The organism is Nitrospinaceae bacterium (assembly GCA_018669005.1).
GTDB lineage: Bacteria > UBA8248 > UBA8248 > UBA8248 > UBA8248 > UBA8248.
Genome location: JABJAL010000086.1, coordinates 1 through 57671 on the forward strand (window position 1 = coordinate 1; position 57671 = coordinate 57671).

Below are 57671 nucleotides of genomic sequence, written 5' to 3' on the forward strand. Positions count from 1 at the left end.
GAAAACCCGCTCGTCGAGCAAAAAAGACGACGGCGAATTGATGAGGGAAACGGGTGTCATGTTTAAGATCCTTGGTCTTATGGCACCGGGCCTGTTAAGGAATATATGCGGCAACACTTCTTAATCTAGCAAATTCCGACCTAATTTTCTCTGTCGTCGGTGCTTCCCGCCGAGAATTCCATGAAATCCGCAAAAAGATACCCTCTTGGGCGCCCCTCCCATCCAAATCCATCTTGAAAAAAGGGTTTTGTCCATTTTGGGGCGCAATACCCCTTTCTCCTCCGGGCCCAACACCTCTTGCAGCCCCCCATCACCCGTAGTTGAGTACAGCCCGGTAGTAAGAAATTCATGAGCGAAATGATACTTTAGACAAAGCTTTTTCCCCTTGGCAATCTCCATTATCCGGCCGAATCACCCATCCTAATTAATTTCCCAGAACCTAAAGTATTATTGTATTCATCAACAAAGTGAGAATTATTCCCGTTCAGAAGTTCGTGCTCAAAGTTCTTTTATTTATTATAATAACTTCGTCGCCTGAAAACATGGGCTTTTGAACATCCGAAAAAATATTTCTGACCTTTGGAAAACAGAAAAAGAAATATGCCTATCAAAAAAAACAGGACTCACCAAATGAAAATAATCATATAGATAATTTGATAAAATCACTAAATTCCATCCCGCCCGGAATTGCCAACGATCCCGATTAATTTGAACATATCCTAGCGGTATATTGGGATAGATTGGATTGCTCACCCGAATCAGGAATGAACGGAGACAAGACATATGGGCGAATGGAAAATGTCAGATGAGAACCCCCAATGCTAGAATTTACCATTGAGCGACATGGGGGTACGGTCATCGAGTCAGCAGACGCTGATCTTCAGAACCAGATCGTCGACTTCAATGAATATTCGGCAAGAGGTACACCAAGTGGAACTTGACGAATTCGCAAAACTAATCCACGCCTTGATGCAAGAAAGGTTGTTCAGAATATAGTATTTCTAATTGAAATAAATGGATTAAGTAGTCATCATATCGTCAAATCCTCAAAAGAGAAGAGCTATTGGTTTCGCGGCGTCAAAATTCATAATTCAAAATACCTAGGCCGACGAATTAAATTTTTCTGGATCCCAGGTAATGGAAGAACTGTTTCCAGGCGATAAAGGGTGAGAATGACATTTAAGTCCTAGGGCGTCCGGGGAAGAAACTACGACAACGACAAATTGCGAAAAACACTGAACTGGGAACCCATGATATCCTTGCAAGAAGACTAGATGAATACTTACTGTTAGATATTAGGGAAACTCGCTGAGGAGAGAAAGATCTGATAAATTTTTGTATGACACTACGCCACGAAAAACATCTCAGAAAAAAACTTCAGCTCCCATCGCCGCTGCTTTCTAGCCAAAATCAATACGTGAGATTTATCTTCTGGAGGCGTCCCGGTCTGTTATTGATCGGACTCCCCCTCTTATTCTTCATAACTTTATTAGCGGACACAGCATCGTCCCTGTCACATGACAAAACCGTATCCCCATTTTTTCCTAACCTGGTACCAAACCCTGGCTTTGAAACGGATGTCGACAAAGATGGAAAGCCGGATGGCTGGCACCAAGTACCCGCAATGAAGCCCTCACACGGCAAAACCGAAATACAAAAAGGACTTAAAGGGGAACGCTCCCTAGTCATTGCGTCTGGCGGGAGCGTTACATGGAAAACGCGGCTCAAGAACATCAAACCGGGCCGCCACTACCTATTAACTTTCTGGGTAAAGCGGGAAGGATGGAAGGACGGAGAATATCCCTTTGTTCATATTTTCGGACGGAAAATACTCTTGAACGAGCTTTTCTCGTGGGGGGGATGGCGGAAGGTCCGCCGGGTTGTTCAAGCGAGAGAGGAAAATGAAACTCTCCTCGCCTTCTCTGCCAACAAACTCGCCCACGGACTGGCAATCGATCAAGTAAAGCTCCGGGAATTGGCTTTCACAAATCTCCAGCCTGCCGAAAAGAAGACAGTGCCTAAAGGGCGACCCACTTTCACATGGTCATTTACACCGAGCGAATTGGTATTTCGACTAAAAATTAAATTGTCCACTTCCCCTGCTCTCCTAAATCCGACCGTCATTGAACTCATGAGCCCTGGAAAATTGGGAGTCCGGCTTCTGCGGCAACTTCCTGAGGGCGAATGGTATTGGAACATCAGATCCTTCCTGGGTGTGGAGGAAGTAGCGCACTCTGACATTAAATCGTTCCGGGTGCTGGATGGCAACAAAACATCCAAGACAATTCCAAAATCTATCCGCGTGGACCCGCCCAACCAGCGCACATCGTTTTTCCCAATCGGGATGTTCGACGCGCGGCCAAGCGGCTTCGCTGAATTAAAGGCGGCGGGATTCAACAGTGTTCTCATCGGAGACAGCCTAAAAACGCTCAAAGCAGCCAATAGGAATGGGCTAAAAGCCATTTTCTCTCACAAGAATATGAATGGTGCCGAATTCAACTTACTTGCCCGGATAGCCAGCCAGTTCCCTGCGCTCCTGGGCTGGTACATTGAAGATGAGGCTGAAGGGCGGGGGGTTCCGCCCAGCGCGATCTGGCGGAAAACCGCGTCAACCAGAAATCTCACGCCCCCGCACCCAACAGGCCTAGCCCTCCTGAGATCCAACCAGGCCCGCTACTATGGGGATGCCGTCGATGTGGTCATGGTGGACCCCTATCCCGTCCCCACCCAGCCCCTTACCTGGGTAAGTGATTCCATCGAGAATGTCCGCAGACAACTCGGGCCAAATAAACAAATCTGGGCAATAATTCAGGCCTTCAGTTGGGGGCTGGAGCGGCATTATCCAAAAGACAAGCCCGGGCGCTTTCCAACTTTGGCCGAGGAGCGAGCGATGACTTACCTCGCCATCATCCACGGAGCGCGGGGGATTATATATTTCGCGGACGAGCATGCCCGAAGGAGCGCAGGACATTGGGCAAATCTGAAAAAATTGGCGGGTGAGCTAAACTGCATTTATCCTTTACTAGCCGCTAACGAGAAAATACCTCAACCCACCCTTGTTTCACCTGAAATGGATTCTCGCGGAAAACCCACAATTCATTTCCTGGAAAAAAAACTAACCGCCAACAATTCGCCTCCCGCCAAGAAGGGCTGCCCACCTCTTCCGCCAGAAAATTATCTCATTGCTTTAAACACAAGAGATAAACCAACGACTATGAGGCTTCAGGGACTTACTACCCAGGAGGGACATGCGTTCGATATATTCACATCGAAAAAAATAAAACACCACAGAAATGGGCTACAAAAAACCTTAAAGCCTTACGGTGTCGGTATATGGCGTTTGGGGAGAAGCCAATAAACTGACAATTTCTTCGCCTATTTTTTGAAATCCGAATATAAAAACTCCCCAAAAATTGATTAGGGAGTTTTTGAAGTTTAAGGCGAATTTAAGGAATTAACTTAAACAGGCGTCTTAACCCACGACTTGAGTTGGTTTTTTAGAAGAGCCGAGATCAACGGGGCGTGCCAGTCGAAATGAAAAACCTTATTGACCAGGGGAACAATGCCATCATATTTGGCCAGCTTAATTAACGCATCGACTTGGCCATCAGACATTTTCGAGTATATCTTCCGAAGAACCATTCCGGCATTCAATTCAGGCTCAAGAATTTTCCGCCATTCCGTATCGTATGCGGCCAGAGTCTCTGCCGAAAAATTATTTTCCTGAAATGAACGTCCAAGCACTTCAGCAGCTATCTCTGCACAAAGAAGACCATAATAAATCCCTCCGGCGGTGGTGATCTTCACTTGGCCCGCCGCCTCTCCCACGACCAGAACTCGCTCCGCAAAGGTTTTGGAAAGCGTTCCCATCGGGATCAGGCTGCCTTTCACTGTTCCATCCCAATCCTGCATGCGGGGAGCAAGATAAGGACCTTTCAACAACTCCCGAAGAAGTTCCCCTCCTCTTTCTTTTGCCAAAAGACCGATCTTGCATCGCTCATTCCCAATTGGAACCACCCATGCGAATGAACCAGGAGCGATTTTATTCCCCAAATATATTTCCACATCTTCCACATCCTGCACTACCGCCTCAACCTGGACTCCCTGGATACAATTATGGATATTTCCCAGGCCAACCTTCCGAATAAACTTCGCTCCATATCCCGTGGCCAAAACACAAGTTTTGGCGCGGAAAGTCCTTAAGCCATCTTCACATTGAGTGGTGAGAGAAACACCATCATCGTCAACTTCAATATCCTCGACCCAGGACTCCATACGGTAAGTGGCTCCGTTTTTTCCAGCTTTTTCGGCCATTTCACAATCGAAACTGGCCCGGTTAACTATATGGGCCCAAGGCTCCTTAGGATCATAAACAATCGATTCGCCTGAAGGGCCAAACACCTTTATTTTCTGCAAATGATTTTGGATGGAGCCTACAGGAAGATTTAATTTTGAAAATGCTTCAACGCCGATGATGCCGCTACAATTGACCGAATCCCCGATCGCTCGATCTTTTTCAAGTACCAGTACGTCCAAATCTTTCTCAGCTAAAAGGCGAGCCATATGGCTACCAACACAACCCGCCCCCACTACTATTACGTCGATCATCACGGTTTCCTACATCAAGCAAAAGAGCTCTAGAGTTTCCTATCCCGGCTCTCCCACTTACCCAAGAGAGTAATCCAAAAAGAAAGAACAATTAACTTTAAATCAAGAAAAAACCTTTGTTTTTTTATATATAACAAATCGTAGCGAAATTTATGCCGCCTAGGTGTATCATGATTTCCGTATATCTGGGCGAGGCCCGTAAGGCCAGGAACTACGGAATGTCTCTCTTTATACCCCTCAATATCTGAAGCCTCAACCATAATACCATCTCCATGAACTTCTTTTTCACCGGGCCGAATGGCTCTCGGGCCGACAAAACCCATGTCCCCCCGGAATATATTCCAGAGTTGGGGAAGCTCATCCATGGCGGTAGCCCGCAAAATCTTCCCCACTTTTGTTACGCGAGAATCATCCTCCTGAGCCTGAACCGCCCCGAGGCCTTTTTCCGCATCGGGCACCATTGATCTGAATTTCCACGCCCGAAAGATTCGACCGCCCATTCCAACTCTATCTTGGGAATAGAAGACAGAACCACCGTCCTCCATTTTGATCCAAAAAGAAATCATGAGCCACAATGGAGATGAACCTAGCAACCCAGCTCCCGAAAGAAGAACATCGAAAAAACGCTTCAAAAGATAGGACCGCCGTGCCGGCCTGTTTCTAACCAACGTTCGGATTAAATCATAGTAGGCACGCACCTGGACCGGTCGATCAAACTCCATCGCCGCCCGGCGGGCATTCTCGCCCATTTTTCTCGAAAGCCCCCTGTCGTTATAAAGGCGCAAAATTTCATCAGCCATGGCCCTAGGATTTCCAGATTCTGCTACGAAACCACAGTTGTATTTTTTCGATATCAGAGCAACTTCCGAAACTTCCTCTATTGAAGCAACATAGGGACGGCCAGCGGCTAAAATTCCGTAAAGTTTGCTAGGCACGATAAACCCGGCCAATCCCTGCTGGAGCGAAATAATAAATACATCGGCCGTGCCGAATGACTCCGTCAGCCGCTCCTTGGGCTGATAGGGCAGAAAAATGACATTTTCGAGGTTCAGTTCCTTAACCCTGGCCTGCAGAGCCGCTTTTTTTGCGCCCTCACCCACGAAAACGACCTTCAGGTCCTCAAAATTCCGCAGCAAATTTGCCGTCTCGACCAGCGTCTCGAGACTCTGGGAGAGGCCGATATTCCCAGAATGCATCACGACAAAGGAATCATCGAGGTCGTTGGCACGGGAAAAAGGATTCTGCCTGGGCCCGGGAACAACCTGGGCACAATCGATCCAATCGGGAATGATAACTGTCCGCTCCGGAGCGCCTCCTTTTTTTTCGATGATCTTGGCCCGCATGGTATGGCCCAGCGTGATATTCAGGTCGGCATTTCGGGCAAGAAACGAGGTGATGCTCTGAAGGATTTTCTCCACGAAATCATTTTGAAAATCTTCCAGGAGACGCGCCACTTCGGGAAAAATATCGCGGAACGACATCACAAGCGGAACGCCGTAGCGGCGGGAAGACATGATTGCCGCCAGACCGATAATGGGTGGATCTGTGGCGGCGATAATGATATCGGGGCGCTCCAGACGCAGCCCAGCATAGCATGCGGAAAGGAAGTAACTCAGGTAGTTTGCAACCCGCCCGGCGAAACGGTCTTTTGAAAACCGGGTGCCACACGCCCGGAGAATCTGGATGCCCCGGTACTCTTCCCGGCGAAATATCTGCCACCACTTCGGAGGCACAAAATCCTCTGCCGAAGAAATAAGAGGAACACCCGCCACCACCGAAACCCGGCAACCATATTTTTCGACAAGTTCCTCGCAGAGCTCCGTCAATATCTGCCCAGTCGCCGCCGTATCGGGATAAAAGGAGCGATTAAAAAGAACAACATGAATTGGACGCATTTTGGGGGATTCAACGAGCAATTCGTTTCGTTTCGGCTCTGTATGGATTTCGCCCACCATTCCAGGGATAAACACTGATCAGATTATCCCGTGGATATATAAGGCGCCAGCCCGATACATGGCCCAACGACGAACCGCAAACCTATGTTGAGGAAACACTCTGGGCTTCCGAAACGGAAGCCCTCGAATACGGTTTTTCATACACCATCTGGCCAATTACCAGAATATCCATATGGGTTCTGATGAAACACTCCATGGCCTCAGAGGGTTTCTGGACAATGGGTTCGTTTTCATTGAAAGACGTGTTCAACAATACCGGTACACCCGTGATTTCATCAAACGCGTTTAGGAGGTGCCAGAAAATTTCATTTACCTCGGAGTTGATGGTCTGAAGCCTTCCCGACCCATCTACGTGTGTAACGGCAGGGATTCGCTCACGCTGATCCGGCCTGACCTGATAGACTTGCAGCATAAACGGATCGGGAACCGCTCCCTCGAAATACTCGTCGATTCTATCTTCGAGAATAACGGGAGCGAACGGGCGAAATCTTTCACGAAATTTTATTTTGACGTTGATAATATCCCGCATGTCCTTCCGTCGCGGATCGGCCAATATGCTACGGTTCCCCAGCGCCCTCGCTCCCCATTCCATCCGCCCCTGGAACCACCCGACGACCTTGCCTTCAGCGATCTTTTCCGCAGTCCACCGGCACAGAGACTCATCATCGGGGAGTTTTTTTGACTTGCATCCGCTCTCCTCTAGCTGAGCCTGATAGGAACTCAGTTCTCTTTCCACAGCACCTTGGGTGTATTCTGGCCCCCAGTAGCTATGCTTCATGACGAAAGAACGTGGATTTTTCAGAACTTGATTCCACACATAATACGCAGCGCCCAATGCGGTGCCATTATCAGCTGCGGCCGGCTGGATATAGATATCCTCAAATGGGGTTTTTTTTCGGATTTTTCCGTTAAACACACTGTTCATGGCACAGCCGCCGGCCAGGCATAGCCGAGGAAGGCGCAATTTTTCATACAAGGCATTCAGGACATGGGATACGGTCTCTCCGTAAACATGTTGAAGAGAGGCCGCAATTGCCTCGTGCCGGGGGGTTAAGGGTTCATCCGCCTTGCGGGCGGGTCCAAGAAGTTCTTCGAGTTTTGGGGTGTATACCTCGTCCAGAATCGGCGCCCCATCGCTCCAAGACATGTTGCTCTTTCCCTGCCAGTGGCAATAGTAGGATAAATCCAGCTTGAACCCGCCGCCTGGCGTGAGATGCACCAGCTGTCCTATTTCATCGCTAAAATCGGGCTCTCCATATGCGGATAACCCCATCACCTTATATTCATCACCGTAGTTCATGAACCCCAGGTATTGCGTGATCGCCAAATACAGGAGGCCAAGGGAGTGCGGGAAATACACCTTCCCGAGAACTTTGAAATTGGTTCCGCGCCCCAGCCCCACAGAGGTGCTCACGAAATCTCCGAACCCATCAACGGAACAAACGGCAGCCTCGTCAAAGGGGGAGAGAAAAAAAGCACTGGCAATGTGTGCGGGATGATGCTCGACCCAGCGAATCCGGTCATGGACCCTCTCTTTTTTTATCCCCAACGTATTCGACATCACCTCCTCGATATCGAGGATGCTTCCCATGTTTTTCAAGCGGCTTGCAACCAATTTCACGTTGGGCCGGGTCCTGCATGTAAAAAGCACTTTGCGCCATAAGTTCGCGTAGGGGTCCCTCGACACGGCGAAGTAATCAATGTCCTCCGGGCCCACTCCACCATATTCCAAACACTTCAGAATGGATTCCGAAGGAAACCCTGCCCAGTGCTTCACGCGCCGGAAACGCTCCTCCTCAAGGGCGCACACCAACTCCCCGTCCCGAAGGAGTACGCATGAAACATCGCCGTGGTAAGCATTTATTCCTAAAATATACATTTTGGTTCCTTACCCAAGCTCCAGTTCCCGAAGGAAGCGGCGCGGTCCCAGTTCTACCGCCTCAGTCCGATCAGCTCCACGATGGCCGCATCAATAAGCTGCGCCATTTGAGAAGATTGTGGCTCTATCTTTTGATCTTTTTTTTCTAAAACTTCACCGATAGCGGCTGGAAGCTCCTCAGCCTCGTATACTGGAACGATCCACCCCTCAGCGGCCATGGCCTGCACCAAATCCATCTGGTGATCGTTAACGTGCTCGTCGAACTTTTTCCTCCTGGGCATGACAACGGGTGTCTTACCCAATCGGAGGGCATGAATTGTTGTGGTACTGCCTCCATGACATACGATGATCTCAGCCTCTTCCATTAATCTCTCAAATTTTTCTACCGAAAGAAACGGTTCAAATTCGAAATTCTTAGGCTTTACACTATTTGTATGCCCTGTCTGGATAAAAACGGAACGCTCCTTCACAAGGTCATGACCCACCAACAGATCCATCGCCGATATCAAGCGGCCAAAATCCTGGGTAGCGGTCCCGACCGTTGCGAAGATCATATATTGAGACCCCCGTATATTCCTTTCGGAAAAAACTTACCCATGGACTTCCATTCGTAAAAAAACCGATCGGCCAGATAGTACATTATCCGCCCGGTGAGCGAAGGAACTGTTACATGCGATGAGGTTTCAATAAACAAAAAGGGAATGCGCAACAGCTTCCCCACCAGTGCGAATGGTACCGCAGGACCAGCGCCTGGGCTCATAATCAGATCCGGCTTCTTTTCGCGAAGTATCCGCCATGCCTCCCAAAGATTCACGAAAAACCGCCAATCTCGCTCGGAGTGACAGATGAAAGTGGTCTTGCCTTCTAACTCCTTGGGCAGGATCGTGGGGGCATTCAAGACGAAAAAATGATCGTAGCGCTCGTAAACCTTCCTCAAAGCCCTGGCTTCGCCGAGATGCCCCCCGATGGAAGAGACGATGCATATCTTTGCTCTAATTTGGTTCTCCTCCATACCTCGCTGCGAATCAGCCATATGCCCCCCCTTGACAAGGTCTGCCATCAATCAGATACCGATTTATCCGCCTTGCTTGCAACCAAGTAGATGCAATCTCCGGACATCGGATCCTGTCCGTTCCTTTTCTCCCGCATGGTGGCAAACCCTTCCCTGGCCGACGTAAAACCGTAGTCTAAAAACTCGACAGTCAAGGTTTGAAACATCCATACCGGAGGCGTGACGGTTTCGACATGAGAGACAGCCCATCCTTCGGATTCCATAAAACTCACCAGAGTTTCCGGGCTGAAGTGCCACAAGTGAAATGGCATGTGCCAGTTGATCCATGAATTTTTAAATGTATTCCTTAGTTGAGAATTAACGTTCGGACAACAAATAATGAGTTTTCCGTCCGGCACAAGAAGTCTGGAGAATTCCCGCAGAAATTTCTTCGGGTCCATCAGATGCTCAAGCACCTGAAAAAGCACGATGGCATCGAAAAAATTCATATTCTCAGGGGGAAAAGATTCAATCCCTCCCTGCACATCGAAACCAAGCAATTTCGCCTGTGCCGATGCCGCCATGGAAGGCTCCACCCCCATCATGTGACGTCTTCGATTCTTATTGAGGTAATTCATCATGTAACCTTCGCCACACCCGAAATCGAGGATCTCGCCCTCCGGCGGTATGTGCTTGTCAAAACGCTCCCTCATACACCAGCGCCAATAAAAATTTCTTTTTTTAATCCATCTGATGATATTGTTCTTTTTCCTGGGCCAGGAAAGTATCCCCATCATGTCACTCGAGCCCAGTATGGGAACGACAGATTCCTTTGCCCCATACCCTTCCCTGTACCAAGCTGATAATTTATCCAGCTGGGGGGGGGTCGGACAGGAAGGAAAAACCGCAGGATTTACATGAAACGATATGATAGACGCCAGGGTATCCGAAACGATTATCCACATCCGTTATCACGGGCTCAAAATCCTTGCCGCCACAAAGGTAGCAGTCTTCCGTAGTCTTCCGTTTTATGTCCACCATGCGATCATTCCTATGCCAAGCAACTGTTCGATTCCATTTCGCCAGGGAAGCTCCCTAATTCCAACCTCCCGGCAAGACCCGATTCCAAGAAAATTGAGCGTCGGGAGAAGACAAATATCCGCCAGAAACCCGCCTTCTCCATGCTGTCCAGCCTAATGGCTCAACGTCTCCTGCTCGGGAATGATTTGGAATATACACTAAATTCACTGAAATACTTAGGGGAAAGAAACGGCCAAAAACTCTTAAACATAAAGATTCTGCAGCATACCGAGCATTCGGTATGCCTCGGCCGAAGTGTTCAGGTTTGGCTCTTTTCCGGGAAATACCGCCCCCGTCTTGCGCCTCACCGAGAAGCGGCCCCGCCCCTCAGCCCCGCCCCTCAGCGCAGGCTCCGTTCGCCCTCCGGGCTCCCGGAGCCTGCGCTGACCCTCTCCTCATGCTCGTTCATGTGGACACCTCCTTTGAGCGGGAATCTACCCGCTATTCGGTGTCCAACAAAACTCTGGAGCGGAGGAGGATATAGCTGAGAAGCAGTCCCCCGTTCCAACCCTGTAGTACCGTCCAATCCCACAACTGCTAATGGTTCGTTATAGTTGAGATTAAACCGACTTAGGCTGTACTGTGAGTAAAATGGCTTTTACTAGATATCACATTGGACCTATGGTCTTAGAAGATTCACAAAAACTGCTATAGTTTAAAAAGGAAGTAGGCTTGGGATGTCAATTTGAAGTGGAATATGACTATATAATAGAAGAATTTCCAGAGTTTTCCGCCTGAAAAACAGCGAGCGAATTTATGCCTCCCCAGGTTTCTGTATGCATCCCGGCCTATAACTACGGGCACTACCTTCCTGAGGCGATCGAAAGCGTCCTGGCTCAGACCTTCACGGATTGGGAACTAATCATTTGCGACGATCAATCGGTCGACGACACCGAAACCATCTGCAGAGAATATTCCGACAAAGACCCTCGAATTCGCTACTTCAAAAACGAAACCCGGCTAGGAATGTTCGAGAATTTCAACCGGACTATCGACCATGCACAGGCACCTTTCGTTAAATTTCTATGCGCTGACGATTGGCTTCATCCCGATTGTCTTGAGGTTTGCATCAATTTAGCGGAAACGTTTCCAACAGCATCCATGATTCAATCCGCATGCGTTGACGTCAACTCTGCCGGAATTCCTATTTCAAACGTTTCCGAAACGTGCTTTCCCAAAAAAATTTACAAGGGCGCGACCTTAATTCAGAGACAACTGCTTGGATTCAAAGGGATCGGCGGAAACTCGTCTTTTTTTATAAGGAAAAAATCTCTGCTCGAAATCGGAAAATATACCTCTCGCTTTCGGTATGCAGCAGATACTTTCCTTGGGTTGCAATTATGTCAAGTCGGGGACTTCGTGGCGACAAACCAACTTTTATTTTTCGGACGAATGCATGGAGAAGAAAGGCTTTACACGGAAGATTTAAAGGGAAGTGAAATTTCTCATCGCTCGGAAGAAAATATGGCTCCATTAATTGACTGGATTAGTATTCCACGAATTATTTTCAAATCATCGCCTCTATTTGGAAATAATTGGGCATGCATGATGATTGGAATTGGCAGAGTTGGAGCGGATTATTTTTTAGTGGCCATTCTCAGGATTCTTCAGGGAAATGTTAAAATCGGAGCTATGTACATCAAGGAAATTTTTCGCCATGGGAAACCCTGGTGGCCTATCTTAGCTGCGCTCCCGTGGCGTCTCATTTATCTACTTTGGAAGCGAATTAATCGTAAGTTCCAAAAAATTCAACAAACCGAAGTTTGGAGACCACCGGGATTTCAAATCACCCAGAATGAGAAAACACATAAAGACTCAACCCAAATGCCATGAACCAGCTCATCCATTTCCCCTGAATTCTATAAATGTTGCAAGGGCGGCTAGGGGCACACCACTCAAACAACATGGAAGGGCAAAAAGATGAGAATAACCCGTTTGATAAGATCAATATTACAGCCGATATTCCAGAAGACAAGGTTGGATATGCGCGCCTTGCAGTGGAGGCTCGAGGCACTTGGAGTCAGACATGCCATGCTTAGCGCCGTCCTTTCACAAGATGATTCTCCTCACGGGCCAAACGAAAGATTATTGGATCTGGCCGAATCCATTATAACTCGGGCAAGAAATATAGAGCTGTCCCTTCTTGCGGACCGGGGAGCGCCGCCTATCGTTCATGTGTGGCCCGGCGAACACTACCGGGTTCTTGCCGCTCTCATCGAGGAAGTGAAACCCAGGTCCGTGGTCGAAATCGGAACATTTAAGGGCACCGGCTCGCTGGCAATGCTCCAGGGCATTCCGGACGGCGGGAAATTGACCACTGTGGATATTCTTCCCTGGGACCAGATTCCGGAAACTTTAATCAAAGAAAGTGATTTTTGGGATGGAAGGTTCGAGCAAATCCTATGCGATTTCGGGGAGCCAAAAATAACCCGAAAGCATGCGGACTTATTGCGCGGCGCCGAAATCATTTTCATCGACGCCTCCAAAGACGGCGTGTTCGAAAAGAATCTCATCGACAATTTTTCAGCAATTGATATGACACCAGGCACGCTGTTAATCTTCGATGATATTCGCCAGTGGGAAATGCTCGATATATGGCGGGGCATCCAGCACCCGAAACTGGACATCACCAGCTTCGGGCATTTTTCGGGAACGGGGATAGTGGAATGGAGCGGATAACCGCGAATGAGCCGCAAATTGACCACTGCCCGAGTCAGCTCACCTACCTCTTTATGCTAAAGGCGCAGTCAGAAAAATGATTCTCAACCCGCAACGATTTAACGTCTCCACTTTTTTCGGGAAGTTTTTACGCCTTCCCCTCCACTTGATTCCCAAATCCTTCGTAATGCCCATCCTTCAAGGACCCGCCCGGGGGATGAAATGGACCACAGGAAGCGCCAAGCACGGGTGTTGGCTGGGAGCCTATGAAACCGAAAAAGTCCAGGCCATAGCGAAATGGGTGAAACCGGATATGACGGTGTATGATATCGGCGCTCAGGCGGGATACTACTCTTGTATCTTTTCCCGGCTGGCCCACCGGGGGAAGATTTTTTCATTTGAACCACTTCCGGAAAACATCATATCCATTCTCCGTCATATTCGAATGAACAAACTCTCCAACGTACAGGTTGTGCATACTGCCCTCGCCGGGGAAAGCGGCATATCCGGCTTTTCTGTGGAAGGCGAAAAACACCGGAACATTTTAATCCCCACCGAGAACGCCCCATTGCTGATCCCGACCATCAGCCTTGACGATGCTGTCGAAATTCACCAATTTCCCTTGCCCGATTTTTTGAAAATCGATGTAGAAGGAGCTGAGAATCAAGTTCTCCAGGGCGCTCAACGTACGATTGAAAAAGTCCACCCAACTATATTCCTTGCGCTCCACGGCGAGGATCAAAAAAACCAATGCTTTCAATTTTTGCAGATGAATAATTACGCCTTATACGACTTGGAAGACCGGGAATTAACAGCCCCCGGAGAGACTGATGAAATCCGCGCCACATAAGAGAAATAAAGGATCTCGCCCCTTCCGATGATTCCATCAAAATCAACGGGCAAACAATCCCTTCCCACGAACAGCTAGCCTTCATCCCTTGTTATTCAATTTCGGATATAGTGCGGTAATATAGCAAGGTGCTACAGGACATTCTCTAAGCACTCATTGTTTGGGGCTCTCACTTCACTCCCCATTTATAATTTTGACCACCCGAGGACATCTCGATTGCGCGTACTTCACCTCACCTCAGGCTTGAGCCCCCGCCTCGGCGGACCATCCGTTCTTGTCCCCGAGATATGCAAATCATTGCAGAATGAAAATGTGGAAGTGGTTCTTATATCGACCGACGCGGACGTTTCAGGAAACCTAAACGTACCGCTCAACCAACCCGTGGAGACATCCGGGGTCCGGACATACTATTTCCATACACCTTTTTTGAAAAAGTATGCATTTTCTTTCCAGCTTAACACCTGGCTAAAAAACAATGTCCAACTCTATGATCTCGTTCACATTCATCAATTTTTCTCGTATGTAACCATACCCGCAGTCCACTGGGCCCGGAGGTACGGCAAACCTTATATAATCAGGCCGGCCGGACAGTTGAACTCACACCACATCCGGAAGAATCTTTACGTCAAACAATTATTCTTATTGATGGTAGGGAACAAAATCCTGAAAAATGCGGATTTCATTCACCTGACTTCTAACGCCGAACTGAATGAGTTCCATATTTTAAAACTCCCCGGAACGCCGCGCCTTCTTTCGCCCGGCCTGGATTTCAGCAATGGTGGCGGCGAGCCCAACCCCGAAATATTCTATAAAAACCATCCGGAGCTTCGTAGCAATAAAATCATTCTATTCCTCTCCAGGCTTCACCCAGTCAAGGGCCTCGATCTGCTCTTCCCTTCATTCAAGCAAATTCTGAAAAAAGAAAATAACGTTTCCCTGGTAATCGCCGGGGAACCCGAGAAGGGCTACGAAAAAGATATACAGAATCTACTTAAATCGAACGGACTGGAAAACAAAGTCATCTTCCCTGGTTTCGTCGAGGGAGCAGAAAAAAGCGGCCTTTATTCCATTGCCGATATTTTTGTTCTCCCCTCATACGGGGACAATTTCGGCGTTGCCGCCTACGAGGCCATGGAAAAGGGACTTCCCGTGCTTATCACCGATCGTGTCGGGGTGGCCCCTCAGGTCGAGCAATACGGCGCAGGCTTGGTTACCGGATGCGATTCCGGAGAGATTTCCGATGCCCTGCTCACCCTTCTGGGCGACAAGGAACTCCGAGAAAAGATGGGAAAACAAGGGGCAAAACTGGCAAGAGATGAATTTTCGTGGGAAAAATCATCCCGGGAACTGATCAAGTCGTACGACATGATTCTTTCCTCAGAATCCCAATAGTTCCGCCTTCCCTTTTACCTTGCCGGAATACCTTGGCAGTGCAATAATGGAATTTTGGTGCCCTGCCGTTGAACTCAAACCACAATGATGGAAATATGCCCATTCTAAGAGGCCGATTTAAAGTGTACTTTCCTTACAAGTGGTTTCTAATAACGTGATTGAAAATATAAAAAGCCTTCTTTACAAGAGCCATCTCAGAAATATCCTCCGGTTATTGGGTTTAGGCCGTATGATAATGCTGGTTTCAGAATTTCGGTTGGCGGCTTTCAAGTGGACATCCCGGAATCGCCCCGCCAAAGGGACCGAAAGAGTTCACATCAACGACACTTATCTTGATTTTTGCCACACATCTCACTTTGAACTTTTTCGCCTGAATCACATCGGGGGCGAGCAAAAACTCATCCAGCTACTCCTCGACAATACCCGAAGCGGGGATGTGGTATTCGATATCGGAGCTAACATCGGCATGTATTCCCTATTCCTGGCTAAAAAGGTCGGAATCGGGGGACAAGTCATTTCCTTTGAGCCCGAAAAAAACTCCCGAGCCAGGCTACTTGTAAACATTAAACTTAACGCCATCGAGAATATGAGGGTATTGGAAACGGCGCTCGGCGAAACCGCGAGCGAGGGAGTCATGGATTTTTCAGATGAGGCAGGCTCAGGCGTTCACCGAATTTTAGGAAATGACGAGGGTGAATCTCCCTCCCACCAACAAACTATTTCAGTTGCCCCGGGGGATACGGTTATTCACGAACACTCCCTTCCCGCGCCTAATGTTTTGAAAATTGACGTAGAGGGAATGGAATACGATGTATTGAAGGGTATTACCCAGACCCTGAAACATCCCGATTGCCGTTTTATTTTACTTGAAATTCATTTTTCCTTGCACGCCAAATTGGGCCGCGATAATGTCCCGCGCCAAATTGAAAATCTATTATCCAACAGCGGGTTTACGTATTTGGAATGGGCTGATACTTCTCACCTGATAGGCAGAAAAAAATCATTATGAATTCCAGCCGCGACGTATACGCATACAAAATATTAGGCGAAGACCGTCTGAACTGTATGAGACGTCTTGTGGGCTCTCTCGGTTTCCCAAAATCCGCCAATTCCATCGGGATTAAGTTAAACCTTTGCGATTACAGGAAGCCGGAAACTGGTGCTGTCTCCCATCCCCAGGTTGTTGGGGCTCTGCTCCATGTCCTTCGGGACCACTACCCCGATGCGAAAATCGATCTTCTCGAAGGCGACTCCTGCGATACGATTTGCCGGATGATGTACGGATTCTTGGGCATGGACGAGGTGGCGCGCAAATACAACACCAATTGTATAAGCCTCGCCGATTGCGAGTGGGCTTCTGTTCCAATCAGTGGAGGTACGGTTCCTGAAATCGAGGTTCCTACCCTCATGAAGGAATACGATCTTCTGATCAACCACCCGAAACTGAAGACCCATGGAAAAACGAAAATGACTGCTAGCCTTAAAAACCTGTTCGGTTGCTACCGCCCCAAGGACAAACGCCCGTACCACAGGGATTTGAGCGGAGCGATCGTAGACATCAACAAGGCGATTTTTCCGCACTTTTCGGTAATAGACGCTGATCTTTGTGTCGAGGGAAACCGCGGTCCAGCTCAGGGCTTTCCCAAAAAAGTTGGTCTTTTCATCGGGGGAAAAGACCCCGTGGCAACAGACGCATTTTGCGCCACCCTGATGGGATTTCGCCCCTCCATGATCAAACATATCAAGCTCGCTCAAAGAGAATCCCTGGGGCAGATGAATTTCAACCTATGCGGGGACTTGAACACAGCGGATCTTCCGCAATACAAATTTAAATTCAGCACCGCAAATTTTCTCATGATGGAAGTCGCCAGAAAGACGCTCGCATGATCCGGTGTGGAATAATTGGATGCGGAGGGGTCTTTCGGGACATGTATGTCCCCGCCATTGGTGGCATTCCGGAACTTCAGCTCGTTTCTGTTTGCGATACGGATATCGACAAGCTCCGCCCACAGGAAATGATTGGCGGAATTCAAACCCTCCACACCGATGTCGATGAGTTTCTGGAGGGCGGGCAGGACCTTGATTTTGTGATCGTCACCACACCGGTATTCACACATTACGAAATCGGGAAAAAAGTCATCTTGGCAGGAAAAAATGTCCTGATTGAAAAACCTCTCTCGCTCTACTACGAACAATCAGCCGAACTTGAAGCGCTCGCCAAAGAATACGGCGTCAAGGTTTGCGTCGGCCAGACATGGCGGTATCGAGAACCGATTCTTCGGGCCATTCAGGCGATGGAAGACGGATTACTGGGAGAGGTGTATCAAACAAAAATCGTCCATCACATCGGCTCACTGCTTCATGTATCTCTTCCGCCCTGGGCATGGGAGGAGCGAAAATACAGGACCCTTCTGTATGAACACGCAATCCATCTACTGGACTTTCAGGTCTTATTTGGCGGCCCCGTTCGATCCGTTGGCGATGTCAGATTCACCAAAGAGCCGGAACTCGGAGTGACCTCAAAAATTTCCGCGCTGGCGGAACACACCTCGGGTGCTATCAGCTTTATCGATATTCAAGGGTTTTCCTCCACCAAATTCACGACCCTCGAAATTTTTGGCACCGCCAGTGATATCTCCATCAAATTTTTTCCGCACTCCTACCGGATATACTGCGGAAGGCTAAACCCCTTAGATGAATTGCTTACCGAGGGAAAACGCCTGGTGGATTTCGTATCGGGAAGGCTGAAGGATAAACTCATCAAGAACCGCGTACCCGCCAAGGCGCAGCCGCACCTTCTATTACTGAAGGATTTCATCCGCTCTATCGAATCCGGCACGACGCCGTCGCCTGTCTCCATTGAAGACGTTATGCTCACGATGCATTTTTTAGATTTGCTGGGAGAACAAGTATACCGATAATGGCTTCCTGGCTGAATTCACCAGGAGGGTGTACTGGGATTTTCCACTCATTCAAAATCAATTACTTCTCGGTATCATTTTCATCACGTGGGACACAATGACTTTTGCAACGGCGGGTTTCGCATAGTCAAAAGTATGCCCCATGTCATAATACACATCTCTCTTATCGTTTTTATAGACATCGCTGATATCGGCAAAAATACACTTTGTTTTTTCTAGCGACTTTTGCGCCAAACGAAACCCGGCGCGGGATTTTTCGTAAATTCTCAGAATATATTCCGAGTATTTTTTCCCGTAGCGAAATGGCCTCTCATTTTTTGTAAGATTCTTTTTTTGCTGAATCATCGGCTGCAAGAATGACGCAAATTTAAAACCGAACCCGGAACCGATCCGGCACATTTTCGTTTGATTCCCGACATACTTTCGGGCAATTTCCTCCTCCCATCTCTGGGTTCTGTAACCCGCTTCCTTCCGAAGCTTTATCTTATGGGTATGCATCCCGCCAAGGTGAACAAAAAATATTTTCCTGACGATATGGCTCTTCCTGAATACCGCCAATGTCATTTCCTCTAAAGTCCATCGTCCCGCGATGAGTCGGAGGCCGACTTCATAAGGAATGAAATTGGTTGGATATCCGGGGCGAGGATCATAATCGGCATACTTCGAAAAAATATCATTCAAGCCATCATAAGCAATCACAAGATCGGGCTGGTAATCGACAGCTGTATGAATGAGGGTTGACAACTCCTGTCCGGAGACAACACTCGCCACCCCCCAGTTGTATACCTTCACATGTGACAAGCCTTTTTCATGAATCAATTTCTCGATTTGTCCCGGTATGGATTTTCGAACCGAAGTGCCGAGAAATACTGTAGAGCCTCCCAAAACGATAATCCGGAACTCCCCCTTTTTTTTCTTTCCAGGAAGTTCTCCTCTGAATCCCAATTTATTAAGAACGATCTTTACCTTCTTGAATGTTACGCGACCATTTGCATCAAGTGATAGCGGAATTTCTACGTCAACTTTCGCATTTCGCGCTCCGCCAAACACCGTATATGGCCTGGACTCCCTCATCCCGCCGTATCTAAGCGGGTCGAGACTTGTCGTCCTGTAGCGGACAATCATTTCACCGGCGACTAAAACCGCAATAAGCAAGAAGAATAAATTCCTGTTAATCCTCTCTCCCGTCAATAACGATATAAACGCATAGACAACAGCCGGCAGCGTAATAAACAGGAGATATCCGACATACATATAACTATAATAATCGAATACTTGGGGTGCGACGGATTTATGAGAATAGGCTGGGGCGATCAGTGCGAACCAAAAAATCAGGACAACAATATTAAGCCCGAAAAACCCACCCTTGTTTTTTAAATTCTTTAAAGTTATTTTCATTCGGTTCTCAATCTGGCAACGACAAAACCATTTCCCGATTTGGCAGAATCCAAATTCTCCCCGTTCTTTCCCTTAATCCCACCACTCCTTTTTTCAATGATGCAATTCTTGCCTTCAAGATATCTGGCAACCTCTTCTTCACTTGCAAAATACACAGCATCATTGTCCGACCTATAATCACTCACAAGACACACTGGCTTCAAGTTAATCAAGAATCGAAATTGACTCTTGCTGTATATATTCCGATGCAGCTTCCACCTTAAATAACGATTGATAGTCTTTCTTTCTATAAAAGATTGAACCACATCAATCCATAGGTTTTTTTTTATCTTCTCCTGAATTCCTCCACTACTTCTTCCCTCTCGAACGGATCCCATTGGCCTTTTCCAGTTTGCTACATAATCCGGAAAAGCCAGCGCTATAATCCCGCCTGGTTTGAGCACCCTTATCATCTCGTCGATATATCGTTGAGGCCAAACCATGTGTTCAAGCGCATAAAAAGAAACAACATAATCGGAACTATCACTAGAAATTGGTGCTTGGTATCCATCCCCGACAATTAGGTTGTCTTTCCGATTTGCCTTTTTTGTATTACCCAGTGCAGAACGGTTTAAATCGAACCCGATATACCTTGCCCCTACATCTCTAAAAGTTTTCGCCGCATATCCACTGCCGCTACTGAATTCAACCACCCTATTCCCGAGTTCGACCATTTTCGAAATATATTCCTGAAATGGATGATTACCGTCCATCCAATTCAGATTCCCCTGCTCCGATTTTTCAAAATAATTTTGCTCCAAAGCGGTTTCAGTATAAAAATGGATCATTTCATTATTTAACCTGAAAAGTTTGGGATTCTTCCAATTCTTGATACTGCTGATCCAAGCATACCGAGAAAAGATACTTCCGAAAGAAATCTTGTGTTCGATTAGCCCACTTTTAAATATGTTCACTTTCAATCCTATAGTTAACTGGAAAGTTTTGGCGACAGATACTGACGACTGTTACATATGAGGCATGTTATTATTCTTATATATTTTACTTGAACTTAATCCCCAATGCTGCGACTGGATCCTTAGCAATCCATTTTTTTACATATCTACCTAATACTCCAAGCCCAATATTTGAGAAGTGTATGTCTCCTTTAAAATACAATTTTCTCCCTAAATTTATCTCCGTTGCAATTTCCTTAAAAAAAGACTTGAAGGGAATTTTTTTGCGGAAAGATAATTTCCTAATTTCTTGTTCGTAAAGTCTATTAAATTTACCAGTAATCTGAGGAAGATGCGGGTAGATGGCAACTGAAACGTGGATTTGTTTGGATTCAAGTAGTTCAAGATAATTACTGATATTGCTGACAGAATACATAATCTGAGTCATTGCTTTTTTTGTGACAGCATCCTTTTCAACCTGCGCATGCTGAAAAATCCGTTCTTCCCCGCTTTTACCAGCAAGACGTTTCAGCGATTTGCTAAAAAACCTTCGATAAATATATTTGGCAAAGAATGAATACCATGAACTGTATCCAGCTTCTTCCATATTCTCCCAATATTTCAATAGACGAGTAGATGGATTAACTCGAACTACCATTCCATTTTTGTCGAACACCGCATACTTTCTATACCTATGCCAATCATCGTATACATCTGTTAAATCCGGAAAGAAAATAATTGCATCGGGTTCCAATTTCTGAAGTTGGTGTTTAAATCGCGCAATATGGAGAATTGGACTGTAGCTAGATTGCCCTGCGTTTACAATTTCTACAATCCGGTTATCTACTGCTACTCTTAATTTAACCCAATCACCAATAATATTTGGGACTGTAATGTTCCCCAGACCAGCAATAAAAGAATCCCCTACAATTAATACTCTATATATATTTTCCGGCTTTGGAACCACCACTCTCTTGTATTGATTTAACCCAAATGCATTCATCTTTTGCCTGAATTCATACCCTTCCGGCCCAGTATATTTGCCATCAAAATTGGGTGTATAGCCATGGTTAAATAATCTACTCGGCTTCATATAGTGGACAAATTTCACACCCGGGCGCAAAATACGGGTGCCAATTTCCAGGCCGACAATAACAACTACAACAGATACAAAACTTACTCCAAATAACAACAAACCTTTTTTTCCCGGCTTCATATCTGCTCATCCTTTTACCTTGCGATCCACACTTATTAACAAATAAAGTTTTTCAATATTTCGCTATTGTTTATTCTGCACATATCTATTGAGTAGCGTTTTTATTTTTTTTTTAAAAACAATTTCGCCATAATGAATCATTACTTCTTTTCTCAAAAAAATCGTATCTACTTTACTCTTATCGATTGTTTCTCCAATTATATTTCGAATGGCATCGGCTACCTCTTCGGGATCATCAGGGTTTACTAACTGCCCGAGTTTCCCATCCATCAGCGGATCTCGCGATCCGTCCCGATCTCCCGCGATAACCGGCTTTCCGCATGCGAGCGCTTCAAGAAATACAATTCCGAATCCTTCTTTTTTACTGGGCATCACAAAAATATCACATAAATTATAAAAATTTCGGAGTTCAGAGTCGGGTACATATCCAGCGAAAACAACTCTTTCCAAAATTCCCAGGTCTTCCGTTTTTCTCTTCAACTCTGCCAGATAATCTCCGTCACCCACAATTAGATACCGAAGTTCAGGAAATTCTGAAGAGAGCAATTGAACGGCACCAAGAACCACCTCGAACCCTTTGTCCTTTTCCGTTCGTGCAACCCTCGCCACCGTAAGCAAAACCTTTTTTCCTTCAAGGCCATACTGTTCCAGCAATTCTTTTTTTTTCGGTCCCGGGCGGTATACCTCACCGTCTACCGTATTGAACAGTATCTCGGTTTTAGATTCAGGAATGCCCGTGGCATCTGTGATTTTTATTCTGGAGTGCCTGCTGACTGGGCAAACGAGGCTGGCGTTCCGGATAGATTTTTTCTGAATAAAACTCAGCGGCTTCCATACCTCAATTCCATGGATAATTACGATGTATTTAAAACCAAAAAAATAATTCAAAAAAAGACACATCCCGATTAAGTGAATGTGCCCGCAAACTACTATATTCGGGCGAAATGAAAGCGCTTGGAAAATTGTTTTCAGGACAAAAACAATTTTCCAGACGATGCGAAAGCGGGATATGGCGCAGTAGCTGTTCTGTAGAATTTCGTCCTTCCCGGCTGGCCCGGCGGGGATATCTTTTTTCAGATCTTTTAGTGATACGGCACGAGCAGGAAAGGAGGAGTTCCGTACAGCATCAATGAACTCTCGATTGAACTGCTGAATTCCTCCCGTCCCGGAATACACTTCGGGAAATAGCATCAAGACTGCCATCAATTAGTTTCCGGCGACCTTATCAGCATGATTTTGCCCATGATATGTAATAAAACCAGCAACCGTATTATCGCAATACTCCCCGATGGAATGACTCCAGGGCCAACCGCCAAGGCAATGGCTTGGTATACACACAAGCAATATATATCCGACACATTCCAATATCGCTCCATTAATATTCTGTGCACAACTCCGAGAAAAAACATCCCCCCCATAATTCCCCACACACCGAAATGTATAAAGTATTCTCCCTGTATTGTCACGGCAATGGAATATGTTTTCATTTTCCATTTTCCGTATACTTCAGCCATCATCCATTTACCATTATATTTATATACAGGCTTATTTTTCCATATGAAATACGGGATCACGAACATGACGGGTATCTTTAACCACTCTTTACCGTAATTATGCTCCTCTCGTCCCTCTTCGAAATGTTTGACTATTGCTGCGAAGTTCTGAAGTTGGGCTGAATACTCACCAGCTGTATAAATCCCTGATTTAATGGAACTCGTAACCCTGTCCGAGGATCCCAGGATTTCCCCTCCCAGGTTAGCTATTCCGGATAGAATGTTCATGGCGCTTCCTCCCACTCTATTATCATTGATAGCCTGCCGATAAGCCAGGTTAAGAGGAATCGTCGCAAAAAGGATAAGAAAACCAAGCGCTAAATATCGGACCACCCTTCCCGTCATCATGTAATACGAAGTAGCCAGCGCAATAAAAAAATAAATTATCAATCCCTTGCTGCCCCACACAATACGGAAACCGACTTCAGTGAAAATAACCCCGATCAGAAAAAACAAGATTATTTTTTTGTATTTCTGAAATTTCACATAGTGCACCAACAAAACAACAGCGACCAGAGACCCGATTATTTCGAGATACTGGGCTGTGAATGCAAATACCTGAAATTCTTCCTGTGCCTGCTCGTTTTCATTGAGAAGAATAAGCATTCCATATTTTTTTGTAGCGACCAGATAGATACGGATGCATGTAAGAATAATATAAACACCGGCAACCGCCGGTAAGCGGATGCCCACAGCAGGCCGGTAATTGATGATCCTGTGCAGCGGGCGAACCCGCCCCAACCACTGGCCAAGATGAGATCTGTATCCTATCCAAAGGAACGGAATACTTACTGTCCAGTAAAATGCAGCCAAATTGAACCACTTGAGCCCATCGGCGCTGAAAATTTGCGTTAATTGGTTATATCCTTGAGGATTTTCATAATAGTAGATGCTCAAAAATCCCATTCGTAGCCATTGCTCGACTGTCGTCCATACCGGCAAAGCAAATAAGTTAAATTTACCTAAAATCAGCTGTCGAAATATCGGTAAAAAACTCACAACCGACATCACAATTAAAATCCAGCCGAAAAGTATGGAATCCGCCGAAGATACAAAGATATACGGGAATAACAACCCGAGGATGATGAGAAAAAATGCCCCAACGACAAATAGCGATATTATTGGAGGAATCTTACTGTTCACGGAATTTGATCTTGCAACCATTCTGCTATCTCGCGTCCCTTCCAGTCCTTCACCAAAACATGGATATAGTTATCCGACCCGTGTTTCCACAGACATATCTGGATTGCCAACAATTTTGATATTTACAATCCTTCCCATTAATCTACAGATAATATTCTAATCTGCCACCTACAGCCAGAAATTCAATGAATCATCGCAAATACGGCATCAAAATTCACAATTTCACGCCAATGAGTTTTTCCCCAAATCCAAAAGCAATTCATCACATTACCTTATAAATGCCGATACAACCTTGGGAACAAAAATTCCATAGTTTGCCAGGACTTTTTTTCCTTCCCGCAATTTTTGATACTGCTCATGCTTGAGACAAGACAGAATATTGATGATTAATGCCCTTTCGATTTCCCACCGAAGTTTACCCCTCACAAGATTCCGCCAAAACGGGTTGCGTACCAGGGGGATGTACTTTTTTCTCATTGGAATATGTAAATCATAAGTACCCCACTGAAACGCTCTTAATGGATGATCGGGTTCCCGATCCCTCATAACAAGCAGCGGCTCCGGCAGGTATCCCACATCTCCGTAGAGACACATTCGGATGGACCACTCCACGTCCGCATAAGCCCCATAATTCGAATCGAGGAGACCGTAACTTTCATACATGGCTCTTGGTGCCATCGTCATGGCGCAAACGTTTGATGCAAGCATGCCCAACATTCTTCGCAGCCAAATTTCCCCAGGGGTCAAACGCCCGTAATTTCCAACATGCGCCTGAAAAACCTCACCGTAATCGTCGATATACTCCAAACCCGTATGTACGTATGCCGTCGACGGATTTTCCTGAATCAACCCGTACATTTCCCCGACCATCGTCGGTTTTGCCAGATCGCTGTCGTGAAGGATAAATACGGCCTCCCCCCGGGACTCATAAATGCCCCTGTTTAAATTCCCTGATATGCCTAAATTTTGAGGATTTTTTAAATACCGGACCCTGGAATCGCCAATTTCCCGAACGGCGGCTTCCGCCGGTTCCTCCGGACAGTCATCCATGACGAGCACTTCAAAATCCGTCATGTCCTGGGAGAGTATGGACTGAACTGCAAAACCGACAAGGTGGGGGCGTTTATAGGTCGGGATGATAACGGATACGGCGGGCCTGGCAACTTTGGACGAGGGGACGGGAGGTGCCAAGGGTATATGATTCATCATCCCTATGCTTGACTATCCTTTCCGAGAACCAAATGCGTTGGTTGGCAAAGTTTAATGGCCATATATCCCTCCGCGTAGTCGAAGCCACTCTGCACACCTCTCCATTTGGATAATGCCGTTAACATTTCAGGCGACCGCATCGCTCTCACCTGTGAGGCATGCAGATGATACCCCTTAATTTTTCTGTCGATATCGATAGGGAAATAACAATTCGGATTATAAGTTTGCCCGTGAAGGATATCTTCCCGGTAGGGCCAAACGCTTACCTGAATCTCCTCATACAAAAGTACATTTCTCACAAAATGATTGATGTCATGGGGCCTTAAGGCCACCATCGCTGCATCGAGAATGGTGCGATGATCCTGGTTGTAACTCGGGTACGGCAAAAAGAATGTAACCGGCTTGTGCTCATTTATGACTTCTTCCAACTCGCCGATCAAATCGAAAATGCGGTAGTCGTTGACTTTATTCTCCAGGTTGACCGAATACGTAAAACCAAAATTATCCGCAACCGCCGCAGCTTCTTTCAGGCGCTTTTCACGGTCGATAATATGAAATTCATCCACCCCGCAATAATGAACATGAAATCTTTCGTCCAGGATGCCGCCACAGCCCAGAACCTCATCGTCAAGATGCGGGGAGATCAAAAGAAATTCCGACATATTCAAGGCCTTTCAATTATTTTTGCCCTAGCTTCAATCTTTCCATCTTCCAATGAAACCTGCTCGAAAAGAATTCGAAATATACCAATATCAAGATATCCATTCGGATAAGTGGGAGCATCCAGCATTCTCAGAAAGTCGTACAGGGACCGCATGTCCTTTAGATCTTCAGGAATTTGATTGTCGCTTCCTTTTCTTCGCTTAAAACTGACAACTTCTCCGCTCTGAGGAAGCGGAACTATTTCCCCTTGGAGAATCTCCTGAATCATCTCCAGTGCTGTCCGCCCCGCTGTTTCCATAATTTCCTCGGCTCGGCCATCCAATTTGATGCTTTTTTTCAGATAAACCGGCCCGGCATCAATTTCATCTGTTAACCGAAACGCACTGAGTACGGATTTATTCATCCGATTCATTATCAGATTCTGGTACGGCGAACCACCCCGCCCGTAGGGAAGATCTGTCGGATGAAAAGCGATGCATTCAACTGTTTCAGTTATCCCGGTCGGCACCTTCCAAGACCAATCCAGAAAAAATATTTTCTCGGGTTTCCATTCCTGGATTGATTCCTCCGTCAGGTCACTAGGAGATTCAATCAGACGCCATTCGCCCGGCAATTTTCCGGCACATTCATTATATGTCCGGATATTCCATGGGCGGCGCGAACACCAGATAAACCGTAGAGACATGACATAACCTTTACGTGATAATTTCCAATTTACTTTCCCGTGGATGATGTTCCCGCTTGCTCCACATCTGTAAATTTCTCCTACTCTAATGAGTAAATTGCCAATAGATCAATTCAAATCACTCTATTATTAAAATCGTAACTTTTAGAATGGTTTTCCCCCACCTCCAATTTAATTTCCGCTCATTGGGAACGGTCAAAACATAGACAATGCATGCAAGACTAAAAAAAATTATCCGGCTACCTCTCGCCAATCCCAACTGGGGCTCTTTCAGTCACATGCAAAAAATTAGCACCGGATCCCGTTTCACCGAGATAGCAGATGTTTGTTAGTCACATTCAAGCCATCTTTGTGGAATCCAGAGAGGAGATTATTTCCCATCAGAAACAATCACCCCGTCTGTTCCTACTTCTCATTTCCCCATATCCAAACATATTCAAACATATTCAAACGGAAAAACACATCGTATTGAAAATTAGATCTCAATCATATAGAATAAACTAAATGTAAACAATGAGTTTTGTTCTTTACGCTTTAGTTAAAACCTATACGCTACTCACGAAATACTTACTCCGGCGAAAATTTAATTTCAGGGGTCATCAACACGCTAATGATACTTTTAGAATTTTCTTCTTCAGCTTGCACCACAAAGAAACATCATTACGCACAATGAAAATTTTGATGCGAGGGATTAAGAAAGTTTTAAAGTTTACAGGTACTCCACTCGAGCCAATGCAATTGGCATATTTCGAGTTACGCCTATTAATTATTCGAATCCGAAACCGTATCGACCCTTCTTTTATTATTCGCCGTAGATCACTTCTCTCCCTTGACGATGTATGTCTCCATTTCGGATGCGGGGGGAGAAATCTCCCAGGATGGCTCAACATTGACGGCGACCCCAGGCCGGGAGTGGAGCATATTCAAGATTTAAGACAACCGCTTCCCCTGCGTGACAATACATGCCAGTATATATTTACAGAGCATGTCATTGAGCATATCGACATGGAAAGCCTAGAGCGAACATTAAAAGAACTCCATCGTGTACTCAAATCCGATGGCGTACTTCGAATTATCGTTCCAGATTGTTCAAAGTACGCAGACGCATATTTGCGAAAGGATTTAAATTTTCTTCAAAATGTTGCCCCCGGCTGTAAAACTATCGCCGAAGGACTGAATATTGTTTTTGTTGGCGTTTTGCATAAATTTATCTACGATTTCGAAACTTTAAAAATCAGATTGATTGAAGTTGGCTTTCAAAAGGTAGAAGAATCTACTCACATGGGAAGCAAGTATCCGGAGCTTCGAATTGACAGTGAAAATCCTTCCCGAAATCCAACCAACCTATACGTAGAGGCTAAGAAGTAAGAGCTACACAATTTTTTCGCAATTCCACTTTACCCGCAAGTTCCCCCCCATAAAAAATCTATGTTATCCTAAGTTAGACGTCTACAGGACTGAACCACAAAAAATGCCTAGGCGAGAAGACATCAGATGCCTGGAGATGCTGGCAGCCAAAATGAAGTCCTTTGGTCTGCTTTCCACCGCTCCATCATGAATGATTTCTGGAGTCCGAAGTTCACCTTCGATTCGGGCTTTCTTTCCTCTTCGGGTGATTGGCGAGTACCTTATCATCATCGGCACTTTGAGTGATTGCCATGAATATCGAAGTTACCATTTCACACCAATCATTCGCTGGGCCAAAAATTTTGCCATTAAATTCATGAAGTGAATTAAGGAATATGTTATTATTACCTGATGCTTTCCCTGTATTTCGTCAACAATGATGCACAACACATCCGGAGACATTTCCGCCATGCCGTTGAGAGTGCTCGTATTAGGATGTAATGGGATGTTAGGGCATAAGGTTGGGCAAGTTCTGGGGGATAGTTTCGAAGTATGGGGAACGGTTCGAGGCGAAGATACCAGTCTGGTGAGCGACAAATTTCTTCCTCCCGACAGAATTATCGCAGGAGTGGATGCGACCGAATTAAGCTCGCTAGAGAATGCATTTCATTTGTCCGCGCCGGACGCTGTCATAAATTGCATTGGAATCATTCCTCAAAATGAGACGTCCAAGAATCCCATTGCCTGTATCGGCGTTAATTCAATGTTTGTGCACCAACTGGCCGCACTTTGTCGCAATTCGGGTACGCGCTTGATCCACATCAGTACGGACTGTGTATTTTCGGGTGCAAAGGGGATGTATACAGAAACCGACTTCTCAGATTCCAGATCACTTTATGGCAGGACAAAATACCTGGGAGAGGTTGATACAGACCGCTGCCTGACTATCCGCACTTCCATTATCGGGCGGGAACTAACATCATTCACCGGACTGCTCGAATGGTTCTTGAGCAATCGGAACGGATCAGTTCAGGGCTATACCAATGCTTTCTTTTCCGGGTTTTCCACACTAGCACTCTCAAATATTATTGGCGAGCTGCTCGAAAACCACCCCAACTTATCGGGGCTGTATCATGTATCCACCGAAAGGATCAGCAAATATGACCTCTTATGCCAGATCCGGAAGTCTTACGGATTAAAAACCGAAATAAAGTCGGCAGGCGAATTCCAAATCGACAGAAGTCTGGACAGCACGAAATTTCGACAAAAAACGGGTATAATTATTCCCTTATGGTCGGATATCATCACAGAAATGGCAATGGATTCGGCTCCATACGAAGAATAAGGAAAAAGTGATGGCACTATTTAACGGCAAACGAATATTGGTCACAGGCGGAACCGGTTCTTTCGGAAAAGCCATGGTCAGAAATCTTCTCAGTAACCGCTGGGGAAATCCCAAGGAAGTCACTGTGTTTTCCAGGGACGAAGCTAAACAGCATGAAATGCGTATGTCATACATGGAAAAAGAAGCTGCAACAGAAGAAATTATCTATGAAAATTTTAAAAACATTTTAAAATTCAGAATCGGCGATATCCGGGATTACGAATCCGTTCTCAATGCCGTACAAAACGTCGATATCGTTATTAACGCTGCGGCCTTAAAGCAGGTCCCCACTTGTGAATATTTTCCTGGTGAGGCGGTACGGACAAACGTGGAAGGTGTTATGAATCTTGTCCGTGCAGTGAATGAAAATAATTTGCCGATTGAAGCCGTTGTAGGTGTCTCCACGGACAAGGCATGCAAGCCCATCAACGTCATGGGCATGACGAAAGCACTCATGGAGAGGTTTATCATCAATGCGTGCTTAATGAGTAAAGATACGCGCTTTATGTGTGTTCGCTATGGAAACGTTATTGCATCAAGAGGCTCCGTCATCCCGCTATTTTTAAATCAAATCAAATCAGGAGGACCAGTAACAATCACGACTGACGACATGACCAGGTTCCTCATCACCCTGGACAGGGCGGTTGAGACCGTTGTGGATGCCATCTCCGGCGCGAACCGGGGGGACATCTACGTGCCCAAGATTACCTCGTACAAGGTAACGGATCTCGCGGAAGTTTTAATTAACGGTAAAGATATACCAATTGAATTCACGGGGATTCGGCCAGGGGAAAAAATTCACGAGATACTTGTTTCTGAAGAGGAATGCTACCGTACCATAGAAAAAGAAAAATACTATGTGGTTCAATCGATTCTTCCTGAAGTATCCGAGGGCTTGGCAGGCCCAAGCCAACTGGCCGGGGAATATTCTTCAAAGGATACGATCGTCGGAAAACCGGAATTGAAAGAGCTGTTGAGCGATTTCATCCCCCGATGATTTATTCTGCACCGGATAAGATTTGGAATGCATCCCGATTTTTTCTTTTGAGCAGAAGTCTCGCAGGAAAAGCTACGAACAAAAGTAGCGCAAATGGTGGGTTCCCTCATACGCCAATAAATTTTCCCGCTTGATGAAAAACGGAGAATCTCCCGTCCGGTTGGCTCCTCTTCGTGTGGTCAGAAACGAGCGATACCCCGCTCTTTCTGCCCACACCGGCTCCATATTCTCCGAAAAATCCCGCCCGGGGATTCCGAATGGGCATGAAAAATGTTCGCATAACTCACCCACTTCACTTTCAATGATTCGTTTGGATTCCTCCAATTCCATGACAACAGAATCTTCATTCATTTCAGAAATTCTTTGGTGACTTTCCGTGTGCGAGCCAATCGTCATTCCACTTTCGGACAAACTTCTGATTTCATCCCAATCCATAAATTGAACAGGAAGTGGGTAAGCGCCCGTGTTCGCAAAAAACTGCTCGTAAACATCACTCCCGGTTTCCCTTGATTTCCCCACAAACATAGTCGGAATAAAAAAACCTGCAGAGATTTTTTTTTTCAACGAGAATAGGCATGATATTCGTGTGGCAATTCTTGAATCCGTCGTCTACCGTAAGACAAAAATACCGTCCATGAATTAGGGTTTTCGATTCCAGTAGACTCGCCGCATTTTCGAGGGAGATGAAATCTCCATAATTCTTGAGATAGTCAAGATGCCGGACAAAGCCTTTTCGTTCGTCATCGAAAACATGATGGTAATAGGGAAAGCGTAACCAGTTATTTGTGCGGTCAATTCGCTTGGATAGCGACAAGAAAAAAACGGTGGTATCCCGCAGGAGGTTTCGTACTCTTCTCCTAACAGGATAGCTGGAAATTAATTCTCCAACGTCTTTCGCGTATTCATTCTGGCTCATACACCAGGACATCCTTCCTGTTACCCGATAGGGGTTATCGAATAGTCCGACAATACCTCAGGAAACATAGGCTCGTAATTTACGGAATATATCGACTGTCATTCCCCTCTCCTCATCATTCAGCCACAAACAGTAGGAGAGGACCAAATATATCGCCACCAGGATTCCAGCCATAAATAACATCAGAACTATCGAGGACCCAGCTAGTGGTATCACCCACGCCGAAGCGAACATCACTGCCCCCCCAATCAGTCCTCCGGGTAAGATAAATCTGATTATAATCTGACTGGCTGATTCTTTGAAATATTTCGATACCAGGATGATAATAATGGGAGATGTAAAGAAGAAGTCAACCAGAAGCGACGCACCCGCGACACCGTTGATCCCCCATATCCGGACAAACCACAAGCTCAGGAGAATGGTGAGGACCGCGTTGATAAACATGGTCAAGGAATATCCGCGGTGTCGATTCGTGGACAAAAGTGGCATTCCGAAACCGCTCCAGAAAACCATCAGTACGATTTGAATTAAAAAAATGTCTAACAAAATGGGGTCGAAAATTAACTTGTTCCCCGTCCACAACACGTATAAATCAGGCGCGATATTTCGCAGCGGGATAACTACGCAAAACGCGCTCAAAACATTAATCTTAACGTATGAAGACCAAATCTTTTTGAAATTATCCACATCCCCACGTGCGTCCAACGATGTTAATTCCGGCCATATCACCGGACTTAGAAGGCTTCCGATCTGAATAGCAAACTGGGATAAGGCTCGAAGGGTGCTGTAGCGGGCGACCGCCATACCCCCCAGAAAAAAATTCAGAACAAGGAGCGTTCCCTGAATATTTAGCAGAGTGGCAATGCTAATGATGAAAAAAAGCAATGACGGCCCGATGAATTGAATGGCATGCCGGATGCTTCCATCTCTAAGCGAGACTTTAATATTCGGTCTGATCCGGGATAAATCCCAGATCACTAAAAAACCATGAATTCCCGCTATGGAAAATATGGAAAATGAAAACATTACCATCCCTCCACCAGCCCATAGCACGATGGTATTTGCGGACAAAATGGCAAATGAAAAGCAGTTTCCTATCATCGCTCCCCGGGCGAACTCTCCCGTAGCTCGATACAGGCTCGCCACCAGACCAATCGGAAGGGAAACAAAAAGAATGTTCATCCCTAAAAAAACTATCGATATACTGGCAGTAAACTGCGGTGTCACTTTAAATTTAAGTAACTCATCAACGGGAAAGAAGAGAAGGAAACTTGCGAGGAGCAGTGCTCCGATAGAAATGATGACCAGAAATAACCTAAGGAAACTATGCAGGTCACGATGCAGGTCTTCAATTCGATTTTGCACATAGGCCTGACACATGCGGTTGACGACAAAAGACTGAATTCCGATATCAAGAAGCGCCAGATATGAAATCGCCGCTGAGAGCACTAACCATTCGCCATAAAGGACCCCCCCCCAATAATGGAGGAATAAGGGTACTAGCAAAATCCCACGGGCAAATACAATAATTTGCCCCACGAAATTCGATCCAACTGCCTTGGTTACTCTAGAGAAAAAAGAACTCTCCATTTACTCGTTTTCCACACTAATTCCGGGTTGTCGAGATTTCGCGCCCAACATATTCACCCTCGTTTTCCAGACGGATATTTTTCATTCATGGTAATTGAAATTTCTTTCACCTATTCCGAGCTTATCTTCAAGATTCGCTTCGCGGCCATTCGAAATCGCCCATAACCGGCCACTCTTAAGAAATCCTGAAAATACCGTTTTGGATAAGAGGCTGGTTCATCCCTCAATGTTCGCTCTGCAATACCCACCCAATCGGATGCCAATTTTTCGTAATTGCCAATCTTACCTCTGGCCCATTCGCTGCCCGCCCGGCCATAGTTTCTTCGCATTTCAGAATTATCCAAAAGATCGACAAAAACCTCGGATATTTTCTCGGGCTCCGGCTCCGCTATCAAAATCCCCGTCTCACCGTCTCGAATCACCTCGTTTAATGCACCCCGGGCCGCCCCAATCACAGGAGTGCCACTAGCCTGAACCTCGATAGCGCTTCGGCAGTATGTCTCAAAGGAACCTGTGAAGTTCATATTGACCACCGCGATAGCCGCTCTTTTAAGTTCAATATGGACATCTCGAGAAGGAAGCAGACCGGCAAACTCAATTCCTATTTTTTCCAAATCTCGGGATGACCCCACAAGCGGATCGAGATACTTCGCTTCGAACGATTCATCCAGCATCCCGGTCCATCCTAATTTCGCGGAAGGATCGTGCAGCAATGCGGAGCCAAGAACGCGCAATCTGGCCTGTGGTCTTTTTTCTCGTATGAGAGGCCAGGAATTTAACAGATTGTGAAATCCCTTGGAATCTTTCGGCGCACCCAAAAAAATAATGAGGTTATCCTCTCGCTTCACTTCTGGAGAATTATCAATAATATCCAAATCAATTCCGGAGTAGGCCATTTCAATTCTGGAAAAATTTGGATACAGCCGGTGGCTTTCTCTGTGTGCATGACTGACGCAAACGGCCCGATGAATTCTCAGGTTATCGATTTTCAATGCAAATTCAGGAGGAAATGCGTTCCCCGCCCATATCACTTTCGCCCGGGCACCGGGAACGGGGAGATCACCCAGGAGGGAGGAATAGTCATCGTAGTTAAAGACGAAAAGATCCACCCCGCCCAGATTATCGATAACTTGCGGGATTTCCGTAAATTGCCCCACGCGAACACTACGTACGCCATCGACGGAGTTTTCGTCTACATGATTTAAAATAAATATTTCGTGGCCAAGTTTGGCGAGCCAGAAAAGGATCCGGGATCGAACGACCCCACCTCCGGCACCAATATCTCCATTCCTAAGGCTTTTAAGCGAGAAAGACTTAACGTAATCTGCAAAGTAAAAAGCAAATCGCATTTCCTTCACCTATTTCTCAATAAAATCGACTCAGAAACCCATCTATTTTCTGTAATATCCACCTACCTACTAAATCAACCAGTTTTTCATCTACAAAAAATCTGGCCCGGGCTCTGTATCACCAATATCTTTCATACCCCCCTTCAAAACATAGCTTTTCGTTGCATTTCTATATGTTTTACCGCCTCAATTAAATTTTCCACCTCTTTGTAGGGCTTCTTTTCAGGATATGCCTCAAATGCATTATTGCTAGAAATTAGAATCGATTGACATTTCACAGCAATACCCGCGTTCACATCCGAAATATTATCACCCACCATAAATGAATGCCTAAGGTCAATTGGATAGTCATTTGCTGCGCGCGATAAGAGACCTGGTTTTGGTTTTCTACAATCACATCCCACCCATGGAAGATGAGGACACACATAAATATCTTGAATGTCCCCTCCGTGGTTGATTATTTCATTGACCATCTGGCGATTGATGTTATCGACTTCATCAGCACTAATTATCTTTCGCCCAATTGGAGATTGGTTGGTGACAACAATAATTTTTAAGCCCATCGCACAAATGGAAGCGATAGCTTCAATCGCCCCAGGTAGAAATTCAAATTCATCCCATGACTTAACATAGTTATCACGATTCACATTTATCGTTCCATCACGGTCTAGAAACACTACCCCGTTTTTATTGATTACTTTACCTACACATAGAGACAATACGCATCACCTGTTTCAGAGTCGATTTAAGCTCACATTTAATCGTAGATAAACTAGAGTCCATCTATTTCATCAGAAATATATATCTACATGGACTCCCTACTGCGAGTCAAAATCCGCTATTCGGTCATGAACAATAGGTAAGACCTCATCTAATGATAAATACAAGCTGGGACAGGTCATCCTACGCCCCCTTCTCTTGAAACGCTGCCCGCGGCGCAATCAGTCAAATAATTCGTGAGGCCCGAGTGGGCCCTCTCCACATAGCCGTATGCCTCTGAATTGATTGAAAATTCAATTCGCCCATTCCCCGGAGTGGATTACACGGCAGAAAATCCAAAAAAGTAATAACCCGGCACTCCCACGATACAGCCGCCTCGACAGCTAAAAAAATATTTACCGAACACCCAGAGCTGCTTACGGCCACCATGAGATCACCCGGCTCAGCCCAGAGTTCAACCATACGTCGAAACGCTACATCGTAACCCTCGTCATTCGTCAGCGCTGTCAGAAGGGACGCTTCGTTGAACACCATCGCTGCCCCCACTGCCTTGCAAAGATCGTTCTGTAGGTGACTCGCGATGGCAGCGCTACCACCGTTGCCGATGATGATTGCCTTTCCGGATGCTCTTCCCTCCACCGGGGCAAACGTATCTACTATCTCCACTCCCCTCCGGAATCCCTCGTCTAGGGAAATAGAAATGTCTGCCCCATCGGGCGTTTCCGCATTCGCGAGAAGCCCCCCGAACACCTTAAAATATCTCGCCGATTCTGGCCCATCGATTCTGGTAAATTTATCGTTTCCTCAAAAATAGAAGAGCGATAATACCCAGAAGATTTCCTATTGAAACAATTGCAACATTAAAGTACTTGAAAAATCCCCGAATTTGGTAGAGTTCCCAAATTATGAACATCAAGCGATTAGAAACTTCATAAATACCTGTTAGCCAACTCCGATAATTGTTTACCGCCAACTAACATCGGTCTTTAACATTTGTTTTGTTGGAATAGTAAATCTCAAGGGTATCTTTCCCCACAAATCCGTTCACCGGCACGAATTCCACTTCACCCATTCAGAAACCACCAATGGCTTAACTACCTCTATTGCCAGTAATCAACAGGAAGAATTAACTACTTAAACTACAAACGGCAAACGGCATGGATTGCAGAATTTGTAAATGCACATGGGGTTTTCGGGGCGCACAGGAAATCTCTTGTACTTTCCTGTGTCGAGAAACAAATCCAGGAGGTCATCGCCAAAAGAAACTCTCCAGGGAGGGAGACTATCTCTAAAAAAACGACAATTGTTATTTACTCCCTTGAGCATTTCTCAACTATATCCACGAGGACCTTCTGTAATTAAAAATGACCTTGGATCCATCGGGCTCTATCTCAATAGGCATTTCCTTGTAATCTTTCATTGCAACTTTCAAATTTTCATGAGCTAACGAAGGGCAATACACCATCATAAAACCCCCGCCTCCCGCACCACAAATTTTCGCTCCAGTCGCCCCAGCACTCATCGCAATTTTATGCATTTTTTCAATTTGATTATTGGTAATATTTTCTGCTAATTCTTTTTTAAGTTTCCAATTTAAATCAAGGACTCTACCAATAGAATCGTAATTCCTCCTGGTCAGATCCTCATATGCCTTACATCCCAGTTGTTTTATTTTTTCGAGTACCTGACTATTTTGTTCCACTCGACCATTTTGCTCACCTAGAATACTACTCGCCTGCCGTGTTTGCCCCGTGAAATATAAGTATATATTATTCGTAAAATTGCGCATTTCAGACGACGATAATTTCACACAGTTCACATCTACAGTGTCATCACGATTAAATACAAACGAGTTCATTCCGCCAAAAGAAGCAATATATTGATCTTGCTTCCCTATGGGTTTTTTGCACCGTACAATTTCTACTTCACAGGCTTCTTCCGCAAGGCGTTCTGGCCCCACTTGCTCCCCCATAAAAATATAAAATGCATTAAGCAAACCAACCGTTATACTACTCGAAGAACCCAATCCAGAACCTTCCGATGGGATGTCTGAAATCATAGACACTTCAACTCCCTCGGTAATTCCCGTAATGCGCATTGCCTCCCGGACGAGTTCATGACTGATTTCATCTACACTATCAACGATTTCTTTCTTTGAATAATTAACATATATCTTTTTGTCATATCTGCCAGTAATGAATACAAAAACATATTTATCAATCGCAGCACTTACTACAAAACCTTGATTTCGTCGGTAATACTCAGGAAAATCAGTTCCACCGCCAGAAAAACTAATCCTCAACGGGGTCTGAGTAATGATCATCGATTACCCCTCTTCCTTTACGCCCTATCCATACCCATCATATCATTTATTGATTGGTATTTTTCTTATCAATAAGCACCCTTGTAGTTAAGACCACCAATGAGTCAACTCAATAACATCACACAACATATTTCGCTAAACCAACCATTAAATATTCCAGCATTGGCTTTAGCAGTGTCATCAACAAGAAAATTCCAAAAAAACTATTTTACGCAATCATGGTTGCAAGGGTGTGCTTTCTATCTATTTACTACCGTTGGACTATCCCTACACTTCCATCTCCAAAAGCGCAGCCTTTGCATCGGCATTGAACATCCTCACCGTCTCCCGGGTAAATTTATGGTCTGTCATTTTTTCTAGAATCGGGGGGGGGACTGTAATGATATGTGCGCCGGCGACCGCGGCATTCTGGACATCAATCGTCCCTCTGATGCTTCCTATGAGAATTTTTCCGTATCCCCATTTTTCCACCCACTTGGCCGCCATGGTGATAAGGGCATCGGAATCGTGCCCTTCGTCGGCAACCCGGCCCGCGAAGATACTTAAATAGGTCGCACCGGCCTTTGCGGCGAGCAGGACCTGATTGAACGAAAGGATGGCGGTTGTGTTTATTTTCACGCCTTCATCCGAAAGCGTTTTGATAACCTCCAGGCAAGATACGCCGTCTTCGTTGATGATAGGAATTTTAACGACGATACTGCTCCCCCACTTCGCATACTCGCGGCCCTGCTCGATCATTTCCGCCGGATCGTTTGTGGTCACTTCGACGCTAAGCGGTCGGTCTCCGAGCAAATTCATAATGTCCCGAGCACCTTTTTCCAAATCCTTGACACCGTCTTTCAGCATAATGGAAGGGTTGGTCGTAACTCCGTCCAGAATACCTTGACGAACCCAGTGTCCAATCTGAGCAGCATTGGCAGAATCCAAAAAAATTTCCACATTATCCCTCATCCGGTTCAATGAATTTCAACGAATCGGGCAAATTATCAGCGACAAAATCAGGACGAACCCGGTGCTTGTCCATCTCCCGGCATATTTCGCACTTCAAATTCCCCAACCAAACGGTACGGCAACCAACCGATTGTCCCGCTAAAACATCAGTCAATCCATCTCCTATCATAAAGGAGGATTTTAAATCAATTTCAAGCTCTTCCGCAGCCCGTAGCAAAAGACCGGGCTTGGGTTTTCGGCATTCACATAGCTCACGGTATTCGGGCAATAAAGCGTCAGGATGATGCAGGCAATAGTAGATGCCATCGAGCTCCGCTCCGGAGTGGTACAACAATCTTTTCATTTTTTCCGTTATTTCATTAAGCAAATCGGGCACCATCTTGCCCTTGGCGACTCCGGGTTGATTCGAGATAACCACCACGGCAAAACCCATCTCCCGAAACCGGCAGATCGTATCGGTAACTCCGGGTAAAATATTGAATTGATCCGGGTTGGCGGGTGAGTCCACCGTTCCGTGATCCGGATTCAGGCACATGGGATTTATCACGCCATCCCGATCCAGAAATATCGCACGCTTCATCGGCCGGTCATCAACGAATTGACTCCCATTTCGCCGTAACCTCCTGGAGGTCAGGGTGCGAAACCAGAAGATGCCACACAACCGCCTGAAAGGATTCCGTATGAGGTGTGACCATGGCGGGATTCACAGTCGGGACGATGACACAGGCATCCGCAACTTGGGCCGTGAATCCACCATCTCTCCCGACAACACCCCCGATCGCGGCACCGATTTCTTTGGCATATTTGAGCGCAAGTACAATATTCGGGCTGACATTATTTTCCAAATCGCCGCCGCCTACCGAAAACACCATGATCATATCTTTTCGTGAAAAGCGACTGCCCTTAAGCCAGTTTACAAATACGGTTTCCCAACCCTCATCGTTCACGCGGGCGGTCAACTCGCTCACGTTGTCCGTCGGAGCGTAGGCCTCGATATTGGCAAGTTTTCTAAAATCATTCGTCGCGTGTGAGGCATGAGCTGCGCCTCCTCCTGCACCAAGCAAAAAAAGCCGACCTTCTCTTTCCCGAGTTTCAACAAGCATCGACACAAGCTTATCGATAGCCGCCAAGTCGAGTTTTTTAATTATTTGTTCCGCTTCGGACAAAAAAATTTCCGTAAAAGTCATGAGTCCCCAAATCCCTTAAAAATTGACCATCACCTTGGTACCTTCGTCGTCGAAATCGAAAGCCATCTCCTGAAGCCCTTCAGCAACCAAAGAATCTCGCACCTTGTTTTTCACCGGCGGAGGACAGTATACCATCAAAAACCCACCTCCCCCGGCTCCGATCACTTTTCCACCAAGCGCACCGTTTTCTCTTGAAATTTCATACCAGCGGTCAATGGAGGGATTGCTGATCTTTCCAGAACGGCGTTTTTTATTTTCCCAATGTTCATGCAGTAAGTTTCCGAACAGGTCCACATCTCCCCCCCTCAGCGCTTCCTTGATTCGATATCCAAGCTCTTTTGTAAAATCCAGGCTGTCAACAACCACCTTGTTTCCATCCTCTGTATCCTGCTTCTGCTCCGCGAGGACGCCCCGGCTGCTTCGGTTAATTCCCGTGTAAAAAAGAAGCAGATTGCTTCTCAGGGATTCAACTGTGGAAATAGAAATATCCAGAGCGCTGACATCCACCCCCCCGCTTTTATCAATTTCCAGGCAAGTAAAACCGCCAAACGCCGCTATATAGTGATCGTGCTTCCCCACGGGATGACCAGCCAGATTCATCTCGATATCACACGCTTTTTCGGCAAGTTCCTGGGTAGGCATCCTGTCCTTTTTCAACTCGGACAATGCCATCAAGAGAGCAACCAGGTATCTTCCCGAAGAACCCATCCCGGTCCCATCGGGAACATCAGCCATGGACACGATCTCCAGGTTATTGTCGAGACCAAAATGCTGAAGGGTGGGACGAACCAGATCGTGTTGAATCTCGGCCGCCGAATTGACCTGCTCGTACTTGGAATACTTCAGCCGCAACAAATTATCGGCGGCAGGGCGATTCACATACAGGTAAACGTATTTATTGATGGCGGCGCTTAAAATAAATCCGCCGCTTTTCTCGTAATAAGACGGCAAATCCGTGCCGCCACCACCTAGAGGAATTCTAAGCGGCGCTCGAACCAATATCACCGTATCCCCACAATCTCTTGAAAAGTGTCAGCCATGGGTTCGATCAAGATTTTATTCCGAACCCGGCTTGAGAAGACCCGTACACCGCATCCGTCAATTGAATAACGGCTAAGCCATCTTCAACTCCGGCCGCCATCGAACTTCTTCCCGATGAAACGGCCTCCAGAAAATCATCCCACTGCTCTTTCCATGATGTATCCTTTCCTTCAAATTCCCATTTTTCTATTTTCGGCGGCCCGCCCTCTTTATTCCGTTCGTGAAAAGTTAATTTTTCAGTACCGTAGCTTCCACCAAGGCCATCCACTTCGACCGAACCGCTGTCGCCAAATATTTCAAGACAAAACAAATTTTTCCATTGAGTCCAACTGGCATGGAGTGTAGCCACTTTCCCGCTGGAGGTTCGGAACAGGGCGAACGCATTATCCTCAACCTGACTTTTCCAGACCCAATTTTCCGTCATGCCGACCGCCTCGGTGAAATCACCGAGAAACCAACGGAACAAATCTATCGCGTGAACGCCCTGATCTAGGAGTTCACCGCCACCCGAAAATTCTGGATCCATGCGCCATTCTTTCTCATAACCCCGTCTGCCGCCATGACCGTAACGGCAACGCATATACATCAACTCGCCCAGACTTCCTTCACGGTAAAGGGAATACGCCATTTTTACAGCCGGATGATACCGATGATTGTAACCGACTTCCAGATAACATCCACTCTCTTTAACCGCTGCAGATAGCTCCTTCGCCTCGTGACTATTCACACACATGGGCTTTTCGCAAAGGACATGTTTCCCCGCATTCAGCGCGGCAAGCGATATCGGAGCTAAAAAATTATTCGAAGTCGAAACGATAACGATATCGACATCATCCCGCTCGACCATGTCCTCCCATTCAGCTACCGCCTCGGCTCCAGTTTCCGCCGCAAGCTCATCCATGCGAGAAGGCAATCGATCAGACACAGCGGCAACCCGGCAATTTTCCGAATTCGCCGCCACCAACGCCCTTCGGGATCCGATGACGCCGCACCCGGCTACCCCTACTCCGAACTTAGTTTTACTCACTTCCAGTCCATGCCGCGCTCGGCGGGAACGATCCGGCGAAGGGTGTAGACATCCGATTTTTTGAAGTCCTCAAGATGCTTTTCGAATCCCGCCCATCCATCCCATATCGCGCTGATGAACTTGCCTGTAATCGCATCCCCTCTCGGCGATGCCAAATACGCGGCAAGAGCGGCTGGAACACTGGGGTCCACCCCCCCTTCTTCCATTTCTTTTCTGGTCTTCTGAAGAAATTCGGCACCCGCGTTATCCCCGGCATCCATCGTCTGTTGATGAAGACGTGTGACAACGAAACCGGGGGCAATCGAATTGACCTGGATGTTATGATCACTCAACTCGATCGACAGGTTTTCGGTAACGCGGACCAGCGCCGCCTTGGATGACGCATACGCACTGTATCTGGGAAACGGGCCGGCGGCTCCACCTCCCGCAATGTTGATAATTTTTCCGCCACCCGCCTTGATCATCAAAGGAACAACAGCCTGGCAGACCTTCATGGTCCCGAAAAGATTGATCCGCATGGCCTCTTCCCATAAATCGAGATCCACTTCCCAGGAAGGACCGATGGGGCCGTATATTCCCGCATTATTCACCAGAATATCGATATTCCCAAATCGGCGAGTCGCGGCCTCAACCATATTAGCGACTTGCTCTTTATCTGTAATATCCGCCCGCACAGAGAGAACGTCGGGATTGATTTTTTCGAATTCCGCCACCGCCTTCTTTATTTCCTGTTCATTGCGGGCACAAAAAGCGACTTTTGCGCCTTCGTCCAGAAATTTCGTAACGGTAGCTTTCCCGATTCCCAAACTGCCCCCAGTGATCAGGGCGACGCGATCTTTCAGGTTCATCGGCCGATACCCCTATAGCGAAATCCCAAGCACTCCAATTCCGCTTTATCCAAGAAATTGCTCCCATCTAAAACGACAGGGGTCTTCATGCTGTTTCGAATCCGGGAAAAATCAAGCTCTTTAAATTCGGGCCATTCCGTCAGAACCAAAAGACCGGAAGTTCCACGCGCCGCCTCATATGCACTATTCATTCTTTCCAAATCCGGTGGATTTTCCGCCTCGCTCAAATCCGCCCTCGGATCGTATGCCCGAATACGGCAGCCTTGCGCCACCAGAGACTCGATTACCTCTATCGCCATCGATCTTCTGATTGTGCTCGTTCCCGCCTTGTATGTCAGACCGAGCACGGCAAGCTCCAGCCCCTCAAGGGAGTCGAATATTTCCCCTAGTTTTTTCCGGAAAATCTCCGGCCTCTTGCGGTTCACCTCAAGCACGCTGGAGAGGAGGGGTGTTTCCTCCCCTTTCATCCGACCAATTTTCATTAAAGCCTGAACATCACGTGCCAGCGTACCGCCGGAAAAACCCATCCCCGGAGCAAGAAACGCGCGCGGGCCAATACGCCCGTCCGCCTTCAGAGCAGCGGCGACTTCCCCTGTATCGGCACCAACTTTCTCACAAAGCTCCGACACCTCATTGATAAAGGAAACTGAGGTGGCCAAAAAAGAATTCAATACATGCTTCGTCATCTCTGCGCTCGCCAGAGACATCGTCAGTACGGGTGCGCCAAAATCCTGAAACAATTCGACCGCCCGCTCTTTGGCATTGTCATCATCCGCACCCACGACCACCCGATCCGGATGTAAGTAGCAGCGGATCGCATCGCTGAGCCTCAAATTTTCCGGTGAATAGACAAGCCCGATACCTTGATTCCCGCTGATACGCTGGACCTCTTCCAGCCATCCGGCGCAGGTTCCGACGGGAACCTGGCTCGACACAACAATCAATGAATCGTTTTTCAAAAACGGAGCGATGTCCCGAACCGCGCTCACCAATGGCTCCAGGTCCGCCGTGTCCTCGGACGACACAGGGGTATCGAAAGCCACAATCACGATATCGGATTTCTTAATCGATTCCTTGAAATCCGTGGAAAATGACAAACTCCCGGATTTTATGTGTTTTGAAAGAAGATCGTTCAACCCAGGCTCGAATATAGGAGCCTCTCCCCCGGCCAGGTTGCCGACCACCTCGAGCGACCGATCCAGGCCAACAACCTGGTGCCCCGCCTCGGCCCAACAAGCCGAGAGAACGCTCCCCAGGTGCCATAGCCCGACCACACAGATGGACTCAGAAGAACTCACCTAGAATTTTCCTTTCAAGTGTTCATATCTCTCAGGGGTATCGATCCCCAAAACTTCACCCGGCATGACCTTCCCAAAAATCGGATGGCCTCCGGATAAAAGAGCGGGGAAAATATCGTAGCCAAAATCCGGTGCTCCGTGAGCCGGAATATGAGAAAAAATATCCGGTGAGAGAACATAAAGCCCACCATTGACCAGATTTCCGGCCCCCGAGCCTTCGGGTGGCTTTTCGACAAACCCTGTCACCCGGTCATCGTCATCCAACTGGGCAATTCCAGCACCGCTGGTGTCTTCTCTTTCAAACAATGCGATAGATGCTACTCCATCCCGTTCGGCATGAAATTCCCATAAAGAATACAGATCGCATTCCAGGTAGTTGTCACCGTACATTACCCAGAATGGCTCACCTTCTAGATATTTCTGGAAATTCTTCACCGCCCCAGCGGTGCCCAGAAGCTCAGGTTCATAGGAATAGGTGATCTGAAACCCCCAGGAGGACCCATCCCCGCAATAATTCCGCAAGACATCAGGACTATGATGCAGATTCATGAAAATTTCACTCACACCCACTTTGGCCAACTGCTCCAGGAGGTAGGAAACGATGGGTTCCCCCCCGACTGGCAACATCGGCTTGGGTGTAGTTTCGGTCAATCGGTTTAGCCGTGTCCCTTTACCTGCCGCCAGTACGACTGCTTTCAATAATATTTTCCTCCTCGACAAAGGCGATGAACCGCCTGAGTCCTTCCCGAAGATCGACTCGAGGCTCCCAGCCGAACGATTTCGATCGGCTAATATCGGCTAGCGTTACCTCCGCCTCTCCGGGTAGTTCATCCTTGAATATTGCCGGCATATCCACACCCACCATTTCTTTGACAATTTCCAAAATTTCCTTCACCGAATAATTAACTCCGGAACCGACATTGCAGACAAGGCCATCCGTCCTTTCATCAAACGCAGCCATGATATTGAAATCTGTTACATCGTCTACATATATAAAATCTCTTCGCTTTTCCCCGTCACCGTAAATGATCGGACGCTCTCCCTTTAAAAGCTTCAAAACAAAAGCGCTCATGAGAGGAGGCATACTCCGGCGCCAATCCTGCAGAGGTCCATATACATTGAAGTAACGAACAATCGTAATTCGCTGATCGAAAAATCTTTCATAGTTCCTGCATATTGCCGCACCCGAATTTTTACTTGTCGCATAAACACTAAAAGGAGAGATTTCATCTTCTGTAGATGGGAACTCCAAAATCCCCTCATATTCAGCGGATGTATCTGAGTATACAATTTTTTTCACGCCTGCTCGACGAGCTGCCTCCAATACATTCACGGTTCCAACGACATTGATCTCAGCCGTTTCAACCGGATCTTCAAGACAATCAGGAAGGCAGTTTTTCGCAGCCAGATGAAAGACGTAATCCACATCCTTAAAATACGGATAAATCTCCTTGGTTCGTATATCTGCTTCGTAAAATTCAATACAGTCATCAATATTGGTGCGAGCCCCACTTGAAAAATTATCGATACCAATTATTTCGTGCTCTTCTTTCTTGAGACGGGTGGCCAAATTACTGCCAATAAAACCTGCAACTCCCGTTATTAGAATCTTCACAGGTTTCCCCCTTAAAGTTTTAATTCTTAGGCATCCGAGCATTCAGAGAACCCATCACCATTCAAGCCCAACATACTTATTATTAAAATAATTCTTTCCGAAAAAAGAAGACCTCACCATACACACTATTTGGTCTGAAAAACACTTCTACAAAAGATCCCTGATGGCAGGATCAATATATTTTTTCTTATCTTGCAAAAGAATTTCTCTTGCCTTGTACTTAAAGTCTGGATGAATCATAAGCGCATCTCTAAAAACCCGAAGTCCGTATTCCCTATCTGCTGGCGGGAGATTCTTCCAATATGAAAGATAAAACATCGACACTTTGAATTTCAGACCCGGATTAACACGGTCAAGATAAAGAGCAAGACGAAAAGATGAGTTATAATTTAAAAGTATCTCGTCCGATATCCTCGCCTGGCATTTATTTTCATATTGCGCCATTAAACCTTTCGTTAATCCTATATAGTAGTGGTATTCTGGATTTAATGGGTTTATTAGGCTTGCTGACTTAAATTTCTCCAGTCCCTTTTGACCATGCCAAATTAATTCACATCGAGAAGTCCGATGCCCTATTTGCAAAAATACAAGAAAGCTCTTTCCACGGCTAAACAATTTCTTTTCCTCTGAAGAATTGACACTCAAAATAACGAATAGCAATATCCCACAAACAATTATTACCGAACTGACAAGCCATTTCCTACTCCATCTCGAAAATCGAAACGAAACCATTTTAAATTTACAAGTAGAGCGATCACGCTTCCCATGGAGTCCAACTGTAATTGCAAGAAGGGCCATTATAAAAATAAAAAGAACCGCATTCGCTGGCATATGAAGTGAAAAATCAACCAAACTGTGTAGGCTAATATAAATAACCGAACCTATTCCTCCTGCTATCCATCCCTTCGTTTCAAGATCCTTTGCATTGATAAATCCTTTCAAAATAAATTTCATGAACAAAATTATTGCGAAAAATACTGCAACACTACCCACAATCCCAGATTCGATTAATAACTGAAAGTAATCGTTTTCCAAATGAGTAAAAATTATCTTTGGACTGATCGTTTGATAACTAGTGAATATGGAAGAAAATGCACCTAGGCCAACTCCCAAAAGAGGATAATCTTGAAAAATTTCTATCGCATTTGCCCAAAGATCAAAACGTCCTTCCGTCAAAAGAATTTTCTCAATATCCAGAACCTCTAAGCGTCCCATTACATCCTTTAAATCTAAATACATAGCAATCAATGGAATCGACAAAATTGAAATTCCACATACGACCCATATTTTCTTTCTAATTTTTTTATAATTCAAATAGGCATATAAACTCAAAAATATCAGCACCACACCAGCACTAAAAATTCCACCTCTAGACAAAGACATGAACAATGCCAAAATCATCACCATAGAAACGAATAACATGACGACTTGTCTGCTCAAATAATCATTGCTTTGCTTTAAATTTATAAAAGTCTGATTCTCAAATTTGCTGTATTTTTTTTTAAATTCTATCTTTTTGGTCGCTAACATTCCCAACGCTAGAGGTATGATCATTCCTATATAACTTGCAAAATGATTTTTGTTGATAAAAGTTCCAAAGGGAAATCGTCTGGGTCTCAGCGGAATAAACCAAAAAGCCATACCATTCCATGAAATTTTTTGAATGATTGCGAACAGGGAATATCCGAATCCCAAAAAAGCCAGGACCCGCAAGAAAAACAATACATCTCCTCTTGTCTTGAAGTTATTTACGGTCACGATAAATATAAGCATATATGATAATAATTTCAGCAATTCCACCGATGTAGCGTAGCGATTTACGCTCAATTGCATAACAACATTTTTTCTGGGTTGTTTTTTTAAGCTAATTTCAGAATTTATTTTTTCGGAATGCGTTATATGGTAGAGGTTTTGTCTAGCAGGTGAAATCCAAGAAATGAAGGTTTCAGAAATCGGAATCAACTGAAAGATGACGACTAAAATGAAACATCCAACCGGAATCAAAAAGGTCGACCACAAAATTTCTAAATTTCCACACCAGACACATTTAATAATCCAAGTAGCTGCCAAAAATAAAGATACGACCTGAATTGTTATATAAGCACCTGGTAGAACTGAACCGAAAGGAAGAGGAGATACCCCTAAAAGGAATACTAATCCCCACTTCAAAACAAAGTGACATCCCTTCTCTATACCCTTAACCTCTTTCATGTTTACGTAACACCTGTCATACGTCTGCTAAACTTTAGTTATCATCACTCAATAACACCTCACCAAGAATTTTGTACTTTTCATATTCAAAAATTTCATACGCCATCACACATAACTCCCATACTTCTTACCGTAGCCATAATAATAATAGCCTTCAGTTTTTTTCATCCGATTCAATATCAATCCCAAAATATTCACATCCAGTTCCTTGATCTTTGAAATCGCCTGTCTAAGCATTTGGGAATTTATCTGGTTGACATCAAGCACCATCAAAATACCATCCACACATTGAGACCAAATCAAGGGATCACTCACGGCTAGCAATGGGGGAGTATCAATTATTATATAATCATAATTCTCCCGATAAGAATCAATCAAAGGTTTCAATTCCAAAGGTGTGAGTAGACTTGCGAATTGATCCCCTTGGGAATTAATGCCGGAAACAAGCACATCCATATTTCCGCTCTCATAGTTGATTATAACCTCCGAACTATCTTTATGATCAAAAAGGATGTCTTGAATCCCCTCAGAACCTTTCACATTCAACCATCCCCTGAGTCCCTCCCTATAAAAATCACCATCAATCAGTAAAACTTTTTTATTTGTTTCACTAAGAATTACACCCAAAACTGCAGAAATCAGACTTTTTCCTTCCGCAGGTATACAACTTGTTACTTGAAACACTTTATTAGAATTACCGGCCCGGAATGCCAACAATGTTCTAATTTGGCGAAATTGCTCCAAGGTACTAGCTTCCATATTCTTTAAAAAAATTCGCTCAGCTCTATTTGACATTTTGCCAAAGTCAGAAATCACCCCAATTGTCGGTGCCCCTACAATTTCCTCAGCTTCATCTGGACTCTTGATTCGCATATCGAAATAATCTATCAAAAATGCTACTGCAAACCCAAAAAACAAACTAATCGCTCCCGCAAGAAAAATATTTCTAGTTTTTTTGGGCCGTACCGGGTGGGCGGGAATCTCTGCCACATCAATTATCCTGATGTTACTAGTATCCAGACCTTCCATAAGATTTGTTTCTTTTTTTCTACTTGCGATATTTTCAAATATCTTTCTATTCGTGTCTGAAGTTCTTTTCAAAACATTATATTGGACTGTCAACCTACCCAGTCGAAGAGCTTCTTTTTTTTGAATTTCAAGAGCCTTATCGAATGACGCCAGGCGTTCTGATGCCACCTTGTAGCGTGCCATAACACTTCGAACAACCCTTTTAATTTCTTTATTCATTCGGGTCTGAGTTTGTCCAATTTGTGATTTGAGACGTTTAACTATTGGATGACCATTCTTGTATCTTTTAAGCAACACAGATTGCTTATTCAGCATGGAAATCATCTCACGTCTCATACTCTGAATAAGATCATTATCAATGACTTCAGGCAACGATGAAAGGATTTCAATATTTTTTTCGGAACGCAATTTCCCTGTCAATAACCCTAGAGAAATCTTTTCCGTCCTCGCATTCATCACAACTTTGTTTAAATTCTTCAATTTTTGCGTAATAATATTTTCCCGGTCTTCCAAAGATACAATGTTATGAGTTTCCTTGTAATCTTGAAGTTTCCGCTCAGATTCCAATAACAAATTACGAGATTTATTCCATTCAACATTCAGCCATTCGGTCGCTTCTCGGGTGGCTTTATATTTCAGATCAAGAGTCATCTTCAAATACACTTCCCCAATCTTATTTGCCATTTGTGCCGCGATTACTGGATCATGTGATTCATAAACTATGTCCACAAGCCGAGTCCTGCTTACGGGTAAAATTTGGAGGCGACTGGCAAGAGCATTCATAGCTCTTCTTCTAGGGGTAAGGGATTGCATATTCGGTTGTTTTTTCCTGCCACCGACATTCGGATTTCCCAATTTAATCTGTAAAAATGCGATTGCTTCGCCTACAAGGCTCCTCATACTAAATGTTTGTACTTGTTTTCTGGAAATTCCATACCCTTCCCTGGAATCCAAATGAAGCGCATCTACAACACGGCCAGCCAGAGCCCGACTAGAAAGAATTTTATACTGTGTCGATAAATACTCCGGTGAATGGCCCACACTTTGTCCCAACACTTCCTCAAATTTAATTACATTGGGGTTTTCCGGCTCGATCAACACTCTGGTAGCCGCCGAAAAGATAGGTACAGCCTTGAAATTTAATACTAGGGAGACAGTGAGGGTTGCCAAAAAGATCAATGCAATCAACCATTTATGTTTGAATAAAATGGACAAATAATCTTTAAGATGAGGTATTGCAGGAATTGTTAAATTTTCATTCATACTAACTGTTTATTAGCCTCCATAGGTTCGGTTAACCAAAATTTATTTAATTGTGGACAGCATTTGGTCTTATGTTATCAGCGAAACTACCTATTTTCAATTCGCTAATTTCATTCCAGAACCCATTCCCATCCCATATCATGGAGTTAGAGTCAAATTTGGTGGATTTGACGTTCTCCCGAAAAGCTACTTCAGCGGCAAAATGAGTATTCTGACAAATTCACCCGCTAGGGGGATTTTGCCGTGCGCAATTCGAAGTTTACAGAGAACTAAATAGCCTTTGCCCTCAAACAGGCTGAGACCTGAGTTTCGATATCCGAAGTGACCCGCTAGATGGGAGTCACCGAGGAGACATTCTACCGCTGGGAGAAGAAGCACGGAGGTCCTGCCACCAGCGAACTCAGGCATCTGAGACAGCTTGAGGAGGAGAACTGCAAACTCAAAAGCAGATGGTGGCCAACCATAGACTCGAGAAAGCACACGCTCCGTGAAGTCATTCAAAAATGGATTAAACTATAGATTATACCTCAGAAGAATCTTTCCTCGCACTCAACTCCCCCACCGTGAGAGGCCCTACCAAAAGAAGGATGAATATTCCTGAACTTGAAACATGATAAAAATTGTCTCATAATTTTGGTTAGAATAAGGAAAATATCTTGGTACCTAAAGTTATTTACGTAAAAACTCAGGGTTCGGAGAGGGCTATTGGATTGTCAATGAAAATTTGGTGTGTTTTCAAAGATTTAGTTTGCATGATTAAAATTTGCGGATTGAGAATATTTTTTGTTTATTTGGGCAAACTATTTCTAAACTACAGAATAATAATAAAGAATAAAAATTTAGTCTCCGCGGATCTTGCCATGGCCGGATTGGATATAATTTCTCGCGTTTCAAATAGAAGTATAAAATTGGATGGAAGGTATTTTGGGGGTGTCCGGGAGATTTACTTAAGAGGAGTTTATTTCCTTCCGGCTGGATTTGAAATAAATCATAATGATACGGCAGTCGATTTAGGTGCCAATGTAGGCGTTTTTTCAATGATTGCAGCAACTTTGGGAAAAAAAGTAATCGCGGTCGAAGCTCAATCGGGGGTTTTAGATGAGATACGACTAAACGCAAAAAAAAATGACCTGATGGATAAAATTTCAATTGAATTTGGAATGATAGGCTCCGAATCGGGCCTATTTAGTGATTACAATGGACTAGAATCAGCATCACACTATGGAAAAAAACCTCCCATATTATCGATGAATAAAATTTTGTCTCGCCATAATTTAAAGGTGATAGATTTTTTAAAAATAGATATCGAGGGATCTGAGTTTGATTTGTTAAATCGGGATACCGCCTGGCTGTCGACCGTAAAGAAAATTGCGATGGAAGTTCATCCTGAATTTGGAAAAGTAGAAAACCTCAAAACAAAACTGGAAAGTGAAGGTTTCTTCGTAAGTATTTTCTCCCTTGAATGCAAGAGGGTTGATGAAACAAATAGGGGTTTTGATGGAAATTGTTTCGTTTTTGCGAAGCGCAAATGAATTCACAATGAAAACATATTAGATCAAACCCCGAAGGGACCAACAATAATTTTCATATTGCTCACACCCCGGCATCACCCCAGCCACCTGGGGAGGGGATCATGCTAAGAGTTATATCGAGTGTTTCCGGCATCCAAATTCGAATTTCTTCTACAAACAAAACCGATCCATGGTAATATCATTTTAGTTAGGGTTCTGATTGGGAAATGACAATTTGCGGTTTGGTGCTTTTATGATGATTGATGCTTCTCCAAGATTACCGGGAACCAATAAATTTTTCTAACCTGATTTTCTGTTGAGTATCGCAGACTGTTGCGCCATAAATACTGAAGGCGTCTCTTCACCCACAAGGCTTTACAATTCTCATGAATAATTCTCCCAAACTAACCTTAAGAGAAGTAGAATTCGAAGATTATTCGGAATTTGAGGAATTAAAAAAAAGAGTCGGCCTGTCCAGTGATTCCCGAGAGTACTGGGATCACCTATGGAGCAACCCCACGTTTAAAGAAGAGGGGATCGATCTTCCTCACGGATGGTTCCTTCTAGACGGGGAAAAAACTGTGGGGCACATCGGAAATATGCCCCATGTATTCTATCTCGACGAAGAAAGACATGTAGCAACGACATCAACTGCAATGGGAGTTGACTCAAAATACCGCGCCTACAGCATTCTTTTGGCAGACACATTTTTCAAACAAAAAAACGTTGACCTTTTCATAACAACAGGCATCGAATCTGTATGTAAACTTTTCGAGTTCCTTAAAGGAAAAAAAATACCACAACACGATTACAACCAAGTATTATATTGGATACTTAATCCAACCCAATTTATCGAAGCTGGCCTTAAAAGAAAAGGGCAATCCTCTTACCCTATACTGTTGGGCGGAAAAATCTTAGGCTTGCCCGTATTCTTTTTCGAGCAACTCTATCGAAAATTTTCAATCGACAATCAAGATAAGTTTCACATGACAGAAATTGACCCACTGGAAATAAGTTACGAATTTGAAATACTCTGGGAACGAAAAAAAATAGAACGGAATCGTATTCAGTTTAGCAGAAATTCCGCTCTTCTTCGATGGCATTACAACCCACCCGCAAAAACCTTTAAAACTAAAATCATTTGCTGCCATGACAACAGCAGATTAATTGGATATGCAGTGCTACGTAGCGAATTCGAGCCATCAATCGGCTTACTCCGTTCGAAAATCGTGGACTTAATAGCTGAAAAGGATGACCCCAAAATTATCGACCATCTTTTTCGAGGCTGTTATAAGTACGCGCGCGAAAGCGGATGCGGAGTAATCGAAGTAATCGGATTCCCACGAGTCATCAGGGATTGCCTCGACAAATACAAGCCTTACAAAAGATACTTGCCCAGCTTTCCGTATATTTGCCGCATTGCAAATAAACAACTGACAGATATACTAAAGGATGAGAAAAGATGGTATTCGAGCCTTTATGAAACTGATGGGGCTTGGTAAACTCCGAGCGTTCTTCAAGTGCGGATGCGTTGGAGAGAGTCTCCACAATTACGATTTTTACTAAAAGACCACAAAGATGAAAAATCCTCAAACCACACCTACATTTAAATTTCACCACTTAGGAATTGCATGTAAAAGTTTCGTGCAATGCAAAGAAATAGTAAATACTTTTTTCGAAATCAAAAGTGAAGGTGATGTCATTTTTGATTCAAACCAAGATGCTATCCTGTGTTTGCTGACGAACGAAGAAGACCTAAAAATTGAATTGATATCTGGAAATATTGTACAGAAATTCGTTAATAACAATCAGAATTTTTATCATACCTGTTTCCGGGTGGAAAACATAAATAACGCTATCGTTTTCCTGAAAAGAGAAAGGAAATCTATTGTCATCTCCGAACCTAAGCCGTCAATGTTATTTAACAACTGCGTTGTCGCGTTCTTGTACACCCCCATCGGAATTGTTGAGCTGATTCAAAAAAATGACGCACAATAACTATAGCCACCATTTCATTCTACCCAATACAAACAGCCTGATTGAGCGAACACACGAGATCGAGTCATAAAAAATGACTTGTTTATTATGCCTCCCAAAATCGGCATAAGACTGATATAGTGGCAATTGAGCACTTTTATCTTTTTGATAAATATCAATTCATAAGCTAATTTTGCTTTCCATTTGGAGGGACTCAAACTGTCAACCAGTGAATTAGTGAAACAAATATTCCAAAGTGCGCTTAACTTGGATGATGATTTTGAATTGGACGATTCTATGCGCTTTGAAGGAGTTCCCGGTTGGGACTCCCTGGGACATTTGCGCATTGTGATGGAAATCGAATCTGCTATAAATTCCTCCTTAGAGATGGAGGAAATTATTTCCCTGGATACCGTTCAGAAAATTCGCGACCTCGTTGAATCCAGGACTCCCTAAAATGCCTTCGGAAGCGAATTCTCTGGTTTCCCACTTCTTCGCCTACGCTAGGAATCACCCCGATCATTCGGCCTTTATCAGCGGCGAGATATCTTTTACTTATGGCGCTGCGGCCGAGCGAACGGCGGCCATCACACAGGGGCTGTCGAAGCGAGGGATATCGCCCGGCGACAGAGTCGCCCTTTCGGCCGAAAATCAAATCGATTTGGCTCTTAGCTACTTTGCCATCCACGCCATTGGCGCAGTCGCCGTGATGATCGATGCGAAAACGCCGGACAATGAAAAACTGATGCTCGTAGCAGACTGTCAGGCCCGGCTTCTCGTCGCAGCCAAAAACGACGGCGAGTTCGATACCCCAATTGCAACCTTCGATGAATTAACTTCTGAAGCTGCCAGGGACTTGCCTGAAATTCGGGCCACCCCTGACTCTCTCTCCGATCTTCTCTACACAACTGGTACAACGGGACGCCCCAAAGGGGTTTTGCTCTCGCATGCAAACATTTTAAGTGGCGCGCGCCATATCAACGCCGTTATACAACCCGGACCCGATGATACTGAACTCGTTCCCATCCCCCTGAGCCATTCATTCGGTCTGGGGAGACTACGGTGCATGGCCCTGACGGGTAACACGCTTATCATCGAGCCAAATCTGAATAATGCCGCCGCTATATTAATGCGTCTTCTCGCCCTTCGGGCGACCGGTCTCGCTCTCGTCCCCGCCGGATTCGAAATCATGCGGCGACTGACCCGGGATCGAATTGGAGAGGCTGCTAAAACTTTACGGTACATCGAAATTGGAAGCGCGCCAATTCATCCGGATACCAAGCAGTGGTTGATGGACCTGTTGCCCGACACACACATTTACCACCACTATGGCATGACAGAAGCCACCCGCTCAGTATTTACCGAATACCATCGGGACAAGGACAAGCCCGGCTCGGTTGGCCTTCCGAGCCCCGGCATCAAGGTGAAAATACTGGATGACGACGGGCGTTCTGCCCCCTTGGGCACGCCGGGCGAAATTGTCGTCTCTGGAGGAATGGTCATGCAGGGATACTGGGATCAGCCTGAGCTGACAAAAAATTCCATGGGAAGTGAGGGATTTCACTCCGGGGATATCGGATATTTGGATTCTGACGGCTACCTGTACCTGGCCGGTCGAAAAAGCGACATTATCAATATCGGTGGATATAAAGTTGATCCAGACGGTGTCGAATCACATTTGAATCAATGTCCTGGAATCACCGAATCCATGTGTGTAGGTGTTCCGGATCCGGATGGGATTACGGGTGAAGCCGTTCTGGCCTATATCGTTAGCGAGAAGGAAATATCGTCCAAAATGATCATCAATAGCCTGCGCGGAAAATTGGAAGAATATAAAATACCCAAATCATTTCAGAGCATCGACAAAATCCCCAAGTCCTCAAGCGGGAAAATCAAGAGACAAGTCCTTTCAGGCGGCACAAAAATATGATGGATCGAAAAAAAATGGTTCTAAGCATGTTGAAGCGGGAAATCGCTCCCGGCGAAGTGTGCTACTCCAGAAAATCATTGAGTCGCTTGTCCGCTCTTCCCGAGGAAAAAGTTCTGGTGATCGCCGGGAAATCCGCCGAGACAAACGGAACGCTCGAAAAAGCGGTCGGCCATTTAGACAAAGCCGGCGCAGTGGCAACCGTGGAAATCTATCCCGGTGGGGAACCGACCCTGGACGAGGTTGGACAGCTTGCAGCGCGAGCCGCCGAGGAGAAAGCCGACTGGATCGTCGCCTTAGGAGGCGGCTCGATTATCGACAGCGCTAAATTTACATGGGCCGCCTACGAGCACCCGGAATTGAATTTCGCAGAACCTACCGAAATTCCTCCCCTCGGCGAAAAGGCGCAACTGATAGCCATCCCAACAACTTCCGGCTCGGGCGCCGAAGGATCGATCACTGCTGTCATATCAGCGGCAAGTTCCGGGCAAAAAATGCCTCACGTATCCCCCGAATGGATTCCCCGCATCGTTATACTGGACCCGGAAACAACGACGGGCCAGCCGCCCTCCCTCACGGCTCAATCTGCTTTTGACGCTCTGGCTCACGCCTTTGAAGCCTATGTATCGAGGATGAGCAGCCCGATGGTTAAAACCCACGCGGCAACAGCCATTCGGCTAATTTTCAACGCCCTGCCCATATCCTTTTCGAACCCGGAAGACATTCTCGCTCGGGAAGCGCTTCAATTAGCGGCGTATCATGCCGGAATTGCGCAAAACACCGCCTCAACGGGAATTGTCCATGGCCTATCGCATGGCGCGGGCGAAGCGCTCAAACTCCCCCATGCTCTAGCGACTGCGTTTTTTCTCATGCCCGGTCTCCGCTATAACGAGGCCCATGAAAAAACTGCCGCCGAATACGACCAACTCGCGGTCGATACCGGAACCGGAAACCGCTCCACTTTATTCACAAAAGTAGAGCGGCTATACTTAGATACGGGTTTACCGGCTTCACTGGCCGAAATGACGGGAGAATCCCCTACGGTGGATCAAATCGAAGCCCTTACCAGTTCTACTGCGGCGGATAGATGCTTGAGGACAAATCCGATTCCCGTCAAGGTGGAGAATCTCACCGAGATTCTGGAAACTCTCTGATGACATCCGCAACGGATAATCTATTGTCCCGTCCGCCGTTCAGCCTTAATGGGACCGAAAAACAAAAATACCTTTCCGGTGCTGTGACAGAATCGATTGCCCATCATTACGAAAACTGCCCTCCCTACCGGAAGTGGATGAACAAGCAGGGCTTCGCCCCCTCGACAGCCTTCGATGATTTATCCGAGATTCCCTATCTGCCGGCCGCGCTCTTCAAACATATGGATCTTGTTGTTGGCGAACAGGACGATATCGTGAAGATACTGGCCTCAAGCGGCGTTTCATCTCAAATTCCAAGCCGCGTACCCATAGACAATGTAACCCGCACACGTCAAATGAAAGCGCTTACCTCCGTCATGAGCGATTTCTTTGGCGGCAAGAGAAGACCATTCTTGCTGGCCGATGTGGAACCATCCAGAGCCGAAGGAAACGATGTCAACCTTTCCGCCAGAATCGCGGGAATGCGGGGCTACCTCATGGCCGCGAGTCAGCAAGTTTACATTCTCGACGATGTCGAAAATCAGCCCCGGCTCAATGAAAGCCTGTTGCAAAAAACAGTTGAAGATTTTAAAATTTCCGGAACCCCATTTTCCGTTCTGGGATATACATATATGGTTTACAAATATGTTATCCAGCCATTATACGAACAGGGAATTTGTTTGGATTTTCCCGAAGAGACATTTTTGTTGCACTTCGGGGGCTGGAAAATGCTTCAAGATCAGGCCGTCACCAGGGAAATTTTAAATGAACAAGCGTCCGCCGTATTCGGAATTCCAGCCGGGAATGTCCGTGATATTTATGGTTTTACCGAACAACTCGGGGTCATTTATCCGGACAATGGAAACGGAGTAAAACGCACCCCCTGCTTCTCAG

At 45.6% G+C, this 57671-nt stretch carries 48 protein-coding genes (1 of these 48 running past the window's edge); 17 read left to right on the plus strand and 31 right to left on the minus strand.

Going from position 1 to position 57671, the window contains the following annotated elements; translation table 11 throughout:
- The first annotated feature begins 1624 nt into the window (after window positions 1-1624).
- The gene (locus HOJ95_13585; protein MBT6395729.1) at window positions 1625-3358 is read left to right on the plus strand and encodes a hypothetical protein; all 1734 of its coding nucleotides are present in this window, start codon (window positions 1625-1627) and stop codon (window positions 3356-3358) included.
- Window positions 3359-3459: 101 nt separating this feature from the next.
- Here HOJ95_13585 and HOJ95_13590 read toward each other — a convergent pair whose 3' ends face one another.
- The 6 genes from HOJ95_13590 to HOJ95_13615 all read right to left on the minus strand — a co-directional run bounded on the left by HOJ95_13590 (window position 3460) and on the right by HOJ95_13615 (window position 10146).
- Window positions 3460-4608 carry an NAD(P)/FAD-dependent oxidoreductase gene (locus HOJ95_13590; protein MBT6395730.1) on the minus strand — a complete coding sequence of 383 codons (1149 nt, stop codon included), beginning with the start codon at window positions 4606-4608 and terminating at the stop codon, window positions 3460-3462.
- Between the two features lie 29 nt (window positions 4609-4637).
- Window positions 4638-6503 carry a glycosyltransferase gene (locus tag HOJ95_13595; protein ID MBT6395731.1) on the minus strand — a complete coding sequence of 622 codons (1866 nt, stop codon included), beginning with the start codon at window positions 6501-6503 and terminating at the stop codon, window positions 4638-4640.
- Window positions 6504-6645: 142 nt separating this feature from the next.
- The gene (locus HOJ95_13600) at window positions 6646-8442 is read right to left on the minus strand and encodes a carbamoyltransferase (protein MBT6395732.1); all 1797 of its coding nucleotides are present in this window, start codon (window positions 8440-8442) and stop codon (window positions 6646-6648) included.
- Between the two features lie 53 nt (window positions 8443-8495).
- Window positions 8496-8996 (minus strand): hypothetical protein, encoded by a 501-nt coding sequence (locus HOJ95_13605; protein MBT6395733.1) that lies wholly within the window; start codon window positions 8994-8996, stop codon window positions 8496-8498.
- Entirely contained in the window at window positions 8993-9475 is a 483-nt protein-coding gene (locus HOJ95_13610; GenBank protein MBT6395734.1) for a hypothetical protein, read from the minus strand. Before HOJ95_13610 ends, HOJ95_13605 begins: the two co-directional genes overlap by 4 nt.
- Window positions 9476-9501: 26 nt before the next feature.
- Window positions 9502-10146 (minus strand): class I SAM-dependent methyltransferase, encoded by a 645-nt coding sequence (locus HOJ95_13615; GenBank protein MBT6395735.1) that lies wholly within the window; start codon window positions 10144-10146, stop codon window positions 9502-9504.
- A gap of 1123 nt (window positions 10147-11269) precedes the next feature.
- On the opposite strand from HOJ95_13615, the gene HOJ95_13620 reads away from it, so the two are divergent.
- The 7 genes from HOJ95_13620 to HOJ95_13650 all read left to right on the plus strand — a co-directional run bounded on the left by HOJ95_13620 (window position 11270) and on the right by HOJ95_13650 (window position 18334).
- Window positions 11270-12346 carry a glycosyltransferase family 2 protein gene (locus HOJ95_13620; GenBank protein MBT6395736.1) on the plus strand — a complete coding sequence of 359 codons (1077 nt, stop codon included), beginning with the start codon at window positions 11270-11272 and terminating at the stop codon, window positions 12344-12346.
- A gap of 87 nt (window positions 12347-12433) precedes the next feature.
- Window positions 12434-13192 (plus strand): methyltransferase, encoded by a 759-nt coding sequence (locus HOJ95_13625; protein MBT6395737.1) that lies wholly within the window; start codon window positions 12434-12436, stop codon window positions 13190-13192.
- Between the two features lie 280 nt (window positions 13193-13472).
- Window positions 13473-14021, plus strand: a complete 549-nt coding sequence (locus HOJ95_13630; protein ID MBT6395738.1) for an FkbM family methyltransferase — start codon at window positions 13473-13475, stop codon at window positions 14019-14021.
- A 216-nt stretch (window positions 14022-14237) separates the two neighbouring features.
- A complete protein-coding gene (locus HOJ95_13635) occupies window positions 14238-15413 on the plus strand; it encodes a glycosyltransferase (GenBank protein ID MBT6395739.1) in 1176 nt (391 codons plus the stop codon).
- A gap of 235 nt (window positions 15414-15648) precedes the next feature.
- Window positions 15649-16422 (plus strand): FkbM family methyltransferase, encoded by a 774-nt coding sequence (locus HOJ95_13640; GenBank protein ID MBT6395740.1) that lies wholly within the window; start codon window positions 15649-15651, stop codon window positions 16420-16422.
- 68 nt (window positions 16423-16490) lie between these two features.
- Window positions 16491-17300 (plus strand): DUF362 domain-containing protein, encoded by an 810-nt coding sequence (locus tag HOJ95_13645; protein MBT6395741.1) that lies wholly within the window; start codon window positions 16491-16493, stop codon window positions 17298-17300.
- Entirely contained in the window at window positions 17297-18334 is a 1038-nt protein-coding gene (locus tag HOJ95_13650) for a Gfo/Idh/MocA family oxidoreductase (GenBank protein MBT6395742.1), read from the plus strand. Before HOJ95_13645 ends, HOJ95_13650 begins: the two co-directional genes overlap by 4 nt.
- Window positions 18335-18391: 57 nt before the next feature.
- Here the strand turns inward: HOJ95_13650 and HOJ95_13655 are convergent, their stop codons facing one another.
- The 8 genes from HOJ95_13655 to HOJ95_13690 all read right to left on the minus strand — a co-directional run bounded on the left by HOJ95_13655 (window position 18392) and on the right by HOJ95_13690 (window position 27061).
- Window positions 18392-19732: an SGNH/GDSL hydrolase family protein gene (locus HOJ95_13655; protein ID MBT6395743.1), complete on the minus strand. Its 1341-nt coding sequence runs from the start codon at window positions 19730-19732 to the stop codon at window positions 18392-18394.
- Entirely contained in the window at window positions 19729-20685 is a 957-nt protein-coding gene (locus tag HOJ95_13660) for a class I SAM-dependent methyltransferase (GenBank protein ID MBT6395744.1), read from the minus strand. Before HOJ95_13660 ends, HOJ95_13655 begins: the two co-directional genes overlap by 4 nt.
- 85 nt (window positions 20686-20770) lie before the next feature.
- Window positions 20771-21880, minus strand: coding sequence for an SGNH/GDSL hydrolase family protein (locus HOJ95_13665; protein MBT6395745.1), 1110 nt, complete (start codon window positions 21878-21880; stop codon window positions 20771-20773).
- A gap of 63 nt (window positions 21881-21943) precedes the next feature.
- Window positions 21944-23083, minus strand: coding sequence for a glycosyltransferase family 4 protein (locus HOJ95_13670; protein ID MBT6395746.1), 1140 nt, complete (start codon window positions 23081-23083; stop codon window positions 21944-21946).
- Window positions 23083-24597 carry a hypothetical protein gene (locus tag HOJ95_13675; protein ID MBT6395747.1) on the minus strand — a complete coding sequence of 505 codons (1515 nt, stop codon included), beginning with the start codon at window positions 24595-24597 and terminating at the stop codon, window positions 23083-23085. Before HOJ95_13675 ends, HOJ95_13670 begins: the two co-directional genes overlap by 1 nt.
- 246 nt (window positions 24598-24843) lie before the next feature.
- Window positions 24844-25785: a glycosyltransferase family 2 protein gene (locus tag HOJ95_13680; GenBank protein MBT6395748.1), complete on the minus strand. Its 942-nt coding sequence runs from the start codon at window positions 25783-25785 to the stop codon at window positions 24844-24846.
- Between the two features lie 2 nt (window positions 25786-25787).
- Complete coding sequence (locus tag HOJ95_13685) at window positions 25788-26447, minus strand: hypothetical protein (protein MBT6395749.1); 660 nt, start codon at window positions 26445-26447, stop codon at window positions 25788-25790.
- Window positions 26448-26449: 2 nt separating this feature from the next.
- Window positions 26450-27061 (minus strand): methionyl-tRNA formyltransferase, encoded by a 612-nt coding sequence (locus HOJ95_13690; protein MBT6395750.1) that lies wholly within the window; start codon window positions 27059-27061, stop codon window positions 26450-26452.
- A 741-nt stretch (window positions 27062-27802) separates the two neighbouring features.
- Here HOJ95_13690 and HOJ95_13695 point away from each other — a divergent pair.
- The 3 genes from HOJ95_13695 (at window position 27803) to HOJ95_13705 (ending at window position 30861) form a co-directional block, all read left to right on the plus strand.
- Window positions 27803-28501, plus strand: coding sequence for a methyltransferase domain-containing protein (locus tag HOJ95_13695; GenBank protein MBT6395751.1), 699 nt, complete (start codon window positions 27803-27805; stop codon window positions 28499-28501).
- Window positions 28502-28955: 454 nt separating this feature from the next.
- Window positions 28956-29825 carry an SDR family oxidoreductase gene (locus HOJ95_13700; GenBank protein ID MBT6395752.1) on the plus strand — a complete coding sequence of 290 codons (870 nt, stop codon included), beginning with the start codon at window positions 28956-28958 and terminating at the stop codon, window positions 29823-29825.
- A gap of 10 nt (window positions 29826-29835) precedes the next feature.
- On the plus strand, window positions 29836-30861 hold the full coding sequence (locus HOJ95_13705; protein ID MBT6395753.1) for a polysaccharide biosynthesis protein: 1026 nt from the start codon (window positions 29836-29838) through the stop codon (window positions 30859-30861).
- Window positions 30862-30933: 72 nt separating this feature from the next.
- Here the strand turns inward: HOJ95_13705 and HOJ95_13710 are convergent, their stop codons facing one another.
- From HOJ95_13710 to HOJ95_13790, 17 genes are all read right to left on the minus strand, one after another.
- The gene (locus tag HOJ95_13710; protein MBT6395754.1) at window positions 30934-31425 is read right to left on the minus strand and encodes a polysaccharide deacetylase family protein; all 492 of its coding nucleotides are present in this window, start codon (window positions 31423-31425) and stop codon (window positions 30934-30936) included.
- Window positions 31426-31834: 409 nt separating this feature from the next.
- Complete coding sequence (locus HOJ95_13715) at window positions 31835-33367, minus strand: hypothetical protein (protein MBT6395755.1); 1533 nt, start codon at window positions 33365-33367, stop codon at window positions 31835-31837.
- 110 nt (window positions 33368-33477) lie between these two features.
- The gene (locus HOJ95_13720; GenBank protein ID MBT6395756.1) at window positions 33478-34716 is read right to left on the minus strand and encodes a glycosyltransferase family 4 protein; all 1239 of its coding nucleotides are present in this window, start codon (window positions 34714-34716) and stop codon (window positions 33478-33480) included.
- A gap of 143 nt (window positions 34717-34859) precedes the next feature.
- Window positions 34860-35363: an HAD family hydrolase gene (locus HOJ95_13725; protein ID MBT6395757.1), complete on the minus strand. Its 504-nt coding sequence runs from the start codon at window positions 35361-35363 to the stop codon at window positions 34860-34862.
- Window positions 35364-35661: 298 nt separating this feature from the next.
- On the minus strand, window positions 35662-36102 hold the full coding sequence (locus tag HOJ95_13730; GenBank protein ID MBT6395758.1) for an SIS domain-containing protein: 441 nt from the start codon (window positions 36100-36102) through the stop codon (window positions 35662-35664).
- 667 nt (window positions 36103-36769) lie between these two features.
- Entirely contained in the window at window positions 36770-37759 is a 990-nt protein-coding gene (locus tag HOJ95_13735; GenBank protein MBT6395759.1) for a GHMP kinase, read from the minus strand.
- A 267-nt stretch (window positions 37760-38026) separates the two neighbouring features.
- Entirely contained in the window at window positions 38027-38698 is a 672-nt protein-coding gene (locus HOJ95_13740; GenBank protein MBT6395760.1) for a transaldolase, read from the minus strand.
- Window position 38699: 1 nt separating this feature from the next.
- On the minus strand, window positions 38700-39290 hold the full coding sequence (locus HOJ95_13745) for an HAD-IIIA family hydrolase (GenBank protein MBT6395761.1): 591 nt from the start codon (window positions 39288-39290) through the stop codon (window positions 38700-38702).
- A gap of 10 nt (window positions 39291-39300) precedes the next feature.
- Window positions 39301-39897 carry an SIS domain-containing protein gene (locus HOJ95_13750; GenBank protein MBT6395762.1) on the minus strand — a complete coding sequence of 199 codons (597 nt, stop codon included), beginning with the start codon at window positions 39895-39897 and terminating at the stop codon, window positions 39301-39303.
- A gap of 15 nt (window positions 39898-39912) precedes the next feature.
- Window positions 39913-40902 carry a galactokinase gene (locus HOJ95_13755; GenBank protein ID MBT6395763.1) on the minus strand — a complete coding sequence of 330 codons (990 nt, stop codon included), beginning with the start codon at window positions 40900-40902 and terminating at the stop codon, window positions 39913-39915.
- Window positions 40903-40945: 43 nt separating this feature from the next.
- Entirely contained in the window at window positions 40946-41965 is a 1020-nt protein-coding gene (locus tag HOJ95_13760; protein MBT6395764.1) for a Gfo/Idh/MocA family oxidoreductase, read from the minus strand.
- Window positions 41962-42813, minus strand: a complete 852-nt coding sequence (locus tag HOJ95_13765; GenBank protein ID MBT6395765.1) for an SDR family oxidoreductase — start codon at window positions 42811-42813, stop codon at window positions 41962-41964. The genes HOJ95_13760 and HOJ95_13765 overlap by 4 nt, the downstream gene beginning before the upstream one ends.
- Window positions 42810-44111 (minus strand): UDP-glucose/GDP-mannose dehydrogenase family protein, encoded by a 1302-nt coding sequence (locus HOJ95_13770; protein ID MBT6395766.1) that lies wholly within the window; start codon window positions 44109-44111, stop codon window positions 42810-42812. The genes HOJ95_13765 and HOJ95_13770 overlap by 4 nt, the downstream gene beginning before the upstream one ends.
- Window positions 44112-44810, minus strand: coding sequence for a nucleotidyltransferase family protein (locus tag HOJ95_13775; GenBank protein MBT6395767.1), 699 nt, complete (start codon window positions 44808-44810; stop codon window positions 44112-44114).
- Window positions 44782-45726 carry an NAD-dependent epimerase/dehydratase family protein gene (locus tag HOJ95_13780; GenBank protein ID MBT6395768.1) on the minus strand — a complete coding sequence of 315 codons (945 nt, stop codon included), beginning with the start codon at window positions 45724-45726 and terminating at the stop codon, window positions 44782-44784. The genes HOJ95_13775 and HOJ95_13780 overlap by 29 nt, the downstream gene beginning before the upstream one ends.
- 147 nt (window positions 45727-45873) lie before the next feature.
- The gene (locus tag HOJ95_13785; protein MBT6395769.1) at window positions 45874-47937 is read right to left on the minus strand and encodes an O-antigen ligase family protein; all 2064 of its coding nucleotides are present in this window, start codon (window positions 47935-47937) and stop codon (window positions 45874-45876) included.
- 105 nt (window positions 47938-48042) lie between these two features.
- Complete coding sequence (locus HOJ95_13790; GenBank protein MBT6395770.1) at window positions 48043-50229, minus strand: polysaccharide biosynthesis tyrosine autokinase; 2187 nt, start codon at window positions 50227-50229, stop codon at window positions 48043-48045.
- A gap of 656 nt (window positions 50230-50885) precedes the next feature.
- Here HOJ95_13790 and HOJ95_13795 point away from each other — a divergent pair.
- The 6 genes from HOJ95_13795 to HOJ95_13820 all read left to right on the plus strand — a co-directional run.
- Window positions 50886-51761, plus strand: a complete 876-nt coding sequence (locus HOJ95_13795) for an FkbM family methyltransferase (protein ID MBT6395771.1) — start codon at window positions 50886-50888, stop codon at window positions 51759-51761.
- A gap of 365 nt (window positions 51762-52126) precedes the next feature.
- Window positions 52127-53242: a hypothetical protein gene (locus tag HOJ95_13800; GenBank protein ID MBT6395772.1), complete on the plus strand. Its 1116-nt coding sequence runs from the start codon at window positions 52127-52129 to the stop codon at window positions 53240-53242.
- 712 nt (window positions 53243-53954) lie between these two features.
- The gene (locus tag HOJ95_13805; GenBank protein ID MBT6395773.1) at window positions 53955-54173 is read left to right on the plus strand and encodes an acyl carrier protein; all 219 of its coding nucleotides are present in this window, start codon (window positions 53955-53957) and stop codon (window positions 54171-54173) included.
- 1 nt (window position 54174) lies between these two features.
- Window positions 54175-55647 carry an acyl--CoA ligase gene (locus HOJ95_13810; protein MBT6395774.1) on the plus strand — a complete coding sequence of 491 codons (1473 nt, stop codon included), beginning with the start codon at window positions 54175-54177 and terminating at the stop codon, window positions 55645-55647.
- Window positions 55644-56798, plus strand: a complete 1155-nt coding sequence (locus HOJ95_13815) for an iron-containing alcohol dehydrogenase (protein MBT6395775.1) — start codon at window positions 55644-55646, stop codon at window positions 56796-56798. The genes HOJ95_13810 and HOJ95_13815 overlap by 4 nt, the downstream gene beginning before the upstream one ends.
- Window positions 56798-57671: the 5' portion of a hypothetical protein gene (locus tag HOJ95_13820; protein ID MBT6395776.1), read on the plus strand. 269 nt of this gene lie beyond the right edge of the window; the window shows 874 of its 1143 coding nt (coding positions 1-874); it begins with the start codon at window positions 56798-56800; its stop codon lies beyond the right edge, outside the window. Before HOJ95_13815 ends, HOJ95_13820 begins: the two co-directional genes overlap by 1 nt.

Excerpts from the sequence above, each read along its gene's own strand:
- HOJ95_13585 (MBT6395729.1), top strand. The coding sequence starts at position 1,625 with ATGAAGCCCTCACACGGCAAAACCGAAATACAAAAAGGACTTAAAGGG.
- HOJ95_13590 (MBT6395730.1), bottom strand. The coding sequence starts at position 4,608 with ATGATCGACGTAATAGTAGTGGGGGCGGGTTGTGTTGGTAGCCATATG.
- HOJ95_13595 (MBT6395731.1), bottom strand. The coding sequence starts at position 6,503 with ATGCGTCCAATTCATGTTGTTCTTTTTAATCGCTCCTTTTATCCCGAT.
- HOJ95_13600 (MBT6395732.1), bottom strand. The coding sequence starts at position 8,442 with ATGTATATTTTAGGAATAAATGCTTACCACGGCGATGTTTCATGCGTA.
- HOJ95_13605 (MBT6395733.1), bottom strand. The coding sequence starts at position 8,996 with ATGATCTTCGCAACGGTCGGGACCGCTACCCAGGATTTTGGCCGCTTG.
- HOJ95_13610 (MBT6395734.1), bottom strand. The coding sequence starts at position 9,475 with ATGGCTGATTCGCAGCGAGGTATGGAGGAGAACCAAATTAGAGCAAAG.
- HOJ95_13615 (MBT6395735.1), bottom strand. The coding sequence starts at position 10,146 with ATGAGGGAGCGTTTTGACAAGCACATACCGCCGGAGGGCGAGATCCTC.
- HOJ95_13620 (MBT6395736.1), top strand. The coding sequence starts at position 11,270 with ATGCCTCCCCAGGTTTCTGTATGCATCCCGGCCTATAACTACGGGCAC.
- HOJ95_13625 (MBT6395737.1), top strand. The coding sequence starts at position 12,434 with ATGAGAATAACCCGTTTGATAAGATCAATATTACAGCCGATATTCCAG.
- HOJ95_13640 (MBT6395740.1), top strand. The coding sequence starts at position 15,649 with ATGCTGGTTTCAGAATTTCGGTTGGCGGCTTTCAAGTGGACATCCCGG.
- HOJ95_13650 (MBT6395742.1), top strand. The coding sequence starts at position 17,297 with ATGATCCGGTGTGGAATAATTGGATGCGGAGGGGTCTTTCGGGACATG.
- HOJ95_13655 (MBT6395743.1), bottom strand. The coding sequence starts at position 19,732 with ATGAAAATAACTTTAAAGAATTTAAAAAACAAGGGTGGGTTTTTCGGG.
- HOJ95_13665 (MBT6395745.1), bottom strand. The coding sequence starts at position 21,880 with ATGAAGCCGGGAAAAAAAGGTTTGTTGTTATTTGGAGTAAGTTTTGTA.
- HOJ95_13670 (MBT6395746.1), bottom strand. The coding sequence starts at position 23,083 with ATGGCAGTCTTGATGCTATTTCCCGAAGTGTATTCCGGGACGGGAGGA.
- HOJ95_13675 (MBT6395747.1), bottom strand. The coding sequence starts at position 24,597 with ATGGTTGCAAGATCAAATTCCGTGAACAGTAAGATTCCTCCAATAATA.
- HOJ95_13680 (MBT6395748.1), bottom strand. The coding sequence starts at position 25,785 with ATGATGAATCATATACCCTTGGCACCTCCCGTCCCCTCGTCCAAAGTT.
- HOJ95_13685 (MBT6395749.1), bottom strand. The coding sequence starts at position 26,447 with ATGTCGGAATTTCTTTTGATCTCCCCGCATCTTGACGATGAGGTTCTG.
- HOJ95_13695 (MBT6395751.1), top strand. The coding sequence starts at position 27,803 with ATGAAAATTTTGATGCGAGGGATTAAGAAAGTTTTAAAGTTTACAGGT.
- HOJ95_13705 (MBT6395753.1), top strand. The coding sequence starts at position 29,836 with ATGGCACTATTTAACGGCAAACGAATATTGGTCACAGGCGGAACCGGT.
- HOJ95_13715 (MBT6395755.1), bottom strand. The coding sequence starts at position 33,367 with ATGGAGAGTTCTTTTTTCTCTAGAGTAACCAAGGCAGTTGGATCGAAT.
- HOJ95_13720 (MBT6395756.1), bottom strand. The coding sequence starts at position 34,716 with ATGCGATTTGCTTTTTACTTTGCAGATTACGTTAAGTCTTTCTCGCTT.
- HOJ95_13735 (MBT6395759.1), bottom strand. The coding sequence starts at position 37,759 with ATGATCATTACTCAGACCCCGTTGAGGATTAGTTTTTCTGGCGGTGGA.
- HOJ95_13745 (MBT6395761.1), bottom strand. The coding sequence starts at position 39,290 with ATGAAGCGTGCGATATTTCTGGATCGGGATGGCGTGATAAATCCCATG.
- HOJ95_13750 (MBT6395762.1), bottom strand. The coding sequence starts at position 39,897 with ATGACTTTTACGGAAATTTTTTTGTCCGAAGCGGAACAAATAATTAAA.
- HOJ95_13765 (MBT6395765.1), bottom strand. The coding sequence starts at position 42,813 with ATGAACCTGAAAGATCGCGTCGCCCTGATCACTGGGGGCAGTTTGGGA.
- HOJ95_13785 (MBT6395769.1), bottom strand. The coding sequence starts at position 47,937 with ATGAAAGAGGTTAAGGGTATAGAGAAGGGATGTCACTTTGTTTTGAAG.
- HOJ95_13790 (MBT6395770.1), bottom strand. The coding sequence starts at position 50,229 with ATGAATGAAAATTTAACAATTCCTGCAATACCTCATCTTAAAGATTAT.
- HOJ95_13800 (MBT6395772.1), top strand. The coding sequence starts at position 52,127 with ATGAATAATTCTCCCAAACTAACCTTAAGAGAAGTAGAATTCGAAGAT.
- HOJ95_13810 (MBT6395774.1), top strand. The coding sequence starts at position 54,175 with ATGCCTTCGGAAGCGAATTCTCTGGTTTCCCACTTCTTCGCCTACGCT.
- HOJ95_13815 (MBT6395775.1), top strand. The coding sequence starts at position 55,644 with ATGATGGATCGAAAAAAAATGGTTCTAAGCATGTTGAAGCGGGAAATC.